Raw genomic sequence first — 46,409 nt, forward strand, 5'->3', positions numbered from 1 at the left:
ATTGGCACTAAGGCTGTCTTCTTTAGCTTTTCCAACAAGATCTCCTTTTTTGATCTGCTGACCTATTTCTACCACAGGATATGCAGGTACACCAATATGCTGGCTCATAGGAATTTTAACCTCTTTTATTTCAATTTTTTCTGTTTCCGCAAGAGACTGATGATAATATTTACTCAGGTTAAGCCTGGAAATTTGGCGATCTGTTGGTATTCGTCTGTATTTTTTCATTGGATGAGCACTGTATTCTTCCTGTTTACTCTTATACTTGTCTTTTACCTTTTCTTTAAAATATACATTGATAAGCCTCGGTGATAATCCCATCGGGCAGGCATAAAGCTCACATACTCCACACTCACAGCATAGCTGTGCCATCTTGAAAATTTCTTCATCTTCTGAATAGGCCAGTGCTCTCATTATTCTGTGCGGCTCCATATCATGTCCTATTAAATACCTGGGACAAAAATCAGTACACATGCGGCACTGTATACAGGCTGCCTTAGACTGGTTTTTCATATGTTCCATGCTCTGCTGATTTCTCTCTATCACATAATGGTTCCTGGGAAGTACAATAAGAGCTCCATCTGTTTTTTTAATAACAGCACTATTTATCTCTTCATCTGTCACATAGTGAGTCCCCATCATTGGTCCACCAATTATTACTGCATAATCATCCACTGATGCACCACCTGCTGCTTTTATACAGTCATTAATAGGAGTACCAATGGGTACATTAATTATTTTGGGATCATTTACTTCTCCCAACATAGAAACATATTTATCTGTCACTGGTTTTCCCTGTAGAGCAAAATAACTATTTACAAGAGTTCCAACATTTGTAACTACTACCCCAACCTGAAGAGGTATACCACCTTCAGGAACCGTACGTCCTGTTATGTCATAAACCATAATCTGCTCATCACCTGCAGGATAAAAACTGTCCATCAGAAATAAATCTATTTTATATTCCTCATCCTCTATTATTTTCTCCAGACAGGCTCTTTCATTTTCATATTTTTTCTTAAGAGCAAAAACTGTTTTTTCAACACCTATTTGCTCTGCTATTTTATTTGCTGCTGAAATCATCTCTGCTGAATAGGTTCTCATGAGATATTTATCTGTCATCAAAAGTGGCTCACATTCTGCTCCATTGATAATCAGATATTCTGCTTCACAGTCATATTTAACATGAGTAGGAAAACCGGCTCCTCCAGCTCCTACTACCCCTGCTTCAAATATTTTTTTTATAAGGCTCATAAAAATACCCCTCTCCATTTAGAAACCACTTTTTTATATAATGGAGAATCCATCTACTAATACACATCTTCTCTTTCTGGTGAATGTTCTGGCAGAAGTTAATCCTTCACCAGTAGGACCAGCTATTGTAAAAGTTGTATGTCCCTCTCCTCCAGCACCGATACCTGCATAAGAAGGTGCATTTTTGACATAAATAGTAGTTTCAATTTTCTTGGCAAATGCTGTTAAATTATCTACATTTTTAGAATGAATTACTGCTGTATGTCTGTTCCCGTGTTCAACCTGAACTCCAATTTCCATTGCTTCTTCAAAGTTTTTGGCTCTAACAAGAGGGATAACAGGCATCAGCTGTTCTTCCTGTACAAATGGATGGTCAAGTTCTACATCTACAATTACAAGCCTCAAGTCCTCACATTTTGGTTTAATTCCTGCTTTGCGAAGGATATATGCAGCATTTTTACCAACAAGATCTTTGTTAATGGAACCATCATCATTAAGAATAATTTTTTCCAGTGAAACTGTATCATCTATAAGCTGAGCATTATCATCGATCATGTGTTTTATTAATTCGTCTGCAACACTGTCCAGAGCAACAATTACTTTTTCCGATGTACATGGTAAATTATTATCAAAACTTGCACCTTTAATAATATCTGATGCAGCTCTTTTTAAATCTACTGTATCATCAACCAACACCGGGGGATTACCTGCTCCAGCACCAATAGCTTTTTTGCCTGAAGAAAGTGCTGCTTTTACCACACCTGGACCACCTGTAGCAACAATCATAGATATTCTGTCATCAGCCATACAGCTTTCAACTGTTTGAATTGTAGGTTCAGCAACTGCTGTAAGTAGATTTGCAGGACCACCTGCTTCTATTATTGACTGATTTAAAACTTTAATTACATATGTTGAAGTTTTCTTTGCTCTGGGATGACCATTAAAAACTACTGTATTGCAGGCTGCTATCATTCCGATTGAATTGCAGATAATAGTTTCTGATGGATTGGTTACAGGCGTTATTGCACAGATCACTCCAAAAGGTGCTTCCTCCAGAATTGTAAGACCTTTTTTCCCACTCTTAGCCTCAGTTCTAAGATCTTCGGTTCCAGGAGTTTTATTTATAGCTAAATTATTTTTTATAATTTTATCTTCTATTCTTCCCATACCACTTTCTTCATATGCCATCCGTGATATTTTATCAACATGCATACTTATTTCATTTCTCATGGCCTTTATTAGCTCTTCTCTTTCTTCTATAGAATAATCATTCTGAAGTATATTTTGAGCTTTACATGCTGCATCAATTGCCTCATCCATGGTAGGGAAAATGCCTAAATCTCCTTTAGAACTATTTTCAGTTTTATTATCTTTTATTTCAGTTTTTTCTTCCTCTATTTCTTTTAGTATCTGTTCTACTATTTTATTAATATCCTGATTTTTAATATCCAATCTTTCTCCTCCTTCCCTGTTTAAACTAACTGCTCGTATATCTATTGACAAAAAATTCTGCTCCCGATTCAGCAATTTCAATATCTTCATCCACAGTACCACCACTTACACCAACTGCTCCAACAACTTCCCCCTGACTTTTGAGCGGTATGCCGCCTCCAAAAAGGACTATATTTTCACAGGAAGTATCAATACCATAAAGCATATTGCCAGGACTCGAAATTTCTCCAAGTTCCTGAGTAGTCATCCGCAGAGCATAAGCAGTATAAGCCTTTGCAGGTGCCAGTTCAATACTTATGGGCAGGGCATTATCCATTTTTTTAAAAGTTATCAGTTTTCCATCATCTCCAACCACAGAGATAACAGCCGCTAAATTCATTTTTTCTGCCTTTTTCTGGCACTGTTCTGCAATTTTTTCTGCTATATTAAGAGATATTTTCATAACTAACTCTCCTCATTATTCAGAACCTGACAAACCTTCTCAGTAATTAAATCTATTAAATACCTTCTATCTGCAGTTCTGCTCAAAATATAAATGAGGTCAGACAGCCGATTAATATAACTATGGAGTATTTCCGAAAATTCTATATCTTTCTCTTCCTCAGCAGCTATAGTTCTTCTTTCAGCTCTCCTGCAGATTGTTCTGCAGATATCAAGCAGGCTGCCCACTTCACTTTCACCAGGTACTATAAATCCTGACAGATTAAAATCAGACTGATAAGAGTCTAGCTCAGCCTCCAGAAAAGCAAGGTGCTCTTGTTTTAATTTATCTTTGGGTTCTCGCCCTAAAGATGCAAGTTCTGCAGCAACTATAAATAAATCCTTCTGTACTTTAAAAATTATTTGTTTAATATCAGCATCCTCACACTTTACCCGGGCCAGCCCCAACCAGGAGTTAAGCTCATCAATAACACCATATGCTTCAACCTGTGGGTCTGATTTTGTGATTCTTTCACCACTCAGGAGGCTTGTATTTCCTCTATCCCCCCTTTTTGTCGCAATAGACATATTAATAACCCCCTCCTGAAAAGCTTGACTCATCAAGTTCAATTTCATCAATAATACCTACAATAGCATGATCTATTGGACTCCCTTTAAACTGATCAGTCTGACGTGCAGCACTACCTTTTGTGACAAGAACTCTTTCACCAATTCCAGCACCTACACTGTCAACTGCAACCAGACATTTTTCTTTTCTAAATTCACCATATAAAGGGTGTACTAAAAGCAGTTTTGTTCCAACTAGATCTTTATCTTTCTGTGTAGCCACCACATTACCCACTACTCTGGCTGTAAACATAATATCATCCCTTTGTTTTCTGCCACTTCTCTGGCATATGGAGTAATTACTGCATCTTCCCTGACATATATTTTCTTAATAGTATCCCGAATAGGATTAATATCCTTATAGGTAATCACTTTTTTATTTAATACTACAGAAGTTCCCGTCCCAGCTTCTGCTGAGTTTTCTTTAGATAAATTGCTGTCATTAAATTCAGCTTTATTTTGAATTTTTGCTGTATCTGATTTAGAAAATATTACTGATTCTCCATCAAAATTAAACTCTACATCGCTATTTAATTCATTTTTTAAGATACTGTCAGCTTCTTTATAAAGATCAGCAGCATCAACAATTTTAATACCAAAACTTTTTACTCTTTTCAGCTGTTTTTGATTATATTCCAGTAAAGCTGTCGGAGTTTTATTCATCCCCAATTCTCTCCAGCCTTTTGCAGAAATATCAGCTGCATTTTTTACAGCTGCTACAGGTATACCGCACATAACAGCTCTAAAAATATAATCGATCAGCTGTGAATCTACAAAATGTGCTGATAATTTAGCCACTGTATTTCTGGTCATTACAGGAATTAATACAAGATCAGCATCATTGATACATTCAAAATCAGCTTCATAATTATCCCAATCAACATTAAGAGCTGACAGTATTTCGCTTTTATCCAGCATCTTTTCTGCTGCAGTAGAAAAGAGAAAACTCCAATTAATATCATAAGTGCTGTCAATTTTTTTTAGCTGATCTAAACTTTTTTGATAAGCAATTTTGCCTCCGGTAAAAACAGCTGTTATATTTTTCTTTTCCTTGTTTAGTTTGAAAGAATCTGTCATCAGAGTATTCAGTACTTCTCTGATAATTTTTTCTATCAGTTCTCTGTTCACTTCAACCATCTTTTTACCTCCATCCTCAACTATTCACAGTTAATGGCAATACCGAGGGGAGTTACCAGTAAAGTCTGAGAGGGTTTTACAATCTTTAAACCTGTTTTTTTTGCAAGCACCTCTTCTATACCATCTATGGCACTTGTACCGCCAACTAAATAGACTGTTTCAGCTTTATATTTTCCAATATGATTATTAATAATAGAAGCAATTTTCTCTATTACAGGAATAACCATTGGAAATATTTCGTCTATCCTATCAGGATCTCTTTTTATTTTTTCGGCTTTTTCTATACTAATTCCCAATCCACCTGCAATTACAAGGTTTAAATGTGTTCCACCTGTGGCTTCATCAGCAGTATAAACTACTTTACCATCTTCCAATATGGAAATCCCTGTTGTTCCACCACCAATATCCACTACAACACCTCGCTCAATACCCAGCAGCGTTGCTGCTGCAGAAGGTTCATCCACAACATTTTTTACAGTGAATCCTGCTCCCTGTACAACATTTTTAAAGGTATCAATATCTCTACCACCAGTACCTGGCGGTACAGCAGTTGCTGCATATTTGATTTCTCTGTTAAAAATAGCTTCCATTTTTATTTTCATTTTTTTTACTATTTTCAGAGCACCAATATAATCTACAACAAGACCATCTCTTACAACTGTTCCAGGTTCACAGAGTGCCAACAGAGGTTTATTATCTTTATCAACTGCTGCAAGAACCAGATTGGCAGTTCCAAGATCTACACCTGCCTTAATTTCACCTTGATAATCAATTTTTTGTGGTGGATTATCAATTAATTCTGCTACTTCATTTAAGACTATATTGGCGTTAGCAACAAATTTATTCATTAATATTATTCTCCTTCATCAGACAGCAGATCATTTTTTGATTTTTATAATTATCATAAATTACATATTTTATTTGATAAGTAATAAATAAATTCCCCCTCCCACCTCAAAGAAGAGGGGGATTGATCATCACAATTTACTCCATTTCCGGCATATCTAGTTTTTCAGCCACCATTTTAGGTAAAATTGTTTCAACATCTTTATGAGGTCTTGGAATAACATGTACAGAAATAAGTTCTCCAACTCTTCCGGCTGCTGCAGCTCCTGCATCAGTCGCTGCCTTAGTTGCTCCAACATCTCCTCTAACCAGTACTGTTATTAATCCTGAACCGATTTTTTCATAACCAACCAGAGATACATTAGCTGCTTTAACCATTGCATCTGCTGCTTCTATTGCTCCAATAAATCCTTTAGTTTCTATTAATCCTAAAGCTTCACCGTTCACGTTTCATTCCCCCTTTTCCTTAATTATCATCATTTATTATTTCATCATAGTGAATACAGTTCTTTCTCAGATCACCTTTTCTGCGCGGACAGGCTGGATCTCCACAAATATTGCAGATATCTTCTTCATCTTTATTATCTGATTCCACTTCTTCAACTTCATCTACTTTTTTAGCATCTTTTTCTGTATTTAAATCTTCATCATCTGTCTGTTTCTCACTCTCTTTTTCTGCATCATCTAAATCTTCATTATCTGATTCATCATCTTCCTTATTTTCAGCGCTGCTGTCTTCAGATATTTTAGAATCACCTTCAGTTTCTTTAGGGGTTTGTTCCTGTTTAAACGAATTATCTTCAGAAATCTCGCCCTTTTCTTTTTTATAACCCACAGTTTCATCTGTACGAATCATATTATCAATATCCTTATGTGGTCTGGGAATAACATGAGCACCAACAACTTTGCTCAGTTTTGATGCTGCCTGTTTAGCTGCGTCTACAGCAGCTTTAACAGCACCAACATCACCAGTGAATTTGACAACAATCAAACCTCCACGGCTTATTTCATAACCAATCAAATCAATATTAGCAGCTTTTTTAGCCACATCTGCAGCTTCAAACGCTGCATTTAAACCCAGAGTCTCTACCATACCAAGTGCAGTTTTTGCCATATTCCCTCCTCCCTAACTTCTCTGTTCCATTAATTAGTTATTTAATTTTTTAACCACATCCACAATTAAATCTGTCAGCAGATTAAGCTGTTTTTCAGATATACTATCTTCACTGTCCAAATTGATCTCACTAAAATCTTCAGAGTTATCTTTTTCCTCGTCAATTTTAGAATCACTATTTTTTTCATTATTTTTAGAACTATTCTTTTCTTCACTAATTTTTGTATTTATTTCTTGATCTTTATTTTCAGAAGAACTGCTGCTTTTAGAAGATAAAACAAGATCACTCAAACTGTATTTATTGACTTGATCTGCATTTAAATCTGTTTCTGAATGCTTAAATTCTAATTTATCTTTTTCACTAAATTTAATATCCGGAGCAGAGCCTGTTGTAAATTCATCTTTTAAGGGAATTTCTTTTACCGGAATACCTTTTACAAGTCTGGCAGCATTAGAGCCAATAATCTTTGCCTGAAAATTATAATCAATTTTTTTCTTGAAAAAAGGATTTTCCAGATCCAGTTTTTTATGCTGAAGCACAATATTATTATCAGCTCCTATACCAACACCGATATTAAGTCTTGATCTCTGTGCTGCTTCATGGGCCAGTATTTCTGGATTTTTCTCTTCACTTGCAAAATAATAGAAGGGAATGCCTTCTTCCTCAAGTCCATAGCAGACATTTTTAAAAATATCACTACCTGCGATTTCCGCATCAAATCCTATATATACAGAAGGTTTTTTAGACTGCTCTTTACTACTCATCTAAAACACTTCCCTCCTCGTCTAGATAAGACAGCACAAGACCTGTTGCTACAGCATTGCGGGGGCCCATTAGTCCTCTAATATTTCCACGCCCTGCCACTACTCCATATTCCGAAAGACGGTTGGAAATCATTGTTGGAATTTCAAAATCAATTGCCGATCCGCCAACCATTACTACAAAATCGATATCTCTTATATTTCCTGTTGGTATAATTCTTTTTAATGCCCTCTCTGAGTTGCGTACAAAAACATCATGTTTTGCTTCTCTTCTTACCTGACGAATTTTATCCAGCGAATGATCTGTATGAATCGGCACCATTTCATCATCAGAAAGAATTACTACTCTCCCAAATAATTTTGGCGGTAATGGTTCATCAAAAAAATTAACTGTCCCATCTTCATGCCTTATATGGAACATACTCTCCACTTTAGCAAGTGGAAATATTTTGATCATCTCTGCCAGCTTAACATCTGATAGACCCAGTTCGATATTAATCAAAAGTGAAACCATATCACCCGCACCTGCAAGATGTGTTGTATATACCATATCTTTCCGTGTAACCATTGCAGCATCTGTGGAGCCGCCGCCCATATCCAGGATTACAAAAGGTTTGTCTGTACCTGGAGTTGTAAGGGCTCCTAGAATCGCCATATTGGCTTCAATACCTGCAATAGTTACTTCAATATCTGTTTTTTCTTTTAATTTATCAGCAATTTTCTGCATGGGAAGCTGGCTTGTTTTAACCATTGCTGCCAGTCCTACAGCATTTTCCATTGCATGCTCTTCTGCTAGTCCTCCTCTCACTTCTTTTGGGACAAAGGTATTTACTGCAAGTATATCCTTTATTTTAATTTCTGCAAGAGGCTGATCTGTAACTTTACTCATAGTTTCTTTTACTCGATCGAGCATACCACCGACATTTGTTCCCGCTTCACCTTTAACATCTTTTATCGGCTGAATTTTTTCTATCGAATCCATGATCTCTTCTGCACCTGCATCTATTCCTATTTCAGATTTTCCCCTGTCACCAAATATAACAAGATTTCCAGCAGGTATTTTACGCTCTTCTACATCACCTTCCGGTGTTCTTATTACAACTGCAGATCTATTCCCAATTAAAGATCTAGCCACAGGAAAAATATGCTTTGTTTCTTCAGAGTCAAGCTCAAAGATTGTAGCTATGCCGTAGGGGTTGGAAAGTTTATCGATTGTACCACCAGGGCTGGCCACTTCTACAGCAGCTTTTTTGCCAAGTGGTATTTTATCGATATATTTAACTTCATCAATAACCGGAATTATTTTATTGAGGCGGTTTACTATAAGTACTGCATCATCTTTTTGTGCCACTGCACCATTAATATTGATCCCCTGTTCTGCTGCCTGATTGATAATATCTGCTGCTCTGGCAAAATCAACTTCTCCTGGTATGATAAGTATAATATCATCACCAGGACGGCAGTCTTCAACATTTTCTACCCTGGTTGTTATCCCAACACCCAAGCCGACTCCACCAGGTGTCCAGGGGTCATGACCTATCATGGTAGATTCTGTAATAACAGTTTCAGTTATTGTTTCCATTGCTACATCACCAATAACTGGTGTAGCTTCGTTTATCCTGATTAAATCAATATCCTGGTAACTTAAATCGATTTTTTCTAATGCCCTATTTAAAGATTCCAGAATACCTTCAATATTATCTATTGTACCTTTTAATCCAGTGGTCTTATATATACCATCTGATATAAACTCTATATTTTTATTTTCTACTCTGCCGACTGCAACTTCCGTAGTGGAGTTGCCGATATCGACCCCTACAATATATTCCATAATCCCACCCACCTGTTAGCTTTATCTGTCACCTTTAAGTCTTTTTCTCTTTTCGTAAACATCTGCAGCTTCACGAATTAAGTTAGCATTAATAATTGCATCATATTTGTTTTCAAGTTCATCTGCTATGTCCAGTAATTCTTTCTTTGTGGAACGATATGGACGCATGGCATTGTATATTTCAAGGATTCTATCATCTTCTACTTTAGTTAATTCAGCAGCTCTTTCTAGGTTTTTAGCAAACTGCTCTCTGCCAACAGATTTCGCAATTTCTGCCTGATGATATAGTGTTTCTGCAGTGATTCTTAACTCTGCACCATCTATTTCGCCAGAAAGAATTTTTTTAAGCTGAATATCGTCCAGGGTTTTCCCTGAAGGAGTTTTTACAAGGTCAGCTCTTTTTTCTGCAAGTGGGTAATCTTTATCTGAAAGACCATTACTGCTTTTATTTACTGCTGTGGTTTTACTTTCACCTTCAGCTTTTTCCAGATTACCAAGAACATTACGCACAATAGATTCTACTAAATCTCTATCCATTAAATCCACCTCCTGATAATTAAATAATTATTCAAATTTCACTTCAAGTTCAACAACCTTTTTCTGTGGATCAAGGTATTTAACTTCTTTATTATACAAAACAGCAGCTATTGCCTGATATTTAGGTCTTGCCATCTGATCATTACGGGTTGGAACAGGATCAGGATTTTCTCCTTTTGCATATCTGGCAGCATTTTTTCCTATCTGACGATAAGTTTTTAAATCAAGCAGTGGTGCCTGTGGAAAAAGTTCCAAATTAGCAAGTGGATTTAGATCTTTCTGATGAATTAAAACCGTACCTTTTGACTGTAATCCAATTCCAATACCAGAACCACTTAACTGAGCTGCCTGATGACCAACAAAACCTACATCAGCGGTAGAATAATTTTTTACAACCCGTGCTTTTAATCCCTCTTCTTCAATACCAGCCATGATCTCACGCAAAATATTGCTGTGTTTTTCATCGATCATAGTTTTTGTCAGTTTATCTCCGAATGCTGGTGCAACTCCAATAACAACTTCATCATTACTGCGACCTTCTTTAGCAGGACCAACTTCTTTTAAGATCATATCACCTTTTCTTTCAGCAACGGCTGTATTAGAAGATGAGTTTTCTCCTTCTTCTGACATACCGGATAAAACATCAACCACAATTTTGCGAATTGCATCTTCATTTAACTGCATTATTACACCTCCCGAATATTGAGATTACTCTCCAATTTCTTCTGGATCTCTGGCAAGTCTGGTGTCCTTGAGTTTAGCCCAGAGTTCATCGGACACTCTGTAACCAGTTCCAGGACCTGCATAATCATTTTTATCATTAACAGCACTTATACAGTGAAATTTATCATCAAAAATAGCTGATGTATGAAGATAGTCACCAGCAATTCTCTGTTTTAAAAGATTAAATACACTGTCAGCCACATCTTCAAAACCATGTTTGGCCAGTGCTTTAACAATTTCTACACCAGTGGTCCCTTTATTAAGCATTTCTTCTATACCTCTAAAATCTTCTCGTACATCACGGTCTGGAACGTCTTTACTGCCATGAGCATATGTTACTGCTTCTATTTCTTCATCAGTAATTTCAGGCATACCTAATTCCTTAAATACTGCCTGCAGCGCTCTGGCTGCTTTGTTCCTGATTTTTATAACTTCTTCTTCTTCTACAGGTACTAAACCACCATTGACCTTCAGATCACGCTGAAGAGTTAGATAATCATCATAATCATCTACATCATGAGTGGAACCAGCAAACATATTATCATAATTTGGCACACCACTATAACCTGAAAAGATAAAGTCTGTACCAGGCAGGAACTGCATTAACATTCTGGCTGTTCTTCTTGTACGGGAATGAGTAAATGTCTGATCATTACCTGAAGCGCACTCAAGATCAAGCATCATGGCAATTAAATTCTCTGCCAGAATTGCTCTTATTCCAGAAGGAACTGCACCAGGTATACCAATACAGCTAATTGAACCATTCTGTATACCCTGTACTCCAGCACCTTTGGTCATATAGAGGCATCGGGCTTCCAGATAAAGCATGGATTTACCATCGGCAAATCCCATCTCTGCTTCAGAACCTGTACCAGAAGTATATCTCATCTTAAGTCCCCGAGATGCATAAGCTGAAGCAAGAAAACTCTTTGACCATGGTGTATCATCACCATCAACAAAAACCTGTTCAGTACCATAAACAGAAACGGTTTCTGCATATGCTGTAAATCCGCGCATACCCATTTCCAGCTCCATTGCTTCCTCTACAGCGCACTGTGTTAAAGCACCACGACGGCCTGTCTGTGCCCCTACCATAAGAGAAATAGCATTTGAAGGAGCATATCTAACCATACCTACCGTTGTTTCCAGTTCATCAAAACCGCGCATTGCTGCTTCAGCTGCATCTGCTGCAATTAAAGCAGGATGCTCTTTTAGATTTGTAATGTGGCACTGGTTGGATGGAGTCTTTCTGGCCCTCATCTTCTGAACTGCCATCATCATTTCAACAACATTCATGTGGCCGACAACTTCTACCACCTTAGCGGGAGTCATTCCAAGTCCTAGTTCTCGTACTTCATCACGGGAAACATTTATATCTACTATCTTTTTGGCCAGTTCTTTAGAATCCATTGCCATAACTTTTTCGACTGTATTTATATCAAGTGTATGGTCGGCAATAAAACTATCAAGCATGTCAAAATCTGCTCGTTTTTTTCCATCAAGTTCAACTATTTTCCCATTTTCGATCTTTACACTTGGTTTTGGATCTTCTGGTCCTTCCATTGCAATAAGACCAGCTTCCGGCCATTCTTTAATAAAAGCATCCTGACTGATCGGTCGTTTTTCTAATTCTTCAAAACGCTTGGACCTTTTCACATTTTTCCCTCCTTAAATTCATTTTACTATACAACAATCATTTTACTATACAACAACATCTATTATTATATTTTAAATATAGGGTGTTGCTGATGATTCGGGTTTAGCTCCAAGACTACCCAGAAGCTTCAAGCCAACTTCACGTGCAGCAACAATTGCCTGACGAACTGCTCCTGAATCTCCACTAAACTGCAGAATAACCTCATTGGTCAAGCTTGTACCTTCACTAGGACTTGCATATGCCACAACATCAATAGTAGCAGCTTTTACTGCAACATCAGCCATGATAACTCCAATACCTGCTGGAGCACCAACTGTTATTCCAAATGCTTTACCTTCTGGAGCACCAAAAGCTGCATTCAAAGCTTTACTTGCTCTTGCAGTATATTGAAATTCAAGATGACCGGCATCATTACCATAAACATCACCAAAAGTACGTTCAAGGTCTTCCAAAGCAACCTGAACTGCACGCCTGGCATCCGAAACTTCTTCAGCTCCAAAGATAATTAAGGACCCATGTCCGGCACCACCTTTGGTATCACGAGGAAGTTCAATTTTTACTATTTCAGTATTTGATGCCTTTACTGCTTCATCTGCTGCATAAATCTGAGGTCCTGCTCCAGTTCTACCACCAAAGACCCCTATTGAACGATATTTAGGATCAATACCCATTAATTTTCTTAAGTCTGGATCCACATTTGCAATGACCAGACCAATCGTATCTCCCATTGCTGTACCAATAAATTCAGTTACTTCATTAGCCAAATTCAAATTAAGCTCACCACCTTTATTATTTTTGTTTTTTTTGCTGTCTTCTTCTTTCTCAGCTGATGATTCAGCATTTTTAATTCTATTCACAACTTCATTAACTAAATCATTAATTTTGGTTTCTTCCATATTTTTTCACCCTCCTCTCCATTATTATTCTGGTAGAAGTTTACTTACATCTTCATGGGGGCGTGGAATTACGTGTACAGAAACAACTTCACCTACTTTTCCTGCTGCAGCTGCACCAGCATCGGTTGCTGCCTTGGTAGCTCCAACATCACCTCTTACCATGACTGTGATATAACCTGAACCAATCTTCTCATAACCAATCAACTTAACATTGGCTGCTTTAACCATAGCATCAGCTGCTTCAATTGCACCAACAAAGCCAATAGTTTCTACAAGTCCGAGTGCCTCTCTAGCCATGTATTGCACCTCCTTTCACAAAAATAATATTAAAAAGCATACTAATCTTTTCACTAATCCCTTCACTCTCTTTACTTCACTCTCTCTAAATATATTAAAAAAAACTTTTATTTTACCTTGAAAATTTCTTGCACACTTAATGAAATTTTTTGATATTATTTTTTATATTTTGTATTTTATGAATATTAAAATTAATTTTGCAAAAAAAGATGACAATTTTTTATCATTTAATGACAAAAAATTGTCATCTTGTCTAATTTCTATATTCTGAAGGAGATACTCCTTCGTATTTTTTGAAAACTTTGCTAAAATAACTTGGCTCACTATAGCCTACCTCTTTTGCAATACTGCCTATATTTGTATCTGTTTTGTTTAATTTTCTTTTTGCCTCTTCCATTCGCAGTCTTGTTATATATTCTTTAAATGTACAACCCATTTCTTTTTTAAAGAGCCTACTAAAATAGTGAGTGCTTAAATTTGCCGCCTTAGCAGCTTCGCAGAGGCTTATGTCCTCAGAATAATTGCTCTGCACATATTTTACACCATCATAAATTATCTTTTCTTTAAATTCTTCTCCCATATTATCTATCTTTTTATTTAACTGTTCTACCAGTGAATTCAACCAGCTTTTCAGCTGTTCAGGAGAATTTACTTTTAAAAGCTTTTGTGTATAATCATAATTGAGTGGAGAGATTTCTTTAAACTGAGCTCCTGCCTCTACAGCAGAGCGGGACAGCACTCCCAGCAGTTCCAGCATTCTGGATTTAACAATCATGGAATCAAAATTTTCGTCTATCTGCCAGCTGTTAAATAGAGTACTTATAAGTTCAGGAAGCTGTGTGTTCTTTCTGGATTTTAATTTTTCTACCAGCATACATTCTATATCATATGGATAACGGTCTTCTTCATAATCTGCATTTTTTATATCTTCCCAGTGAATGATAGAGCTGTCTCTGGCCAGAAGTGAATTTTTAATTGCCCCCAATGCCTCATGATATGAGCGGTCCATCATTCTGGGGTCATCATAATAATTTCCAATTCCAATAGTAATTGTAAAATCTGTGTCTTTTATTACTTCCTCACACATTTCCTTACCTATCTGCCTCAGCCAGCTTTTTATTTGACGCCCATATATCATTTCTTCTCCAAAATAAAGTATTACTATTTTATCACTTGTCATAGGAACAACCATTAATGATGAATATTTATTTTCAAAACCTTTGAGCACACTGAATACTTCTTTTTTCAGCATCTGCCTTTTTACTTCATCTTCATTTACTGTAAGCCGTGCAAATTTATCTATATCTGCAATCATAACAGCTGAGGGAAGATCTCCAATATCAAAAAATTCTGTTCTACTTCTAACTTCTTCTACTGTATCTATATTAAGAAAAACAAGGTCAAATACAAAGGACATTTTTATATAGGGAACAATCATATCGAGTTTATCTTTCATCTCCTGCCGCCGCTGTTCCTCAGCTTTAACTGTTTTAATCTGCTTTATCTGCTTAGCTACAACTTCTATAACTTTTTCGGGTTTTACAGGTTTTAAAAGATATTCTTTTATACCCAGATTTAAAGCCTGCTGTACATATTCAAATTCATCATAAGCAGTCAAAATAACAAATTTCACATCAGGCTGATCATCTTTAATCATTTTTACTGCTTTTAGTCCATCCATTCCCGGCATTTTGATATCCATAAAGATAATATCTGGTTCTGTATCATGGGCAAGTCTTACTGCTTCACGTCCATTTGCTGCATCAGCAATAATTTTTACATTATTGATATCATCTCTAGTCTCTAAAATAATTCTTAGTGCTTTCCTTTCCAGATATTCATCATCTGCAACAAGTATTTTATACAACTTCAACCCCCCATTACTGTGTATTTTCAGCAGGTAGATTAATTTTAACTTCTGTTCCTTTCCCAGGACGGCTTTTTATATCAAGACCATATTTTTCTCCAAAATAATGCTGAAGTCTTTTGTGAACATTGTTAACACCGATTCCCGTTATATGACTTTTTATTTTATCTTTGTTATTATCATATTTTAAGAGATTATTTAAAATATTTTTGTCCATACCAGCACCATTATCTTCAACACAAATTATTACTTTATTACTTCTTCTATATCCTTTAACCCTGACAGTACCAGATTCCTGATCTTTTAAACCATGTATTATCGCATTTTCCAGCAGAGGCTGAATTGTAAGTAAAGGAATATTAATATTTAATATATTATCATCAATATCTATAATAAAATTATATTTATCTCCATAACGTTTGCGCTGAATGGTGAAATAATCCCGTACACAGCTGAGTTCTTCCTCCAATTTTACAACCTCTTCTATATTGCGAAGACTGTAGCGGAGTAGATCAGAAAGTGCATAAACAACTTCTTCTGTTTCTCTTGCATTTTCTATCAATGAAAGACGGGCAATAGAATTAAGCACATTAAAAAGAAAGTGTGGATTCACCTGTGACTGAAGAACTTTTAATTCTTTTGTCCGCAAATGCTGTTCTAATTCCCTCCTTGTCCTCGACTCCTCTATCAATTCCTGTTGATAAATATTTACCAGACCCATTTCAGCAATATAATTTGCAGTAATGGAAAGAAATTCTGTTGCAGCAACAATTCTGCTTCTTGGAAGAATCTCAATTTTTTCAAAAGCTCTTTCCAGTTCTTTAAAATTGATATCATAATCTTTTGTTTTTGCTTTTACTCTTGCAAATGTTTTTTCCCGGCCATCTTCTTCCAATATTATCTGACCACAGAGAATTGTTCCTATAAATCTGTTCTCAAGAATAATAGGTGCTGCCATATCTATCAGACCCGATTTGCATACATATGGTTTTGACTGACCTTCTTCTTTTGCTCTGATACCTCCCTGTGCATCTGATAATTTACAGTTCTGAAAACCCTTTTCACAGGAACGAACTGTATTACAAAATAATGTAAATTGGCTGCATTTTGTAACAGGTACTCCCTCTCTATTTACAATAACAGCCGCCAGCCCTGTAGCTTCTGCAAACTTATCCTGAATACTCTGAAGTACATCAATATTAATTATTTCTCGCAAGTTATAATCGTAATTAATTTTCGCTCCCCTCCTTATTAATATCGGCAGATTTATAATCAGAGCTGTAATAATTTTCTCTGTCAGATAATTTATCAACTAAATGAATAGTCTGAGTAGGGAAGGCAAATCTTATTTCAGACTGATCAAATAGTTCTCTCAATTTGAAGTTTATCGTTTGCTGGATATCCATATAGACCTTATAATCACTGTCATTTATAAAATAAACTACCTGGTGGATAAGACTGAAGTTCCCATATTCACTAAAGTGAGCTCGAACAAACTCTGTTTTATCTATATCTTTAATGATAGACTCCACCATTTCCGGTATCTGTTTTAACTTTTCCAACGGAGTATCATAAGTAACTCCAAAGCTAAAATTAATTCTCCTCCTCTGCATCCGCTTATAATTATTTATCCTAGAATTCATAAGGTCGGTGTTGGAAATTACCAGCTGTTCTCCACTCAGACTTCTAATCCGCGTAGTTTTTATTCCTATATGCTCAATTGTTCCCTTATAGTCTCCCACAATAATAAAATCACCTACATCAAACGGCTTATCAAAAAAGATTGTAAAATAATTAAAAATATCTGCCAGAATAGTTTGAGCTGCAAATGCAACTGCAATACCTCCAATTCCAAGCCCGGTCATTAAACCTGTTATCTCAATATTTAAATTATCAAGTATAAAAAGCAGTGCTATAAACCAGATAATCACCTTGATAAAAAATATTGAAGCACTAAACACCTTCTGCTGCTCTTCATTTACAACCTTTTTGCGCCAGTATTTTTTTAGGAAAAATAATATCACATCTATAATAATTAAAACAGTAAAATATACCGATAGAATCAGCAGTATACTATTAATAACTCTGTTTATTTGCTTCATAATATTAAGCTGTGAAAGGCTCAAATACAAAAGAATAATATAAAAAAGTGCATACCCCCTTTTTTTTATAATTTTCTGAAATAGTTCTGAAAAAGAGGAAGATATTCTATCGACCAGCTGACAGATTTTAGTAAAAAAAACTCTGTCAAATATTTTGATGAATATATATCCAATTATTATAATAGCTGCCGAAGTTAAATAGTCAAAAAGAGAATTGGTTAATATAATTGAACTCAACCTAAGATTATTCATTATTTCCACCTCTTATAGTTTTAAATTAGCGATCCTGTCAGTTTTCTCTGTATTAATTCTTTCTGCTCAAAACAGCTTTATCTATATCTAAATTATATCCTTCTAAAACCGAATTTAATCAGACAAAATAATGGCTAAATATCTTTTCCCTTCAATAAAGGGATCTTTTGCTGCATTTATTTTATTTCCCAAAGATTTTAAATCCATAATCTAAACCCATTTTATTCTCTACATATTATATTAAACATTTTTTTTATTAATCCTTTTTGTAATGTCAAATTTTTATCATTAGTCAATTTATTTATTTTAACAAACGACATAGCAGAAAGCTAATAGAAAAATATCATCCTGAATATTTTGATTTTGAAAACTATAAATAATAGTTCAATTTGAAATACTAAAAATTAGTAAGAATAAAACCGGACAAATGTCCTAAATGTTAAATCCTTAAAAACAAAAAAAGACCCTCTTAATAGGTCTCTATATGTAAATATATTAATTTTTGGTGGAGGTGGTGGGAGTCGAACCCACGTACTGTATGGCTCACCCAGTAGTTTCTACGAACGTAGTCTGATTTTTATTTTCACAGCAGCAACTCCATCAGACAGGATTTACTGCTGCAAGCCTGTTTATTGTCCTGTCTTCCTACAGGCATCAGAAGACAGTTAGTCTGTTTTATATGACACCTGAGTTAACCCCACAGACAGGGGTCAGTCAGGCGTTAGCCACCTACGCGGCAGCTAAAGCGTAATTATTATCGTTTGCAGATAATTTTAAGTTCCCAGTGTTTAACGAGTGAAAGGAACTCCTCGGTCCGCTTCTAAAGGGTTCACCATACAGGCGAAGCCAGAACACCCCCTGAATAAATTTAATATTTCTACAGCATAATTATTATAACTTAAAGGTCAGGAAATGTCAAACCCTTTTTGTTTTCTTCTAAAAGCCTTTTCCATTTCCTTTTTTGCCGTCTCTTTTGCAATATCTCTCCGCTTATCATATTTTTGTTTACCTTTAGCAACAGCAAGCTCCACTTTGGCAATATTTCTTTTAAGATAAATACTCAGTGGTATGAGAGTATATCCCTTTTGAGTGGTATAACCAATCAATTTTCTAATCTCATTTTTGTGCAGAAGAAGTTTTCTTTTGCGCTCTGGATCATGATTAAATCTATTACCCTGCTTATATGGGCTAATATGCATGTTATAGAGATACACTTCTCCTTCTTCAACCACAGCAAAACTGTCTTTTAAATTAACTCTGTGGTTTCTAATAGATTTAATCTCTGTACCTTTAAGTTTTATTCCGGCTTCATAGGTTTCTTCTACATAATAATCATGTCTGGCTTTTTTATTTCTTGCAATTACTTCAATATTATCTCCAGGCATTATTCTTCCTCCTTTCTGCAGTATACAGCATAAATTAGTAATTATCTTATTTATTCTACCAGTTCAAAATCAAGTTCTCGTTCTTCTCTGTTAACTTTTACAACTTTTATTTTAACTTCATCACCAATACGGTAGATTTTTTTAGTTCTTTCCCCGATCAACCTGTACTGTTCACTTTCAAAATGGTAGTAATCATCTGTAAGTTCTCTAACATGTACCAACCCTTCAACAGTATTGTCTAATTTTACAAAAATTCCAAATCCTGTTATACCACTAATAATACCTTCAAATTCTTCTCCAACCTTATCTTCCATAAATTCTATCTTTTTAAGATCAACAGAATCCCGCTCTGCTTCCATGGCCCTTCTCTCCTGAAGAGAACTGTGATCTGCAATTTTTGGTATTTTTCGCTCCAGCTCATGCTGACGCTCTTCAGTTAGATATCCTTCTGATATGGTCTCCTTAATAATACGATGTGCTATCAGGTCGGGATATCTCCTGATTGGTGAAGTAAAATGGGTATAATGATTAAGTCCAAGACCAAAGTGGCCTAAATTTTTGTCTGAATAAACAGCTTTTTTTAGAGAACGAAGTAAAACTGTATCAATTATCCGCTCTTCAGATTTACCATCTACTTTTTCCAACATTTCCTGAAGCTCCCTTGGATGTACTCCATTACTGACACCTTTGAGGTGATAGCCAAAATTATGGATAAATTCATTGAATTCTTTCATCCGATCAATATCTGGCTGTTCATGTACCCGATAAATAAATGGGATTTCCCGCCACGACATATCAGCAGCCACAACCTCGTTTGCTGCAATCATAAACTCTTCGATCAGCTGTTCTGGTATACCATGTCTTCTCTTCTTTAAGGCAACAGGCCTACCATTTTCGTCCAGCTCCACCTTCACTTCCGGAAAATTAAAATCAATACTCCCTTCAGAAAATCTTTTTCTGCGCAATCTGCGGCGCAGATCATTCATTATCTCAAGTTCTTCAATAAAATCACTGTATTCTTCTTTTAGTGATTTATTTCCCTCAACAAGTATTTCATAAACTTCATCATAAGTCAGCCTGTGATTAGATCTGATAACACTTTTTATTATTTCATGATCAACAGCTTCTATACCATTTTCCCCACTCAATTTATAATCTATAAATACTGTTAGAGTTAATCTTTCAGCAGCCGGATTAAGGCTGCAGATACCATTAGATAATCTTGGTGGGAGCATTGGTATAACCCTGTCTACAAGATAAATGCTTGTTCCTCTCTCATATGCTTCACGGTCTAAAACTTCATCTTCTCGTACATAGTGGCTGACATCTGCTATATGAACACCCAGCCGATATGTGCTGTTAGATATTTTTTCAATAGAAACAGCATCATCCAGATCTTTTGCATCATCACCATCAATAGTTACAAGTTTTAAATCGCGCAGGTCAACCCGCTCCTCATCTTCTTCGAGAACAGAAAGATCTACTTTATCTGGTATAGATTCGGCAGCAGAAAGAACATCCTGAGGAAAATCTCCTGGCAGATCAAGCTGACGTATAATAGCTTCAATATCCACACCTGGCTCATCTTTAAAACCAAGAATTTCTATTATTTCACCTTCTGGATTCCTGTTTTTTTCGGGCCATTTTTTTATTTTTGCTACTACTTTTTGTCCATCTCTGGCATTTTTTAAACCTCCAGGTGGAATAAAAATATCATTACAAATTCGCTGATTATCGGGGATGAGAAAAGCATAATTTTTATATTTTTCCAGATTACCAACAACTTTTTTGTTCACTCTTTCAATTATTTCTGCAATTTCTCCTTCTTTATTTTTACCCCTCCTTGAACGAATAAGATGAACAAATACTTTATCATTATGCATGGCGCCATTCATATTTTCGGAAGCTATAAATATATCTTCCTGTTCTGGATCATCAGGAATTAAAAATCCATTACCTGATGCTATTTTTTCTACTCTTCCACCTATTAGATCAAATTTTTCTGGAACTCCATACTGTCCAGATGAATTTTTGTAAAGCAGACCTTCATTTAGAAGTTCTGATATTAGTTCATCAAAAATTAATTTTTGGTCTTTGGATATATCAAACTCTTTATATATTTCCTCTCTGCTGATTGGACGGTGAACATTTTTTCGCAGATGTGATAACAGTTCTTTTCTGGCACTCATTAATAATCATCCCCAATCTTTTTGTAAGCAAAAAATAGACAGAACTTATAGCCCCAGTTCATCAGAAATATTCTGCATTCCTTCCAGAGATAATTCAATAAATTCTTCCAGTTCCAGATCCATTTCTTTGCAGGAAGCAATAACATCCCTATCTGCACCTTTTGCAAAAGAATTTTCTCCATAGCGGTTCATAATAAATTCTGTATCAAGGGCTGAAAGTTTTTTGTCTGGATGTATAAGTGCAGAAGCAACTATTAAACCTGTAAGTGGATCACTTGCATATAGTGCTTTGGCCATCAGGGTATTTCGCGGCAGCTCATGCATGCCATTATGTGCCCTAACTGCCTCAACAATATCATCTTCAATTCCCATCTCACCTAACATATCTGCACCAATTAAACTGTGTTTTTCAGGCTCATCTGCAGTTTCTTCATAGTCAATATCATGCAATAAACCAGCTAATTTCCACTTTTCTTTATCTTGGTCAAAATACTCTGCTAATCGACCCATTACAGCTTCAACAGCGAGACAGTGTTTCTGTAAATTCTTCTGTTTAATATTTTCCTTCATTAAATTCAAAGCTTCTTCTCTCTTCATAAATTAATTACCCTCCTTATTGCTCTGTTAAAATTAAATCTCTTTTTCCTCCATAAATTTTGCTTCAGCCTTTGCCTTTACTTTTCCTGCTTCATCTTTTATTTCTGCTTCAGTAAAATGAATGGTTCCAATAGATTTACTGTAACAGTCCCTATAAAAACCTGTTATTTTAATTTTTTCTCCTATCTTAACAGCTTTTTTAAAGCGAACTTTTATTTCAGCTGTAAAGGCTGATACTCCCCGGGCACCAACCGCATATGCCATTGCCTCATCCAGTAGTGTGGATACAAGTCCACCGTGCATAATACCATCATATCCCTGATAAAGTTTTCCCGGTACAAATTCTGCTTCTACAGTATTTTTATCAATTTTTTTGAACTTTAAGCCCAATGAGATAGGATTTTCTTCTCCACAGGCAAAACACATTTTATCTTCTCTTTGCGGCATCAATTTCACTACCTTTCCGAAAACTATAATATAGTATTTAACTTCCAAAAACCCCCCTAAACAGCAGCAAACTCTACTTAAAGGGGGGTAAAAATTGTTTAACTACTATATTAATTTTACATGAATAATGGTGCAAATACAAGTGAAACAATAGTCATTAATTTGATGAGAATATTAAGAGATGGACCAGAAGTATCTTTAAAAGGATCTCCAACTGTATCTCCAACTACAGAAGCCGCATGTGTCTCTGTTCCCTTTCCACCAAAATGACCTGACTCTATATATTTTTTGGCATTATCCCAGGCACCACCGGCATTGGCCATCATAATTGCAAGCAGCACTCCTGATGAAAGTGAACCTGCCAGTAATCCTCCAAGTGCCTGTACATCCCACAGGCCAACGACTACAGGTACAACAACAGCTAAAAGTCCTGGTACCACCATTTCTTTTAAGGCAGCTGTTGTACTGATATCAACACATTTTCTGTGGTCAGGCTTTTGAGTGCCTTCCATAATACCCGGCATTTCTCTAAACTGTCGTCTTACTTCTTCGATCATTTCTCCTGCAGCTTTACCAACAGCTTCCATGGTAATCGCAGAAAATAGAAATGGAAGCATTGCACCAATAAAGAGTCCAATAATTACCTGTGGATTTGTTAAACTAATATTCTGCAGTCCAACTGCTTCTGAAAAAGCAGCAAACAGTGACAGTGCTGTCAGTGCAGCTGAACCAATAGCAAATCCTTTTCCAATAGCAGCAGTTGTATTACCTACTGAATCAAGTTTATCTGTAATATCTCTAACACTGGCATCAAGTTCAGCCATTTCTGCAATTCCACCTGCATTATCTGCAATTGGACCATAAGCATCTACAGAAAGAGTGATACCAGTAGTTGATAACATACCTACAGCAGCCATTGCAATTCCATATAAACCGCCAAATTTAAAAGCAATAAAAATAGCAGCTGCAATGACAAGTATTGGAAGCATAGTACTTCTCATACCTACAGAAAGACCACTTATAATATTAGTAGCAGTACCTGTCTGTGACTGTCTTGCTATATGCTGTACAGGCTTATAATGTTCAGAAGTATAATATTCAGTAATGCGACCTATAATTGTACCTGCAATTAAACCAGCAATAATAGCAAAAAATACTCCCATATTACCAATAAGTAAATTAACCAAAAAATATGCACCAATTATTGTTATTACTGCAGCACTGATTGATCCTCTTTCTAAAGCTTTAGCAGGATTTACACCTTCCTTGGCTTTAACAAATCTTGTTCCAATAATAGAAGCAATAATCCCTACAGCAGCAAGCAGCATCGGCAGCATAACAAGATTAACCGGTGTACTAACTCCCAGCTTTTCTGCAATAGATGGTGTTACACCTAATGTCATCGCAGCTACAATTGAACCAACATATGATTCAAAAAGATCGGCTCCCATTCCGGCAACATCACCAACATTATCACCAACATTATCAGCGATAACAGCCGGATTGCGGGGATCATCTTCTGGAATACCCGCTTCTATTTTTCCAACCAAATCAGCACCAACATCAGCAGCTTTAGTATAAATTCCACCACCAACACGTGCAAACAGTGCAATAGAACTGGCTCCAAACGCAAAGCCTCTTAAGAATTCCACATTATCTGCAAAAAATATGTAAAGAATTCCCAGACCTAATGTTCCTAAACCAACAACAGACATACCCATAACAGAACCACCTGAAAAAGCAACAGTAAGAGCTTCATTGAGCCCTGTCTGTGCTGCATTAGTAGTTCTGGCATTAGATTTAGTAGCAATCTGCATACCAATAAATCCGGCTAGGGCAGAAAAAATAGCGCCTACGACAAACGACAGAGCTGTCTGCCATCCCAGACTTGGTACAAATGTCATGATAACTGCTACAATGATAACAAAAATAGATAACATTTTGTATTCACGACCAAGAAATGCCATGGCCCCTTCATTGATGTCATTAGATATCTCGGCCATCCTTTCATTACCCACTTCTGCTCTATTAACTTTTCCTGCCAGAAAAAATGCAAATACCAGTGCAATTAATCCGGCCAGGGGTGTGTAAAAACTCATGCACTAACCTCCTTATTCGAAATTATATAATTAACTTATTTATTTAGCACATTATTATTTAAAGAACTGCAAGTATAAGTGAATTGATCATAAACACAATCGCTGCACCTGCTGTGAACTTGCTCAATTTCGATTCTAAACCTTTTTGTGATTTACCAAAAAATGTTGAAGCTCCCCCATCAATTGCACCGGAGAGACCTGCACTTTTTCCAGATTGAAGCAAAACACCTACTATAACAGCAATGGCCACTATTAAATGAAAGATTTTTAAAACCAGCACCTGATATTTCACCTCCAGTGATTAAGTAAAATCTATTACTTTAAGGAGTTTCCCCCAGATTTTTTGCGGCATAATCTAAAAAATGAGAAAACTCCTTATTATTTTATATATATGGTCTAACACGTATTTCATTTTAACATACTGTTAATAAAAAAACAATAATGATTAAAAGAAAAAACAATTCTAATTATTCTAAATATTGATGGATGAATTAAAGATTCAAAATGAATTTTTCCAGTCTGCCCTGTATTCTGCTTACTGCTGTACCGAGGTCAATATTATAAAAATTTGCCATCATTCTAAATACCGCTCCTTAATACATACACAGAATTTATCAAGGCTCTTTTCCGAGATTTTTCTTAAAAAAATCATTTAACTCTCCATAAAAGATAAAATATGATTTTTTCACAAATATTCTCCCCTGCAACATTCCAATTTAAACACATAATATCTACATAAGAGAAATCATTTCTGATGAATCTGACAATTTTAATAAAAAAGAGGAAACACTGCTAATGTCTCCTCCAAGTTTAGATCATTAAATTTATGCTGCCGAAACTGCATTACTTTAAATTAAAAAACGCATCTCTCCCGGCATATTCTGCTGCATCTCCCAGCAGTTCTTCAATTCTCATTAACTGATTATATTTAGCAACTCTTTCCGAACGAGCAGGAGCACCTGTTTTAATCTGCCCAGTATTCATTGCCACAACTAAATCTGCAATTGTTACATCTTCTGTCTCACCAGAGCGATGTGACACAATAGAAGTAAATCCTGCTCTTGTTGCCATTTCTATTGTTTCCAGGGTTTCAGTTAAAGTTCCAATCTGATTTACTTTTATAAGAATGGAATTGCTCGCTTTTTCCTTAATACCTCTACTCAATCTTTCAGTATTAGTGACATAAAGGTCATCACCAACTATCTGCAGTCGGTCTCCTAATCTTTCTGTCATTTTACTAAAACCTTCCCAGTCATCTTCAGCAAGCCCATCCTCAATTGATATAATTGGATATTTTTCAATCAAATCTGCATAAAAATCTATCATCTCTTCAGAAGTCTTTTCTACCCCTTCTCCTTTAAGCACATATTTACCATCTTCATAAAACTCTGATGCTGCAGGATCAAGTGCAATTAAGAAATCTTCTCCAGAAATATAACCTGCTTTTTCAATAGCCTTGACAATCACTTCCAGAGCAGCTTCATTTGATTCTAAATCTGGAGCAAATCCACCTTCATCTCCTACACCTGTGCCCAGACCTCTTTCCTGTAATACTTTTTTAAGGTTGTGGTAAACCTCTGCTCCCATCTTCAATGCCTCGCGAAAGCTCAGTGCACCAACAGGCATAATCATAAATTCCTGCAGATCAACATTATTGTCAGCATGTTCTCCACCATTAAGTATATTCATCATCGGTACTGGCAGTGTATGTGCATTCATACCACCAATATAATTGAAAAGAAATGTACCTGTAGCAGCTGCAGCTGCTTTGGCAACGGCCATTGATACACCCAGTATTGCATTTGCACCAAGTTTGCTTTTGTTTTCAGTACCGTCAAGTTCTCGCATCAAATTATCTATTTCAATCTGATCTCTTGCGTCATATCCGACAAGTTCCGGAGCAATAATTGAGTTAACATTTTCTACCGCATCTTCTACTCCTTTACCGAGATAGCGTTCTCCACCATCTCTTAATTCAACTGCCTCATGAGCCCCTGTAGAAGCTCCAGATGGAACTGCTGCTCTGCCCATTATTCCGTCTTCTAATACTACATCAACCTCAACAGTTGGATTACCACGTGAATCAAGTATTTCACGGGCATAAACATCTAAAATTGTTGTATCTATCATATTCTAATTACCTCCCTATTTGTCATCATACAGTAATGATTCTCCTGTCATTGCTTTCGGTTTTTCAATTCCAAATATCTCCAGCACAGTAGGTGCAATATCGGCCAGTTTTCCTGATTTAATAACTTTATTTTTAGGACCACCTGCATAGATAAGAGGTACAATATTGGAAGTATGTGCTGTAAATGCTCCACCTTCTTCATCAAACATTTTTTCACTGTTGCCGTGGTCAGCAGTAATCAGTGCCTGACCACCTTTAGCTAAAATAGCTGGAACAATCTCAGATAAACACCTGTCTACAGTTTCTACTGCTTTAACTGCAGCATCAAAAAATCCTGTGTGTCCAACCATATCCGGATTGGCAAAGTTGAGTACAATAAAATCATATTTATCTTTTTCAATCTGTTCTAACAGATTATCTTTAACTTCATATGCACTCATCTCTGGTTTTAAATCATATGTTGCAACTTTAGGTGATGGAACAAGAATTCTATCCTCATTTTCATATGGCACTTCAATTCCACCATTGAAGAAAAATGTTACATGAGCATATTTCTCTGTTTCAGCAATACGCAGCTGTTTTAAACCGGCTCTGCTCAGCACTTCTCCCAGACCATCTTCTATTGATGAAGGAGGAAAAGCAACCGGGAGATCGAATTCTTCATCATATTCTGTCATACAGACATAATAGAGATCTGAAGGATGTTCTGCCGGCCTTTTAAATCCATCAAATTCATCTATTTTTAAAGCCCTGGTAATCTGTCTGGCCCTATCTGCCCGGAAATTAAAGAAAATAACAGAATCGTGATCCATTATTCTACCTACAGGTCTGCCGTTTTCTATTATAACAGCAGGTTCAACAAATTCATCATTTACTCCCTCAGCATAAGAATCTTCTACCACTTTGACAGCATCTTCGTTTTTAATTCCCTGTCCGAGGACTAATGCATTATATGCTTTTTGAGTTCTCTCCCACCGATTGTCCCTATCCATTGTATAATATCTGCCGCTGACTGTTGCAATTTTCCCTGTACCAACTTTATCTAATTCAGCCTGCAGATCTTTTAGGTAAGAAACTCCACTTTTGGGAGGTGTATCCCTGCCGTCAAGTATTGGATGAATATATACTTTTTCTACATCTGCTTTATCTGCCATTTCTATCAGACCAAAAAGGTGCTTTATGTGGCTGTGTACACCTCCATCAGATAAAAGTCCCATTAAGTGAAGTGCACTATTATTATCTTTAGCATGCTGAACTGCTTTTTGGAGAACTTCATTTGCCAGTAGTTCTCCGTTCTCCACAGCCTTATTGATTCTTGTATAGTCCTGATAGACTATTCTTCCTGCACCAAGATTTAGATGCCCTACCTCAGAATTGCCCATCTGTCCTTCAGGCAGGCCGACCTTTTCTCCTGAAGCATGCAGAAATGCATGTGGATATTCTGATTTCAGCTTATCTAAATATTCTGTGTCAGCTTGATATACTGCATTACCTACTGCATTTTCATTTATCCCAAGCCCATCCATGATTATCAGAGCCAGGGGTTTTGGTCTTTCCATCAGCTCAACCTCCTTATAGCCTTATTAAATTATAGGCTTATTTGTCTTATTTATATAGTTTAGATGTTTTTGTAATTATCTCTGCAAAAGAATCTGCCGACAAACTTGCACCACCAACAAGCGCACCATCTATTTCTTCCTGAGCCATAATTTCTTCAACATTATGTGGTTTTACACTACCACCATACTGAATTCGAATCTTATCAGCTGCCTCTGAAAAATCTCTTCTGATGCTTTCTCTGATAACACCAATTACACGGTTGGCTTCCTCTGCAGAAGCGGTCTCACCAGTACCAATAGCCCAGATTGGTTCATAGGCAATAACTGCCTGTTCTACCTGTTCATCTGTTAAACCTGCCAGAGCAGCTCTTACCTGAAATTTAACTTTATCTTCAGTTTCTTCTGCTTTTCTTTCGGAAAGTGTTTCACCAACACAGATAATTGGTTTTATGCCGTTTTCAAAAGCAGATTTAACTTTTCTATTTACATCTTGATCATTTTCATCAAAATACTGTCTTCTTTCGGAATGGCCAACAATTGTATATTCTACTCCCATATCAGCCAGCATTTTGGCTGATATTTCACCGGTAAAAGCACCAGAATCTTCCCAGTATATATTCTGAGCACCGGTCTTTATATTGCTGTCTATAAGAATTTCTTTTACTTTTGCCAGACACAGAGAAGTAGGATATACTCCAATTTCAACATTATCTACAGATTTAACCTTTTCTTTTAGAGCTCTCACAAGCTTTTCTGCCTCATCAATATTTTTATTCATTTTCCAGTTGCCAGCAATAAATGGTTTACGCATTTATATAACCCTCCTATTCGCTAATATCAGAAGTTTCCACTTCATCCAAAGCCTCTACACCGGGGAGCTTTTTCCCTTCAAAAAACATTAAAGAAGCTCCTCCTCCAGTGGAAATGTGACTCATCTTATCAGCTACCCCAGCCTGATTTATTGCAGCAGCAGAATCTCCACCACCAATTACTGAATGAGCTTCTGATTCAGCAAGAGCCTTTGCTAATTCAATAGTCCCATGAGCAAATTTTTCCATTTCAAACACTCCAAGTGGGCCATTCCAGATAACAGTTTTTGCGTTCTTAATAATTTCTTTATAATTTTCTAAACTTTTAGGACCGCCACAGTCTAAAATTTGCCATCCAGCAGGAACTTCCTTAACAGAAACTATCTTTGTATCTGCATCATTAGAAAAATCATCAGCAATTACCACATCAACTGGAAGTACAATATCTACTCCTTTTTCTTCAGCTTCAGCCATCAATTCTTTAGCTAATTCAACTTTATCAGCCTCAACCAGAGAATCTCCAACTTCATAACCTTTTGCCAGCAGAAAAGTATTGGCTATTCCACCAGCAACAATTAATTTATCTACTTTATTAATTAAGTTTTTGATTACATCAATTTTATCAGAAACTTTGGCTCCACCCATAATTGCCACAAAAGGACTGACTGGATTTTCCATTACTTTACCTAAGGCATTTAACTCCCTCTGCATTAAAAAACCTGCAGCAGCTGGTAAATACTCTGCAACTCCCACTGTAGTAGCATGAGCTCTATGGGCAGCTCCAAAAGCATCATTTACATATACATCTGCAAGGGAAGCAAGTTCTTTTGCAAATTCGGGATCATTTGCCTTTTCACCGGCATGGAAGCGGCTGTTTTCTAAGACTAAAACTTCACCATTTTTCAGCCTATCAACAGCTTTTTTAACTTCTTCACCAATACAGTCATCGGCTTTTTTAACTTCTTTATTCAGCAAATTAGCCAGTTCTTTTGCCACCGGGTCCATACGAAGTTCCTCTTTAACCTCTCCCCCTGGTCGACCCAGATGAGAGATAAGCAGTACTTTAGCATCTTCCCTAATCAAATATTCTATTGTTGGAAGCGCTGCTTCAATTCTTGTTTTATCTGCAACTTTTCCATCTTTCAACGGAACATTAAAATCAACTCTAACAAGAACTTTTTTTCCTTTAAAATCTATGTCTTTAAGTGTTTTTTTCATCTTTATACCCCCTGCAAAACTGATCAATAGAAATCAGAATCAACAATAACCTGCTCTGAATTATTTTGCTAACCCAGAGCAGACTATTTTATTATTACTAAAATTCAGATTGTAATTATTATAATCCTAATTTCTTCATTTTAACTGCCAGGTCAATTACACGACTGGCATAACCCCACTCATTGTCATACCAGGATAAGATTTTAACCTGATTACCCTGAATAATACGTGTGTGGTTTGCATCATAGATAGAAGAACGGGAATCTCCAATATAATCGCGGGATACAAGTGGTTCTTCAGTATAACCAAGAATTCCCTGCATAGGTCCTTCAGCCGCTTCTTTCATAGCTTTATTTATATCTTCAACTGTAACATCTTCTTCTAAATCCACAACCATATCTACCAGAGATCCGGTAGGTGTGGGAACACGAACTGCCATACCATCAAGTTTGCCGTCAAGTTCAGGTAGTACTAATGTAACAGCTTTTGCGGCTCCAGTAGTTGTTGGTACAATATTTTCTGCAGCTGCTCTCCCTCTTGTAATCTTCTTCCAGGCATATGGACCATCAAGAATGTTCTGACTTGTTGTATAAGAGTGAATTGTTGTCATTAAACCCTTTTCTATTCCAAATTTATCATTCAGTACCTTTGCCACAGGTGCCAGACAGTTTGTTGTACAGGAAGCATTGGATACAACATTATGTTTTTCTGGATCATATTTGTCATCATTTACACCAAGTACTATTGTCAGATCTTCATTTTTGGCAGGTGCCGAGATTATAACTTTTTTTGCCCCTGCTTCAATATGTTTTTTAGCATCATTTGCATCAGTAAATAACCCTGTAGATTCAATTACAATTTCTACACCATTTTCTCCCCAGGGAAGCTCGGCAGGATTTTTTTCTGCAAAAACTTTAATTTCCTTACCATCAACTATAATACTATTATCAGTAAAATCTACTTCAGCATCAAATCTGCCCTGACTGCTGTCATATTTCAGCAGATATGCAAGAATTCTGGGTTCAACCAGATCATTAATTGCTACAAACTCCACCTCAGGATTGTTAAATGAACTTCTTAAAGCAGCCCTTCCAATTCGACCAAATCCATTAATCGCAACTTTTACACTCATCTATTATCTTCCTCCTTCAAAATAATTAATTAAAAAGTAATCACTTTCTACTGTTTAATAAGCTGATCTAAAAACAACGGATACTTTTCAGACCTCACCTCCTTTTAGCCTGATAATTTTCCTGGCCGTTACTTCATCTGTAATTAATATATCCTGATACTGTGGTGAAACTGCTGCAAGAATTGCTTCAGCTTTATTTTCTCCTCCAGCAACAACTATAACTGTCTCTATATCTTTTAAATCCTCCAGGGTTAGACCAACACTAGCAGTTGAATAAACAATTTTCCCCGAACTGTCGAAATAAAAGCCAAAAGCTTCACTGACAGCTCTTTCAGCAGTGAGAAAATCGATTTCTTCTCTGCTTAATCCTCTGCGGACAGCCATATCTTCAGCACTGCCTACTCCATGTATCAATATATTTGCTTTTTTTAAAATCTGCAGTGTTTTCTGTATGCTGGGTTCATGACAAATCCGAGAAAAATTTTCCTCAGCAATATTGTCAGGGACATGTAAAAGATAATAACTACCGCCAAGTTTTTTGGCAATCTCAGCGGCAATGGTATTTGCCTGTATTTCAACATCTTCACCAAGACCACCTCTGCCGGGAACAACAAGCACATCACTAACTTCCTGTCTGCTGTCCATACGTGCTGCAACTTCTGCCAGTGTTGTCCCCCCAGTAACTGCCAGTATATCTCCATTTTTAATTTCTTCCTGAAGCAGCTGTGCTGCCAACCTGCCTATTTCTACTTTTCGGTCAGTTTCTGATACAGCTCCATTAACAAGTTTAACTTTTTTTAAGCCCAGCATCTTTTCAAGTTTTTGTTCCAAATTTTTAATATCTCGCAATTCTTTAATGTACTCATCTAATTCTACCAAAAATTCTTCCCCAGTTCTAGTAATCTGTGTACCAGCAGGAGTAATTCTTATAAAATAATTTTTTTCAAAGAATTCGAGATCATTTCTTACCTTTCTTTCACTTAAATCAAGCATATGAGCAAGTGCCCTTCTACCAACAGGCTGATGATAATAAATACTTCTAAGTATATTATAACGTATTTGTGCAGTTTCTACTATTTCAGGTACTATTTTTTCCTGAATTTTGAAAAGCTTTTTCATAATAATCCTCCGTGTTGGAACGATTTTGACCAAATGGAACAAAAATGTCCCGATAATGATAAAAACAGACTTGGAAATCAAACTTCCATTTATTCACCTACAATAATATATTCTATAGTAATCTAATAATTCCTGCCTAGATATCAAAAAAATTTTATTATCAGCATTAAAAATCTATTAAGGATGCTTATATTTCTTTTTTCTTTTACGTGAAGAGGCAATTCCCATTTCATTTCTATATTTAGCCAGTGTCCTTCTATTAAGATCCAGATTTTCATTATGTGAAATTAAATCTGATAGTTTAGAATCACTGAGAGGAGATTCTGGATCTTCTGCTTCTATATATTTGCGGATAATAGCCTTTATGCTGTGAGAGGAAATTCCATTAATACCACTGGAGAAAAAAAATTTAAGGCTGAACAGACCTCTGGGTGTCTGCATATATTTACCGCTGGCTGCTCTGCTGACAGTTGATTCGTGCATATCGATAATTTCTGCAATCTCATCCATGGTCATTGTTTTTAGAAATTCAATTCCTTTATCAAAAAATTCTTTCTGCCGTTCTACAATTGCCCTTGAAAGTCTATAAACAGTCATCCTCCTCTGTTCAATACTTTTTATCAGCCAGAGTGCTGACTTATATTTTTTCTCCAAAAATTCTGCGGTTTCACTGTCATTTTTTTCTTTCATCATTTGAAAATACATCGGATTTATGCGGAGAGTTGGGCTTGCTTTTTCATTTAAAATTATCACATAATCATCTTTTATCTCTTTAACAATAATATCCGGTATTATATATTCAGGTTCCTTTTCCTGAGTGAGCTGCTTACCTGGAGCTGGATCCAGAGTGCTGATCAGGTTTAGTGCAGCCCATATATCTTCAGAACTTTCTTCTAATGAAGAGATAATATCTTCATACCTCTGTTCTGTTAGTTCTTCAAAATAATCTCTAATAATTTTTTCAGCCAAATCTGTATCAAACATAGAATTGTTCAGCTGTATAAGAAGACTTTCCTGTAGATCTCTTGCCCCAATTCCCGAAGGATCTAAATTTTGTACTGCAGAGAGAACTTTTCCCACCTTCTCTCTGCTTTCATTCAGTTTTTTACTTATGCTGTCTAGATCTTCTTCTAAAAAACCACTTTCATTTAAATTTCCTATTATATATCTGCCTATACTGATTTCTGAAGGTGAAATTACTTCAAAAAGCTGATTTTCTAAATGTTCATAAAGATCTGGTCTATACTGAACCATATTTTCAAAACTGTAATCTCTTTCTTCATCTTCACCAGAAAAATTATTTCCGGAAAAATTCTGATACTGATTTCTAATCCTTGCTTCAAAATGATCGTCTATATTTACTTCTTCTCGATCAAGCATTGGATTTTCCTGAAGTTCTTCTTCCACATATTCATTAAGCTCCTGGCCTGAATACTGCAGGAGTTCAATCGCCATCTGCAGGCTGGGAGTCATTACTAATTTTTGCTGTTGTTCCATCTGGAGATTAAAATCAAGTTCCATTATCATTACCCCCGAATTTCGTCCGCTAATTTTTTTAAACGTCTAAATCTATGATTAACCCCTGATTTACTTAAATCTAATTTTTCTCCAAGTTCTTTAAGACTTGCATACGGATTTTCTTTCCTCAGCTCTGCAATCTCCTTTAAGCTTCTACTTAAAACATTCAGTCCCTTTTTGTTTTCAATAAGTTTTATATTTTCCAGCTGATCTGTGGCAGCAGAAACTGTTTTTTCAAGATTTGCTGTTTCAAAATTCACCTTTCTATTGACATCATTTTTTACCTGTTTAACAATCTGAATATTTTCCATATCAAGCAGTGCCTTATGAGCACCAATAATATTCAAAATTTTGACAATTTCCTCATAGTTTTTGAAATATATTACATAATTTTCTTTGTGTTCGGTCTGATGTGGGTTTAATTCAAATTTTTTCAGCAAATCGATAAGGTCATCGGACAGACTGCTTCTCTCACATCTAAATTCCAAATGATATTCGCTTTTAGGGCTATTTATAGAACCTCCCCCCAAAAAGATGCCTCTCAGATATGCCTGGGCCAGCTTTCTGTTTTTGAGATATTCTTCCTTTATGCGGAAAATAAGATTATTTTTGGGATTCAAAAATCCAAGTTCAAGCAGAAATTCCCTTATTCCAGGCTGTGGTGTCAGAATCAGTTCATAGCTGTGTTTGCGGTTAAATTTCCTGTTCTGACGTACAATAATTTCTATATTAAAGCCAAACCTTTCTTTTATCAGAGAAAAAATTCTTCTGGCGAGATTGCCATGGTAAATCTTTATTTTGACAGCAAGGTGCCTTTCGGAAATCTGAATAGAACCATTCATTCTGATAAGTGCTGCCAACTCTGCAAGCTGTTCTTCATAACTTCTATTTTCATACCTGACCAGCTCATCCTTTACCCGATCTGTATAAGACATATTTTCACCTACTTTCGTACAACCTGTAAATCACCTCTGCCAGTGCATCAGGATCATGACGCAGATAGCTGTCTGACATAAGCAAATTTTTTTCTATTATTTTTAGGTTCATCTCTTTTAGCCGTTTTTCATCAACCTTTACAGGAAATGCACCCTCTGCTTCATAACGTTTCATCACTTCAGCAGAACCTTTTTCTCCATTTACTATTATATAATCAAATAATCCCTCACCAACATGATCAATTATTGCCCGGGCATGATCGGCGGCAGTATAACCATCTGTTTCCCCCGGCTGAGTCATAACATTTGCAATATATATTTTTAATGCACTGCTCTTTTTGAGAGATTCTGGAATACCTTTGATAAGCAAGTTGGGCAAAATACTTGTATAAAGGCTTCCCGGTCCAATTAGAATAATTTCTGCATTTTTTACTGCCTCCAAAACTTCTGGAGTTGTTGCAGCGGTTTCCGGCTTAAGAAACACTTTTTCTATTTTTTTGTTATAAGCAGGAATGGCAGATTCTCCAATCCTCGTTTCCCGATCCTGATAATGTGCTCCCAGCTTTATATCTTCATTGGAGGCTGGAAGAACTCGACCGCGAATTGCAAGAATTTTGCTGGAAGCTCTAACTGCTTCTTCAAAATCACCCAGCACCTCAGTCATAGCAGCTATATACAGATTACCAAAACTGTGGCCTCCCAGCTGTCCTTCTGACTGAAAGCGATACTGAAAAAGTTTTTCCATCAGAGGTTCTCTATCGGCAAGTGCAACAAGACAGTTGCGGATATCTCCCGGGGGAAGAATTCCCATCTCATCTCTGAGCCTACCCGAACTTCCACCATCATCAGCCACTGTCACCACTGCTGTTATATTATCACTGTATTTTTTTAAACCTCTAAGCAGGTTTGACAGACCTGTTCCACCACCAAAAGCTACAATTTCCGGCCCTTTTTTGAGCTTTTTCTTTTTATAGAGTATGTCTATTAGCTCATCATTCGGAGCAAGCTGTTTGTTCAGTTCATCTTTAATTTTATAAAGGGAATAATAAATAATAAATATTCCGAAAAAAATCATAAAAAGCCCAACAAATTTTAATATAACAGCATAATAAGCTGGAAAAACAGCTGTTATTATATTTGATAATATGCTCTCAAGATATAATGTTAGATCAAAACCAAAAAATGGATTCATCCCCGCACTCAAAATTATCATTCCGAGCAGAGTTAAAAACAGCCATCTTTTAACCCCCAGTCCGGGTAAAAACCACTTCCAAAAATTCATAATCTTTCACTTCCTCATTTATCTAAATCACGGTGATCTATATTTATCTTATAATCCATCTTTTTTAATCTTTCAGCAAGTTTCACAACTGTGGTTACAGATCTGTGTTTACCACCTGTACAACCAATAGCGATAGTAAGGTGGCTTTTTCCCTCTTTTCTGTATTCAGGAAGCAAAAAATCAAGCAGAGCATAAAATTTCTGCAGAAATTTTTGAGTAACAGGCCATTTCAATACATAATCCCGTACTACTTTCTCTTCCCCAGTGTGGTTTTTTAATGATGAAATATAATGAGGATTGGGAAGAAATCTTACATCAAAAACCAGATCAGCATCACGGGGCAGACCATATTTAAATCCAAACGAAAGCAGAGTAATGGGCAGATATTCTTTTGAATTTTCCTCAAAATTGAGCAGGCGGCTGAGATTTTTATAAAACTCTTTAATATCCAGATTGCTGGTATCAATTGTTTCTGCAGCCCTACCTTTCAATTCTTCTAAAATTTTTCGCTCCCGTTTGATAGCTTCTAAAATCCTTCCCTGCTGATCAAGGGGATGCCTTCTTCGGCTTTTCTTATACCTTCTAATTAAAACTTCATCTGAAGCTTCTAAAAATAATATATCATAATCAATCTGTAATTCTTCCAGTTTTGAAAGTTCTTCAAATAATTCGGTAAAAAATTCTCGTCCTCTGATATCACTTACAAGTGCAATCTTATTCATCTCTGACTTTGAACATAATTCTGCAAATTTTGATATAAGTGCTGGCGGCAGATTATCCACACAGAAATAGCCCTTATCTTCAAAATAATTAAGGGCGACTGATTTTCCAGCACCAGACATTCCTGTTATTATAAAAAAATTCATCTGCTTAACTGGCTCCTCTCAAAACCTATATAATCTGTCTTAATTTAATTTTACATCAAGCTGATAAAAAAGTAAAACATCAATCCTGCTCCCAATTATAGGCTCAATTTCTGGATTTTTTTGATAAAATATTTTTCCGGTGATTTTAATATTTTTAAAAATTCTATTTTCGATACTTTAACAGGTCTGCTGCCATAAAATATTTCTTTGTTATCTTTTAACTTCTCTAAAGTGGCAGCACCCAGTGCATTATTTACCGCAAAAAACTTCTTATATCCAGAAAGCTCATCTGGGAGTGCCCTATAATATTTAACAAGTGCTTCAGTATGTTTGCCTGCATCTTTAAGCATTGTATTTAAAGCTTTAAGAGCTCCTGACTTATTCTCTTTATCTCTCAGCTCCTCTTCAGTAATTTTTAGATCTGCAAGTGGCCAAAAATGTTTGGCCCTATTTTCCAGATCATCCTTAATATCACGAATAAGGTTAACTTTCTGCAGAAAAAGTCCTGCTTCATTAAAATTTTCCTTAAGTACTTCTTTTTTTCTATCTTCCATATCCATTTTGTAAATAATGAGATCTGTTAAAAAACCTCCTACGGTTCCCGCTACATAATAGCAGTATTCATCCAGTTCAGAAAAAGTCCTCACTTTTTTCTGCAAATATTTCTGCATACCCTGATTCATTTCTACAAACCAGCTGTAGGAAAATACTTTTATCTGATCATCAAATTTATCATAGGCTGCATGAACCTGTCTTATGTTGTGACTCAACTCTCTTAAAGACGGGTTTTTAATTAAGCTGCTGTTTTTTTCTATAATTTCAAAATCTTCATTTCTGTCATAATCTCTACTGGAAAATATTTTGCTGACAGTATCCATCAGCATTTTCCTTTTTGCAAAGTCTAATTCTTCTACCTCATCTTCAAAATTATCCAGAATTCTGTCCTGAAGATATGTAACAAGTACCTCATTTCGAATTATATCATCCAGCATAGGGATTGTCAGAGCAAAGCTCCTGGAAACTTTAGATAAAATATCCCGGCAAAATTTTAAAGATTTATCTGACATCATTTCACCTCTTCCATAACTTTATATGCCCGCCCAATTCATTATTGAATCTGTACTATATTAATCTATATTATGTTTAAATTAAACTTTATACTTTTTTATAAAAACATAGATTAAATACAAATAAAATAGAAATGCAAATACAATAATTAAGTTTTTTTCTGTAAAATAATATGCTGTCAGTTTTTTAAAAACAGGCATTGATGGTTTTAACTTCAGATAAGGAACCACCGGCAAATCGCCTTCCGAAAGTATTTTTTTCTGATCTTTACCATCTGGAACCAGAATATCAACCACACTGGGAGCTTTTTTTATATCTCTGCCGCTTAAGTCATATAACTGCCAGGAAGCAGGAGTATCTGAAACACTCCGATAGTGGCCAAAACCAAAAGGGTCAAAACTCCCTATCAGCAGAACAAATTTGCTGTTATCAAGCAGACCCAGCTCTTTTTTTGCAATTCTCATAATTATTGTATTCTCCCTTTTGTCCACAACAGCTGTTTTTGCAGCAAAAGGATCAATAAGTGCATTTTCGTTTAAATTGTAAAGATCTTTTCCTATATCATCAGGTTCAAACAGACGCACCCACCAGCCGCTTATTTTAAGATATTTATCCCATTTAAAATCCTCGGAAAAACTTATATTGGCGCCTTTCTGAAAGAGCTTATCTGCTCCACCATCTTTATTATCAAAATATATTTCTATCAGCGGCAGACTAAACCCAAATCTGCTGTTCCAGGGATCGCTAAGTTTAGTAAATTTAAATTCAAAACTGTAGTGTTTTTCAGACTCATAAATAGTTAATGACAGAAGATCAAACAGGTGTCCTTCTTTCTTAAAAATATGGTTTAAAGGATAATTGTAAGTGCCGGGTCCATAATCATCTCCAGCATTATCCATTTTATTAAAAATAACATGACTGTCAGCTGCTGCTTCAACAATGATACTAAACAGTGATATCATTAAAATAATATTTATCAGCAGTACAAAAGTTATTATTTTTACTAAAATTTCTTCTTTAACAGCCAAAATCACCGACACCTACCTCCAGTTATCTTCTCAAAATATTTTCAGCAAAATCTGCAGCAGCATTATAACCCATTGACTTCATTCTGAAATTCATGGCTGCAACTTCAAGTACAAGGGCCAGATTCCTCCCCGGTTTGACAGGTATCAAAATTTCTTCAACTCCAATACCCATTATTTCTGTTTTCCGGCTGTCAAGTCCCAGACGTTCATACTCTTCTCCTTTTTTCCAGTTCTCCAGCCGTGTCACCAGGTTTATAGGAGAAGAATTCTTTACGGCTCCAGCTCCAAAAAGATTTTTTACATTTATAATACCAATACCCCTCATCTCCAAAAAATAGCGTGAGTTTTCTGGTGCCATACCTGTTAAACGCATTTCCGCCACTTTGCGAAGTTCTATTATATCATCGGCTACAAGTCTGTGCCCTCTTTTTACAAGTTCAATTGCTGTTTCACTTTTCCCGATACCGCTTTCTCCTGTGATAAGTACTCCAATTCCATAGATATCCACCAGAACTCCATGAATTGTCTTTACTGGAGCCAGCTTCTCTTCCAGATAATTCAGCAGCATACTGCTGAATCTGGTTGTAGAAATTTTGGTAGAAAAAAGAGGTATTCCTTCTTTTTCTGCCTTTTCGACCAGCAGGTCAGGAACTTTTTCTCCACTGGAAACAATAATACAGACAGGATCATATGAAACAAACTGTTCGATTCTCTGTTTTAAAATATCTGCTTCCAGCTCATTGAGAAATGATATTTCAGTCTTTCCTATTAAATTTATCCTCTCTGGAGTAAAATATTTCCAGAAACCGGCCAGCTCTATTCCCGGCCGTTTTATATCACTCACAGTGATCTCCCGCTTTATACCTGCCTTACCTGCAATAATTTCTATATCAAACCTATTAAAAATATCTAAAACAAGTAATTTTTCCTTATTATCCATTTTTTATTAACCTTTCTTTCATGGCAACCGCCAGTGCTCCCATTAAACCTATTTTATCACCCAATTCAGCTTTTTTTACTTCTAGCACAGACAAAGATGCATCCAGAGCATTCTGGTGCATAACCTCAAGAGCCTTATCTAAAAACAGATCAGAGGCCTTCATGACCCCACCTCCCAAAACTATCAGCTGTGGATTAAAAATATTAACAACATTGCCTAATCCTATCCCCAGATAAAAACCTGTGGTCGAAAATATCTCTGCTGCTGTTTTATCCCCTTTTCTGGCAGCCTCAGCACAGACAGCAGCATCAATTTTATCCATATCTCCATCTGCAAGTTCTAATATAAGATCACTCTGCTTGGATTTTACCGCTTCTTTGGCCATCCTGCTAATAGATTTACCAGATGCAAAAGACTCCAAACAGCCGTGATTACCACATCCACAGAGAGGTCCATTCGGGTCAATAACAGTATGACCAATCTCACAGGCATTATTAGAATATCCGCTAAAAAGTTCTTTTTTTATTACTGATCCCCCGCCAATTCCTGTGCTAATTGTGAGGTAAACCATATCGTCAACATCTCTTCCAGCTCCAAACCATTTTTCTGCAAGTGCAGCTGCATTAGCATCATTTTCCAGCACGGTTTTGATATTAAATTTATTTTCTATAATTTCTACAATATGTACCTTTTTCCAGGGAAGATTGGAATTTTCAACAATTATACCGTTTTTTATGTCAAGTGGTCCAGGACTACCTATACCAAGTGCTTTTATATGACCGGTAGCAATACCTGCTTTTTTGAGCACATCCTCAACTGTCTTAAATATATTATTTATAACATGTTTTTCCCCCATCTCGGCCTGAGTATCTCGACGAGAAGATGCAAGGATATTTCCTTCTCCATCTCCAAGTCCGGTCAATATTTTGGTTCCTCCCAGATCTATGCCCAGATAATATTCACTCATAAAACAATCCCCTTCCCCTCTAATATTAATTAAACATCCTTGAACTTGCATTAATTATCAACACAGTCCGACAACTCCCATAAATGCCGGCAATCTTTCAGCGCCCAGTAAAAGTAAAATAAAAGTGATAAAAATCAAACAGTAAATATTAGTCTATAGAATTATTATATCACTGTGAAGTAATGCTTTACAAACTGATGTCGATCTGGCAGAATAATTCTACTATAAATTAAAGTAAGCTTTTAAATATTTTGCTGCACCAAGTTCTATATTTCTGGGAGCGATATTTTTTATGTTTTCTTTTAATTCCGGATGTCCATTTTCCATAGCCACACCATGTCCAACCCACTGCAGCATTTTAAGATCATTTAATCCATCACCAAAAGCCATAATTTCTTCTCTGTTTACAGACAGTTTATCTGCAATTTTTTTTAAGGCTGATGCCTTAGAAATATCTCTAGCTGTCATTTCCACAAAATTATTAATAGAAGTTGTTACTTCAAGTCTGTCAGCAAATTTTTCTGACAGTTTATTATATATTTCCTTGTGCAGTTTTGAATCATTTTCTATTATTACCAGTTTTGTTGGCGGCTTTTTGATAAATTCATTTAAACTGCCGACTTCTTCTGCCTTTATACCAGCTGTCTTTTCGTATATAGATGTTTCTTCCTGTTTTTTTTCTATAAAAAGTCTGTCATCAAGGTAAACCTGCAGATAATAGCCTTCGTTTGCAGCAAATTCAATAATCTCTCTTGCAGTTTTAAGTGGTATTGGATCATGAAATATAACTTCTTCTTTTACTGGATCTACAACAAGGGCTCCATTATAATTTATAACAGCTTCTTTGATATTCAGCTGTTTAATATAGGGCAGAGCGGAGCAGAACATTCTACCTGTTGCAGTAAGTGTTGTTATTCCTTTTGACTGTAATTTTTTTATTGTTTCAACTGTTTCCATTTCCAGCTGGTGTTCATTATTAAGCAGAGTTCCATCAAGATCAAATGCAATTAATTTTATACTCATTTTTATCCTTTCTTATTAAAAAGGCCGGGGCAGCCCCGGCCTTTTTTATCTTTATTTTGATTTTATAATTACACTGCAAAAAAACGATTTTTGGTATCATTACGATTTAAAAGCATTTCATGATAGGAATTTCTTATTTAAAACTTTCCACAGTGCAACAATTTTATTTATTCTTAAACAAATTTTTCGGAGTATTTATGTACCTCTTTTTTGAGTTCTGCAAGGGTTTTTTCATCATCTGAGGCTTTTAATGCTTCAAATATAAATTCTCCTATTTTCTTCATATCTTTCTCTTTCATTCCCCGTGTTGTTACAGCTGGTGTTCCTATTCTGATTCCACTTGTTACAAACGGACTTCTTGTCTCAAAGGGAATTGTATTTTTGTTGACTGTAATTCCTACTTTATCTAGTGCTGCTTCTGCATCCTTACCTGTTATATTCATGTTATTTAAGTCTACCAGCATCATATGATTGTCTGTTCCACCTGATACAAGGCGCATACCGTAACTGCTTAAGGTCTCTGCAAGCACTTTAGCATTTTTTATTATCTGCTTTTGATATTCCACAAATTCATCTGTCAGTGCTTCTTTAAAAGCCACACCTTTTGCTGCTATTATGTGCATTAGAGGACCACCCTGCAGGCCCGGGAAAATTGCCTTATCAATATCTTTTGCATATTCTTTTTTACAGAGAATCATTCCTCCTCTGGTACCTCTAAGTGTCTTGTGAGTTGTAGTTGTCACAAAATCTGCTTCCGGTACCGGATTTGGATGCAGATCTGCTGCTACTAAACCTGCTATATGAGCCATATCCACCATAAATAGGGCTCCAACTTTATCTGCTATTTCTCTAAATCTGTGAAAGTTAATAACACGCGGATATGCACTGGCTCCTGCAACAATGAGTTCGGGTTTAACTTCTTCTGCCAATTTTTCTACCTGATCATAATCTATAATTTCCTTATCTTTTGTTACTCCATAATGGACAAAATTATAATATTTACCCGACATATTTACAGGACTTCCATGAGTGAGGTGCCCTCCATGTGTCAGATCCATGGCCAGGACTGTTCCTCCGATTGGAACCTGAGAAAAATATACTGCCTGATTTGCCTGTGAACCTGAATGGGGCTGTACATTTACGTGTTCTGCTTTAAAAAGCTCTTTTGCCCTCTTTATTGCCAGCTCTTCTGCTTTATCTATTACTTCACAGCCGCCATAATATCTTTTATGTGGATATCCTTCTGCATATTTATTGGTCAACACAGAACCGGCGGCTTCCATTACAGCCTCACTAACAAAATTTTCGGAGGCAATAAGTTCAATATTCTGGGCCTGACGTTTTTCTTCTTCTGCAATTATATCAGCCATTTCGGGATCAACACTTTTTAACTCATGCATATGCATAAATCTCATCTCCTTATTTTAATTGTCTTCATATATTTATTCTATATACAAATATTAAATCCTGCTTAATTTTCTCCATAATATTAAAATTATAGTTAAGTGTGCCTCTCCTCCTAAATCAAAAACAAGATTTAGATGGATTTTTCTTGGCTGATTTAGATAAAAACAAATAAAAAAACCGGAGTATTAACCACTCCGGTCCTATTGGAAAATTTATGCCTGGCTGATTGCATCAACAGGACATACAGCAACACATGCAGCACAATCAATACAGGTATCTGCATCGATCACATACTGTGTATCACCTTCGCTGATAGCATCCACAGGACATTCTGGTTCACAGGCACCGCACATGATACAGTCGTCAGAAATTACGTGAGCCATTGTCTACATTCACCCCCGCTCTATCACTTATATGTATTTAAACCCTTAAGTACACAAAACTATTATATCCAGACATCTTTTTAATGTCAACCTGTCAGATATTAATTTATAATATTTTTTGCAATTATACTGACATCATCTCTCAGTACAGGCTAAAAGCTGTATCTTAATCCTACTGATGTAAAGTCATTATCATCAAATTGACCAAAAGTAGTCTCTCTATCTCCATTAAATATTTTGTGAGACAGCTCAAGATGCAGATCCTGCTGCAGTTCATAATCTACAGCAGCTTCCAGACTGTAATCATTATCGTTCAGATTATAAATCCAGGTTAATTCTGGAATTATTTTTTCACTGCTGTAGCTGTCTTTAAGTTTTACAATTGCTCTATGTGAGGTATAATCCCCCTCTGGGTTGTAATCAATATGATTTTTTTGAATCTGTTCATCATCAAGAATTTTTGTGCCTTTAAACTGAATATTTAAATTAATATTATTTATGGGGAGATCTCTATCTCCACCTATAATCCAGGCTATTCTATTATTTTTTACTGATGGATTATTACCAGATGTATCATCTGTTCGATAGTAGGCTAATTCAAAACGGCTGTTTATATCAGCAGCAGCTCCCGCCAATTCAAAACCAAAAATATCTACTTCATCATAGTGTAAATCAGCATTAGTTAAAATTTTATTAAATTCAGCTGAACTTATACTTGAACTTAAATCTATATTATCTAAACCCTGTTTTAAGGCCTGAGGATTATAACTTGGTTCTCTAAGATAACCTTTATAATAGCTGAAACCATAATCCACGCCCTGTCTGCTGTCTGTAAAGCGGAGACCAAATTGATTTTCTTCGCCTTCTAAAGAATTTTCAAATTTATTTATTATATCTGTCTGTGTATATGGTGTAATAACCGCCAGATCTGAAAGCTCAAACTTATCAGCAAAAGGATTAATTATCCAGTTTCCAAGTGGGCTATCAGGGTCATCCGCCAGCCTGTGTCCATTAAAATCAGGTGTGTAAACAAATTCAAGACTGGCATTACCTCCCCTAAAGTAGCGGTCTATTTTTAACATTTCTTCGCCTATCTGCCTATCCTTATATTCTCGATTTATAAAATCACTCATATCTTCTGGATTTAAATTATCAACAACATGAACTTTATCTCCTGTGCCCCATATTAGGCGGTGTTTTCCAATTAGAAAATGATATTTATCACCATAGTAGCGGTAATATGCTTCATCAAAATCAATTTCTTCTGCTGCTCCAGCCTGAAAATCGAGCAGAAATTTAAATTCATGTGTTTTACCAGGGTAAGTAAAATTTATTTCTCCCATTATATTTTCTTCCAAATCACCATTATCAGTCATTATCCTGTATTCCGGGAAAAATTCTCCACCTACCTCAACTGATGTTTTTTCATCTCCATAAAAACTGCTTCCATTAAAAGCAGAGATAGAATTTGTCGCAATTAAAATGAAAACAGCTGCAGTTATAAAAATTAAACTTCTATTTTTAAACATTTTAATTTCCCCCTGCATTAACGCCCTGTTTTAAGATACTGCTGAGTAAATCTTCTGTCACTAATCTTTTTATTATATTCAAGCAGATATTTCCCATTCTGCTGTTTTACATATAATCTTGTGCTGTGGCCTGTGTCTAGATTCTTCATTAGTATAGAATACACAGTCCAGACTCCACTTACCTTTTCTACTTTACTTTCCACAACCATCTCTTTATACAATTTTTTAGTGTCTTTATGATACATTTCTACTTTTAAAGGTACATAATGTTCTTTTGTCACCCAACTTATTGTTTTAGCATACTGCTCCTCTTCTGGATTTTTTGGTACAGCTTCTACAACATAACAATCATAACCATTGATTTCTTCCTCTTTAAGCATCTCATATACAAAATCATCTATCTCTCTGGATTTCATATCATCATATGTAAAATCTGTTCCCATAAACGAATCTTCACCCTGACCCCCAGATATTCTTCTTACTCTGCCCAAATCAGGAAGATATATCCATTGATCATCATCTTGTCCATCATTTTCAATCTGTAAAAAACGAGTATTTTTTACAGAAGCTGGTTCATGAAACATCATAATTGTCTGATCTAAATCGTTTTTTATATCAATTTTTTTGGACCAGACCTCAACAACCCTGGGCCTCACGTTTCCATTTTCATCTATTAAATCCATACCCATAAGTACATGTCTTGTTTTTCCTGTATCTCTTTCATCAACTCTTTCCATTACTTCCCTTCCATCAACAGCATAAACAGATAAACTAGCTGATAAAATTATGGCTGCAGTTATAACCAGGGTGATTTTAACATAATTGTTTCTCCCTTTCATTTTCTGTTCCTCCTCTTATAATGTAATTAGTGACACTAATTGAATTGACCCTCCTCGGGGCAAGCCCACGAGGATTCCTGCTTCTTAGAAGTGGTAACCCACCATCTCCACAGGCTTAAAATCCTGTTAGCCCAACAGTATATCCTCTAACTTGCCTTTTGTATT

At 36.0% G+C, this 46,409-nt stretch carries 44 protein-coding genes and 1 other RNA gene (1 of these 45 only partly in view); all 45 read right to left on the reverse strand.

The window, feature by feature from the left end:
* Positions 1–1,254, reverse strand: the 5' portion of a protein-coding gene (locus DER71_RS03030; RefSeq protein ID WP_114458345.1) for a 4Fe-4S dicluster domain-containing protein. It extends 84 nt beyond the left edge of the window; the window shows 1,254 of its 1,338 coding nt (coding positions 1–1,254); the start codon lies at positions 1,252–1,254; its stop codon lies beyond the left edge, outside the window.
* A 33-nt stretch (positions 1,255–1,287) separates the two neighbouring features.
* Positions 1,288–2,706, reverse strand: a complete 1,419-nt coding sequence (locus DER71_RS03035; protein ID WP_199505584.1) for an aldehyde dehydrogenase family protein — start codon at positions 2,704–2,706, stop codon at positions 1,288–1,290.
* Between the two features lie 25 nt (positions 2,707–2,731).
* Positions 2,732–3,148 carry a heme-binding protein gene (locus DER71_RS03040; RefSeq protein WP_114458306.1) on the reverse strand — a complete coding sequence of 139 codons (417 nt, stop codon included), beginning with the start codon at positions 3,146–3,148 and terminating at the stop codon, positions 2,732–2,734.
* Between the two features lie 2 nt (positions 3,149–3,150).
* On the reverse strand, positions 3,151–3,714 hold the full coding sequence (locus DER71_RS03045; RefSeq protein ID WP_114458307.1) for a cob(I)yrinic acid a,c-diamide adenosyltransferase: 564 nt from the start codon (positions 3,712–3,714) through the stop codon (positions 3,151–3,153).
* Position 3,715: 1 nt separating this feature from the next.
* A complete protein-coding gene (locus tag DER71_RS03050) occupies positions 3,716–4,006 on the reverse strand; it encodes a EutN/CcmL family microcompartment protein (protein WP_114458308.1) in 291 nt (96 codons plus the stop codon).
* A complete protein-coding gene (locus DER71_RS03055; protein ID WP_114458309.1) occupies positions 3,988–4,890 on the reverse strand; it encodes a flavoprotein in 903 nt (300 codons plus the stop codon). Before DER71_RS03055 ends, DER71_RS03050 begins: the two co-directional genes overlap by 19 nt.
* Positions 4,891–4,910: 20 nt before the next feature.
* Positions 4,911–5,738: an ethanolamine utilization protein EutJ gene (gene eutJ / locus DER71_RS03060; RefSeq protein WP_114458310.1), complete on the reverse strand. Its 828-nt coding sequence runs from the start codon at positions 5,736–5,738 to the stop codon at positions 4,911–4,913.
* 136 nt (positions 5,739–5,874) lie between these two features.
* Positions 5,875–6,183, reverse strand: coding sequence for a BMC domain-containing protein (locus DER71_RS03065; protein ID WP_114458311.1), 309 nt, complete (start codon positions 6,181–6,183; stop codon positions 5,875–5,877).
* Between the two features lie 19 nt (positions 6,184–6,202).
* Positions 6,203–6,850, reverse strand: coding sequence for a BMC domain-containing protein (locus tag DER71_RS12465; protein ID WP_114458312.1), 648 nt, complete (start codon positions 6,848–6,850; stop codon positions 6,203–6,205).
* Positions 6,851–6,883: 33 nt separating this feature from the next.
* Positions 6,884–7,615 carry a glycerol dehydratase reactivase beta/small subunit family protein gene (locus DER71_RS03075; protein ID WP_114458313.1) on the reverse strand — a complete coding sequence of 244 codons (732 nt, stop codon included), beginning with the start codon at positions 7,613–7,615 and terminating at the stop codon, positions 6,884–6,886.
* Positions 7,608–9,443 carry a diol dehydratase reactivase subunit alpha gene (locus tag DER71_RS03080; RefSeq protein ID WP_114458314.1) on the reverse strand — a complete coding sequence of 612 codons (1,836 nt, stop codon included), beginning with the start codon at positions 9,441–9,443 and terminating at the stop codon, positions 7,608–7,610. The genes DER71_RS03075 and DER71_RS03080 overlap by 8 nt, the downstream gene beginning before the upstream one ends.
* Before the next feature lie 21 nt (positions 9,444–9,464).
* Positions 9,465–9,980: a diol dehydratase small subunit gene (locus tag DER71_RS03085; RefSeq protein WP_114458315.1), complete on the reverse strand. Its 516-nt coding sequence runs from the start codon at positions 9,978–9,980 to the stop codon at positions 9,465–9,467.
* Between the two features lie 27 nt (positions 9,981–10,007).
* Positions 10,008–10,664, reverse strand: a complete 657-nt coding sequence (locus DER71_RS03090; RefSeq protein ID WP_114474271.1) for a propanediol/glycerol family dehydratase medium subunit — start codon at positions 10,662–10,664, stop codon at positions 10,008–10,010.
* Positions 10,665–10,688: 24 nt separating this feature from the next.
* Positions 10,689–12,359 carry a propanediol/glycerol family dehydratase large subunit gene (locus tag DER71_RS03095; protein ID WP_114474272.1) on the reverse strand — a complete coding sequence of 557 codons (1,671 nt, stop codon included), beginning with the start codon at positions 12,357–12,359 and terminating at the stop codon, positions 10,689–10,691.
* A gap of 72 nt (positions 12,360–12,431) precedes the next feature.
* Complete coding sequence (gene pduB, locus DER71_RS03100; protein ID WP_114458318.1) at positions 12,432–13,256, reverse strand: propanediol utilization microcompartment protein PduB; 825 nt, start codon at positions 13,254–13,256, stop codon at positions 12,432–12,434.
* 24 nt (positions 13,257–13,280) lie between these two features.
* Positions 13,281–13,553, reverse strand: coding sequence for a BMC domain-containing protein (locus tag DER71_RS03105; protein WP_114458319.1), 273 nt, complete (start codon positions 13,551–13,553; stop codon positions 13,281–13,283).
* Positions 13,554–13,806: 253 nt separating this feature from the next.
* Positions 13,807–15,420: a helix-turn-helix domain-containing protein gene (locus DER71_RS03110; protein WP_114474273.1), complete on the reverse strand. Its 1,614-nt coding sequence runs from the start codon at positions 15,418–15,420 to the stop codon at positions 13,807–13,809.
* A gap of 13 nt (positions 15,421–15,433) precedes the next feature.
* Positions 15,434–16,732 carry a PocR ligand-binding domain-containing protein gene (locus tag DER71_RS03115; RefSeq protein WP_233487364.1) on the reverse strand — a complete coding sequence of 433 codons (1,299 nt, stop codon included), beginning with the start codon at positions 16,730–16,732 and terminating at the stop codon, positions 15,434–15,436.
* Positions 16,650–17,774 (reverse strand): mechanosensitive ion channel family protein, encoded by a 1,125-nt coding sequence (locus DER71_RS03120; protein ID WP_114474274.1) that lies wholly within the window; start codon positions 17,772–17,774, stop codon positions 16,650–16,652. Before DER71_RS03120 ends, DER71_RS03115 begins: the two co-directional genes overlap by 83 nt.
* Before the next feature lie 503 nt (positions 17,775–18,277).
* Positions 18,278–18,633: a transfer-messenger RNA gene (gene ssrA, locus DER71_RS03125) on the reverse strand.
* Positions 18,634–18,679: 46 nt separating this feature from the next.
* Positions 18,680–19,159, reverse strand: a complete 480-nt coding sequence (gene smpB, locus DER71_RS03130; RefSeq protein WP_114458322.1) for an SsrA-binding protein SmpB — start codon at positions 19,157–19,159, stop codon at positions 18,680–18,682.
* A gap of 50 nt (positions 19,160–19,209) precedes the next feature.
* The gene (gene rnr / locus DER71_RS03135) at positions 19,210–21,348 is read right to left on the reverse strand and encodes a ribonuclease R (RefSeq protein WP_114458323.1); all 2,139 of its coding nucleotides are present in this window, start codon (positions 21,346–21,348) and stop codon (positions 19,210–19,212) included.
* A 45-nt stretch (positions 21,349–21,393) separates the two neighbouring features.
* A complete protein-coding gene (locus DER71_RS03140; protein ID WP_114458324.1) occupies positions 21,394–21,945 on the reverse strand; it encodes an HD domain-containing protein in 552 nt (183 codons plus the stop codon).
* Between the two features lie 33 nt (positions 21,946–21,978).
* Positions 21,979–22,440 (reverse strand): PaaI family thioesterase, encoded by a 462-nt coding sequence (locus DER71_RS03145; RefSeq protein WP_233487025.1) that lies wholly within the window; start codon positions 22,438–22,440, stop codon positions 21,979–21,981.
* 68 nt (positions 22,441–22,508) lie between these two features.
* Positions 22,509–24,491, reverse strand: coding sequence for a sodium-translocating pyrophosphatase (locus DER71_RS03150; RefSeq protein ID WP_114458325.1), 1,983 nt, complete (start codon positions 24,489–24,491; stop codon positions 22,509–22,511).
* A 58-nt stretch (positions 24,492–24,549) separates the two neighbouring features.
* Positions 24,550–24,771 (reverse strand): preprotein translocase subunit SecG, encoded by a 222-nt coding sequence (secG, locus tag DER71_RS03155; RefSeq protein ID WP_114458326.1) that lies wholly within the window; start codon positions 24,769–24,771, stop codon positions 24,550–24,552.
* Between the two features lie 563 nt (positions 24,772–25,334).
* Positions 25,335–26,621: a phosphopyruvate hydratase gene (gene eno, locus DER71_RS03160; RefSeq protein WP_114458327.1), complete on the reverse strand. Its 1,287-nt coding sequence runs from the start codon at positions 26,619–26,621 to the stop codon at positions 25,335–25,337.
* 15 nt (positions 26,622–26,636) lie between these two features.
* On the reverse strand, positions 26,637–28,181 hold the full coding sequence (gpmI, locus tag DER71_RS03165) for a 2,3-bisphosphoglycerate-independent phosphoglycerate mutase (protein WP_114458328.1): 1,545 nt from the start codon (positions 28,179–28,181) through the stop codon (positions 26,637–26,639).
* A gap of 46 nt (positions 28,182–28,227) precedes the next feature.
* A complete protein-coding gene (gene tpiA, locus DER71_RS03170; protein WP_114458329.1) occupies positions 28,228–28,992 on the reverse strand; it encodes a triose-phosphate isomerase in 765 nt (254 codons plus the stop codon).
* A gap of 13 nt (positions 28,993–29,005) precedes the next feature.
* A complete protein-coding gene (gene pgk, locus DER71_RS03175) occupies positions 29,006–30,208 on the reverse strand; it encodes a phosphoglycerate kinase (RefSeq protein ID WP_114458330.1) in 1,203 nt (400 codons plus the stop codon).
* 118 nt (positions 30,209–30,326) lie between these two features.
* Complete coding sequence (gene gap / locus DER71_RS03180) at positions 30,327–31,340, reverse strand: type I glyceraldehyde-3-phosphate dehydrogenase (RefSeq protein WP_114458331.1); 1,014 nt, start codon at positions 31,338–31,340, stop codon at positions 30,327–30,329.
* Positions 31,341–31,427: 87 nt separating this feature from the next.
* Positions 31,428–32,459, reverse strand: a complete 1,032-nt coding sequence (locus DER71_RS03185) for a sugar-binding transcriptional regulator (RefSeq protein ID WP_114458332.1) — start codon at positions 32,457–32,459, stop codon at positions 31,428–31,430.
* Between the two features lie 177 nt (positions 32,460–32,636).
* Entirely contained in the window at positions 32,637–33,980 is a 1,344-nt protein-coding gene (gene rpoN, locus DER71_RS03190) for an RNA polymerase factor sigma-54 (protein WP_158531738.1), read from the reverse strand.
* 5 nt (positions 33,981–33,985) lie between these two features.
* Positions 33,986–34,912: a DNA-binding protein WhiA gene (gene whiA / locus DER71_RS03195; protein ID WP_114458334.1), complete on the reverse strand. Its 927-nt coding sequence runs from the start codon at positions 34,910–34,912 to the stop codon at positions 33,986–33,988.
* A 4-nt stretch (positions 34,913–34,916) separates the two neighbouring features.
* Positions 34,917–36,194: a gluconeogenesis factor YvcK family protein gene (gene yvcK, locus DER71_RS03200; RefSeq protein WP_114458335.1), complete on the reverse strand. Its 1,278-nt coding sequence runs from the start codon at positions 36,192–36,194 to the stop codon at positions 34,917–34,919.
* A 14-nt stretch (positions 36,195–36,208) separates the two neighbouring features.
* The gene (rapZ, locus tag DER71_RS03205) at positions 36,209–37,060 is read right to left on the reverse strand and encodes an RNase adapter RapZ (RefSeq protein WP_114458336.1); all 852 of its coding nucleotides are present in this window, start codon (positions 37,058–37,060) and stop codon (positions 36,209–36,211) included.
* A gap of 95 nt (positions 37,061–37,155) precedes the next feature.
* Entirely contained in the window at positions 37,156–38,127 is a 972-nt protein-coding gene (locus DER71_RS03210) for a squalene/phytoene synthase family protein (RefSeq protein WP_114458337.1), read from the reverse strand.
* A gap of 81 nt (positions 38,128–38,208) precedes the next feature.
* The gene (locus DER71_RS03215) at positions 38,209–39,162 is read right to left on the reverse strand and encodes a glucodextranase DOMON-like domain-containing protein (RefSeq protein WP_114458338.1); all 954 of its coding nucleotides are present in this window, start codon (positions 39,160–39,162) and stop codon (positions 38,209–38,211) included.
* A 16-nt stretch (positions 39,163–39,178) separates the two neighbouring features.
* Positions 39,179–40,096: an HPr(Ser) kinase/phosphatase gene (gene hprK, locus DER71_RS03220; RefSeq protein ID WP_114458339.1), complete on the reverse strand. Its 918-nt coding sequence runs from the start codon at positions 40,094–40,096 to the stop codon at positions 39,179–39,181.
* Positions 40,089–41,063, reverse strand: a complete 975-nt coding sequence (locus tag DER71_RS03225) for an ROK family protein (protein ID WP_114458340.1) — start codon at positions 41,061–41,063, stop codon at positions 40,089–40,091. The genes hprK and DER71_RS03225 overlap by 8 nt, the downstream gene beginning before the upstream one ends.
* Before the next feature lie 222 nt (positions 41,064–41,285).
* Positions 41,286–42,086 carry a Cof-type HAD-IIB family hydrolase gene (locus DER71_RS03230; protein ID WP_114458341.1) on the reverse strand — a complete coding sequence of 267 codons (801 nt, stop codon included), beginning with the start codon at positions 42,084–42,086 and terminating at the stop codon, positions 41,286–41,288.
* 173 nt (positions 42,087–42,259) lie between these two features.
* Positions 42,260–43,486 (reverse strand): serine hydroxymethyltransferase, encoded by a 1,227-nt coding sequence (glyA, locus tag DER71_RS03235; RefSeq protein ID WP_114458348.1) that lies wholly within the window; start codon positions 43,484–43,486, stop codon positions 42,260–42,262.
* Positions 43,487–43,705: 219 nt separating this feature from the next.
* Entirely contained in the window at positions 43,706–43,876 is a 171-nt protein-coding gene (locus DER71_RS03240) for a 4Fe-4S binding protein (protein WP_114458342.1), read from the reverse strand.
* 152 nt (positions 43,877–44,028) lie between these two features.
* Positions 44,029–45,405, reverse strand: a complete 1,377-nt coding sequence (locus tag DER71_RS03245) for a hypothetical protein (protein WP_233487026.1) — start codon at positions 45,403–45,405, stop codon at positions 44,029–44,031.
* A 17-nt stretch (positions 45,406–45,422) separates the two neighbouring features.
* On the reverse strand, positions 45,423–46,244 hold the full coding sequence (locus tag DER71_RS03250) for an outer membrane lipoprotein-sorting protein (protein WP_114458344.1): 822 nt from the start codon (positions 46,242–46,244) through the stop codon (positions 45,423–45,425).
* Positions 46,245–46,409: the final 165 nt, after the last annotated feature.

The sequence above is a fragment of the Halanaerobium sp. DL-01 genome (assembly GCF_003338615.1).
Taxonomy (GTDB): domain Bacteria; phylum Bacillota; class Halanaerobiia; order Halanaerobiales; family Halanaerobiaceae; genus QPJE01.

What these genes read in the sequence shown, in the direction of transcription:
- DER71_RS03040 (WP_114458306.1), bottom strand. Translation starts at nt 3,148, where the DNA reads ATGAAAATATCTCTTAATATAGCAGAAAAAATTGCAGAACAGTGCCAG.
- DER71_RS03045 (WP_114458307.1), bottom strand. Translation starts at nt 3,714, where the DNA reads ATGTCTATTGCGACAAAAAGGGGGGATAGAGGAAATACAAGCCTCCTG.
- DER71_RS03050 (WP_114458308.1), bottom strand. Translation starts at nt 4,006, where the DNA reads ATGTTTACAGCCAGAGTAGTGGGTAATGTGGTGGCTACACAGAAAGAT.
- DER71_RS03055 (WP_114458309.1), bottom strand. Translation starts at nt 4,890, where the DNA reads ATGGTTGAAGTGAACAGAGAACTGATAGAAAAAATTATCAGAGAAGTA.
- eutJ (WP_114458310.1), bottom strand. Translation starts at nt 5,738, where the DNA reads ATGAATAAATTTGTTGCTAACGCCAATATAGTCTTAAATGAAGTAGCA.
- DER71_RS12465 (WP_114458312.1), bottom strand. Translation starts at nt 6,850, where the DNA reads ATGGCAAAAACTGCACTTGGTATGGTAGAGACTCTGGGTTTAAATGCA.
- DER71_RS03075 (WP_114458313.1), bottom strand. Translation starts at nt 7,615, where the DNA reads ATGAGTAGTAAAGAGCAGTCTAAAAAACCTTCTGTATATATAGGATTT.
- DER71_RS03080 (WP_114458314.1), bottom strand. Translation starts at nt 9,443, where the DNA reads ATGGAATATATTGTAGGGGTCGATATCGGCAACTCCACTACGGAAGTT.
- DER71_RS03085 (WP_114458315.1), bottom strand. Translation starts at nt 9,980, where the DNA reads ATGGATAGAGATTTAGTAGAATCTATTGTGCGTAATGTTCTTGGTAAT.
- DER71_RS03090 (WP_114474271.1), bottom strand. Translation starts at nt 10,664, where the DNA reads ATGCAGTTAAATGAAGATGCAATTCGCAAAATTGTGGTTGATGTTTTA.
- pduB (WP_114458318.1), bottom strand. Translation starts at nt 13,256, where the DNA reads ATGGAAGAAACCAAAATTAATGATTTAGTTAATGAAGTTGTGAATAGA.
- DER71_RS03105 (WP_114458319.1), bottom strand. Translation starts at nt 13,553, where the DNA reads ATGGCTAGAGAGGCACTCGGACTTGTAGAAACTATTGGCTTTGTTGGT.
- DER71_RS03120 (WP_114474274.1), bottom strand. Translation starts at nt 17,774, where the DNA reads ATGAATAATCTTAGGTTGAGTTCAATTATATTAACCAATTCTCTTTTT.
- smpB (WP_114458322.1), bottom strand. Translation starts at nt 19,159, where the DNA reads ATGCCTGGAGATAATATTGAAGTAATTGCAAGAAATAAAAAAGCCAGA.
- rnr (WP_114458323.1), bottom strand. Translation starts at nt 21,348, where the DNA reads ATGAGTGCCAGAAAAGAACTGTTATCACATCTGCGAAAAAATGTTCAC.
- DER71_RS03140 (WP_114458324.1), bottom strand. Translation starts at nt 21,945, where the DNA reads ATGAAGAGAGAAGAAGCTTTGAATTTAATGAAGGAAAATATTAAACAG.
- DER71_RS03150 (WP_114458325.1), bottom strand. Translation starts at nt 24,491, where the DNA reads ATGAGTTTTTACACACCCCTGGCCGGATTAATTGCACTGGTATTTGCA.
- eno (WP_114458327.1), bottom strand. Translation starts at nt 26,621, where the DNA reads ATGATAGATACAACAATTTTAGATGTTTATGCCCGTGAAATACTTGAT.
- gpmI (WP_114458328.1), bottom strand. Translation starts at nt 28,181, where the DNA reads ATGGAAAGACCAAAACCCCTGGCTCTGATAATCATGGATGGGCTTGGG.
- tpiA (WP_114458329.1), bottom strand. Translation starts at nt 28,992, where the DNA reads ATGCGTAAACCATTTATTGCTGGCAACTGGAAAATGAATAAAAATATT.
- pgk (WP_114458330.1), bottom strand. Translation starts at nt 30,208, where the DNA reads ATGAAAAAAACACTTAAAGACATAGATTTTAAAGGAAAAAAAGTTCTT.
- gap (WP_114458331.1), bottom strand. Translation starts at nt 31,340, where the DNA reads ATGAGTGTAAAAGTTGCGATTAATGGATTTGGTCGAATTGGAAGGGCT.
- DER71_RS03185 (WP_114458332.1), bottom strand. Translation starts at nt 32,459, where the DNA reads ATGAAAAAGCTTTTCAAAATTCAGGAAAAAATAGTACCTGAAATAGTA.
- rpoN (WP_158531738.1), bottom strand. Translation starts at nt 33,980, where the DNA reads ATGGAACTTGATTTTAATCTCCAGATGGAACAACAGCAAAAATTAGTA.
- whiA (WP_114458334.1), bottom strand. Translation starts at nt 34,912, where the DNA reads ATGTCTTATACAGATCGGGTAAAGGATGAGCTGGTCAGGTATGAAAAT.
- yvcK (WP_114458335.1), bottom strand. Translation starts at nt 36,194, where the DNA reads ATGAATTTTTGGAAGTGGTTTTTACCCGGACTGGGGGTTAAAAGATGG.
- rapZ (WP_114458336.1), bottom strand. Translation starts at nt 37,060, where the DNA reads ATGAATTTTTTTATAATAACAGGAATGTCTGGTGCTGGAAAATCAGTC.
- DER71_RS03210 (WP_114458337.1), bottom strand. Translation starts at nt 38,127, where the DNA reads ATGTCAGATAAATCTTTAAAATTTTGCCGGGATATTTTATCTAAAGTT.
- hprK (WP_114458339.1), bottom strand. Translation starts at nt 40,096, where the DNA reads ATGGATAATAAGGAAAAATTACTTGTTTTAGATATTTTTAATAGGTTT.
- DER71_RS03225 (WP_114458340.1), bottom strand. Translation starts at nt 41,063, where the DNA reads ATGAGTGAATATTATCTGGGCATAGATCTGGGAGGAACCAAAATATTG.
- DER71_RS03230 (WP_114458341.1), bottom strand. Translation starts at nt 42,086, where the DNA reads ATGAGTATAAAATTAATTGCATTTGATCTTGATGGAACTCTGCTTAAT.
- glyA (WP_114458348.1), bottom strand. Translation starts at nt 43,486, where the DNA reads ATGCATGAGTTAAAAAGTGTTGATCCCGAAATGGCTGATATAATTGCA.
- DER71_RS03240 (WP_114458342.1), bottom strand. Translation starts at nt 43,876, where the DNA reads ATGGCTCACGTAATTTCTGACGACTGTATCATGTGCGGTGCCTGTGAA.
- DER71_RS03245 (WP_233487026.1), bottom strand. Translation starts at nt 45,405, where the DNA reads ATGTTTAAAAATAGAAGTTTAATTTTTATAACTGCAGCTGTTTTCATT.
- DER71_RS03250 (WP_114458344.1), bottom strand. Translation starts at nt 46,244, where the DNA reads ATGAAAGGGAGAAACAATTATGTTAAAATCACCCTGGTTATAACTGCA.